The sequence below is a fragment of the Streptomyces sp. NRRL WC-3742 genome (genome assembly GCF_000720635.1).
In the GTDB taxonomy this organism is placed as follows: domain Bacteria; phylum Actinomycetota; class Actinomycetes; order Streptomycetales; family Streptomycetaceae; genus Kitasatospora.
Map to the genome: position 1 here is coordinate 1 of NZ_JOCF01000069.1, position 56,839 is coordinate 56,839.

The 56,839-nt window shown below is 72.3% G+C and carries 48 protein-coding genes and 3 tRNA genes; 44 read left to right on the forward strand and 7 right to left on the reverse strand.

Annotation, left to right across the window (positions count from 1 at the left end; genetic code table 11):
- Nucleotides 1-76: 76 nt before the first annotated feature.
- Nucleotides 77-1,510, reverse strand: coding sequence for a glycosyltransferase family 2 protein (locus IH61_RS0131215; protein ID WP_078911531.1), 1,434 nt, complete (start codon nt 1,508-1,510; stop codon nt 77-79).
- 196 nt (nt 1,511-1,706) lie between these two features.
- Between IH61_RS0131215 and folC the strand changes: the two genes are divergently transcribed.
- From folC to rodA, 8 genes are all read left to right on the forward strand, one after another.
- Nucleotides 1,707-3,098, forward strand: a complete 1,392-nt coding sequence (gene folC, locus IH61_RS0131220; RefSeq protein WP_031076004.1) for a bifunctional tetrahydrofolate synthase/dihydrofolate synthase — start codon at nt 1,707-1,709, stop codon at nt 3,096-3,098.
- 1 nt (nt 3,099) lies between these two features.
- Nucleotides 3,100-3,453: a DUF4233 domain-containing protein gene (locus IH61_RS0131225; RefSeq protein ID WP_031076006.1), complete on the forward strand. Its 354-nt coding sequence runs from the start codon at nt 3,100-3,102 to the stop codon at nt 3,451-3,453.
- Nucleotides 3,454-3,549: 96 nt separating this feature from the next.
- On the forward strand, nt 3,550-3,963 hold the full coding sequence (gene ndk / locus IH61_RS0131230; protein WP_031076007.1) for a nucleoside-diphosphate kinase: 414 nt from the start codon (nt 3,550-3,552) through the stop codon (nt 3,961-3,963).
- Between the two features lie 319 nt (nt 3,964-4,282).
- Nucleotides 4,283-5,308: a rod shape-determining protein gene (locus tag IH61_RS0131235; RefSeq protein ID WP_031076009.1), complete on the forward strand. Its 1,026-nt coding sequence runs from the start codon at nt 4,283-4,285 to the stop codon at nt 5,306-5,308.
- A gap of 115 nt (nt 5,309-5,423) precedes the next feature.
- Nucleotides 5,424-6,356, forward strand: a complete 933-nt coding sequence (mreC, locus tag IH61_RS0131240) for a rod shape-determining protein MreC (RefSeq protein ID WP_031076010.1) — start codon at nt 5,424-5,426, stop codon at nt 6,354-6,356.
- Between the two features lie 3 nt (nt 6,357-6,359).
- Entirely contained in the window at nt 6,360-7,001 is a 642-nt protein-coding gene (gene mreD / locus IH61_RS0131245) for a rod shape-determining protein MreD (RefSeq protein WP_037973610.1), read from the forward strand.
- Between the two features lie 54 nt (nt 7,002-7,055).
- Nucleotides 7,056-9,272, forward strand: a complete 2,217-nt coding sequence (gene mrdA, locus IH61_RS0131250; RefSeq protein WP_031076014.1) for a penicillin-binding protein 2 — start codon at nt 7,056-7,058, stop codon at nt 9,270-9,272.
- A complete protein-coding gene (gene rodA / locus IH61_RS0131255; RefSeq protein ID WP_031076015.1) occupies nt 9,269-10,468 on the forward strand; it encodes a rod shape-determining protein RodA in 1,200 nt (399 codons plus the stop codon). Before mrdA ends, rodA begins: the two co-directional genes overlap by 4 nt.
- 67 nt (nt 10,469-10,535) lie before the next feature.
- On the opposite strand, the gene IH61_RS49770 is transcribed toward rodA, so the two are convergent.
- Nucleotides 10,536-11,828 (reverse strand): M14 family zinc carboxypeptidase, encoded by a 1,293-nt coding sequence (locus tag IH61_RS49770; RefSeq protein ID WP_051838408.1) that lies wholly within the window; start codon nt 11,826-11,828, stop codon nt 10,536-10,538.
- A gap of 352 nt (nt 11,829-12,180) precedes the next feature.
- Here IH61_RS49770 and IH61_RS0131265 point away from each other — a divergent pair, with 352 nt between their 5' ends.
- On the forward strand, nt 12,181-14,124 hold the full coding sequence (locus tag IH61_RS0131265) for a TIGR03960 family B12-binding radical SAM protein (protein ID WP_031076019.1): 1,944 nt from the start codon (nt 12,181-12,183) through the stop codon (nt 14,122-14,124).
- Nucleotides 14,125-14,502: 378 nt separating this feature from the next.
- On the opposite strand, the gene IH61_RS0131275 is transcribed toward IH61_RS0131265, so the two are convergent.
- On the reverse strand, nt 14,503-15,855 hold the full coding sequence (locus IH61_RS0131275) for a hypothetical protein (RefSeq protein ID WP_031076023.1): 1,353 nt from the start codon (nt 15,853-15,855) through the stop codon (nt 14,503-14,505).
- A 149-nt stretch (nt 15,856-16,004) separates the two neighbouring features.
- Here IH61_RS0131275 and IH61_RS0131280 point away from each other — a divergent pair, with 149 nt between their 5' ends.
- The 4 genes from IH61_RS0131280 to IH61_RS41810 all read left to right on the forward strand — a co-directional run bounded on the left by IH61_RS0131280 (nt 16,005) and on the right by IH61_RS41810 (nt 17,722).
- Nucleotides 16,005-16,457 (forward strand): ATP-binding protein, encoded by a 453-nt coding sequence (locus IH61_RS0131280; RefSeq protein WP_234327410.1) that lies wholly within the window; start codon nt 16,005-16,007, stop codon nt 16,455-16,457.
- 154 nt (nt 16,458-16,611) lie between these two features.
- Entirely contained in the window at nt 16,612-16,968 is a 357-nt protein-coding gene (locus IH61_RS0131285; protein ID WP_158845484.1) for a hypothetical protein, read from the forward strand.
- Complete coding sequence (locus IH61_RS0131290; protein ID WP_158845487.1) at nt 16,965-17,267, forward strand: hypothetical protein; 303 nt, start codon at nt 16,965-16,967, stop codon at nt 17,265-17,267. The genes IH61_RS0131285 and IH61_RS0131290 overlap by 4 nt, the downstream gene beginning before the upstream one ends.
- 161 nt (nt 17,268-17,428) lie before the next feature.
- Nucleotides 17,429-17,722 (forward strand): hypothetical protein, encoded by a 294-nt coding sequence (locus IH61_RS41810; RefSeq protein ID WP_051838409.1) that lies wholly within the window; start codon nt 17,429-17,431, stop codon nt 17,720-17,722.
- Nucleotides 17,723-18,172: 450 nt separating this feature from the next.
- On the opposite strand, the gene IH61_RS0131300 is transcribed toward IH61_RS41810, so the two are convergent.
- Nucleotides 18,173-18,961, reverse strand: a complete 789-nt coding sequence (locus IH61_RS0131300) for a GntR family transcriptional regulator (protein ID WP_031076035.1) — start codon at nt 18,959-18,961, stop codon at nt 18,173-18,175.
- A gap of 250 nt (nt 18,962-19,211) precedes the next feature.
- Here IH61_RS0131300 and IH61_RS0131305 point away from each other — a divergent pair, with 250 nt between their 5' ends.
- The 5 genes from IH61_RS0131305 (at nt 19,212) to IH61_RS0131325 (ending at nt 22,902) form a co-directional block, all read left to right on the forward strand.
- Nucleotides 19,212-19,568, forward strand: a complete 357-nt coding sequence (locus IH61_RS0131305; RefSeq protein ID WP_031076038.1) for a hypothetical protein — start codon at nt 19,212-19,214, stop codon at nt 19,566-19,568.
- Nucleotides 19,568-19,774 carry a hypothetical protein gene (locus IH61_RS0131310; RefSeq protein ID WP_031076040.1) on the forward strand — a complete coding sequence of 69 codons (207 nt, stop codon included), beginning with the start codon at nt 19,568-19,570 and terminating at the stop codon, nt 19,772-19,774. The genes IH61_RS0131305 and IH61_RS0131310 overlap by 1 nt, the downstream gene beginning before the upstream one ends.
- A complete protein-coding gene (locus IH61_RS0131315) occupies nt 19,774-21,075 on the forward strand; it encodes an FtsK/SpoIIIE domain-containing protein (protein WP_051838415.1) in 1,302 nt (433 codons plus the stop codon). The genes IH61_RS0131310 and IH61_RS0131315 overlap by 1 nt, the downstream gene beginning before the upstream one ends.
- Complete coding sequence (locus tag IH61_RS0131320) at nt 21,075-21,275, forward strand: hypothetical protein (protein ID WP_031076044.1); 201 nt, start codon at nt 21,075-21,077, stop codon at nt 21,273-21,275. Before IH61_RS0131315 ends, IH61_RS0131320 begins: the two co-directional genes overlap by 1 nt.
- A 166-nt stretch (nt 21,276-21,441) precedes the next feature.
- Nucleotides 21,442-22,902 carry a replication initiator gene (locus IH61_RS0131325; RefSeq protein WP_031076046.1) on the forward strand — a complete coding sequence of 487 codons (1,461 nt, stop codon included), beginning with the start codon at nt 21,442-21,444 and terminating at the stop codon, nt 22,900-22,902.
- Between the two features lie 229 nt (nt 22,903-23,131).
- Here the strand turns inward: IH61_RS0131325 and IH61_RS0131330 are convergent, their stop codons facing one another.
- Nucleotides 23,132-24,745: a recombinase family protein gene (locus IH61_RS0131330; RefSeq protein ID WP_031076048.1), complete on the reverse strand. Its 1,614-nt coding sequence runs from the start codon at nt 24,743-24,745 to the stop codon at nt 23,132-23,134.
- Nucleotides 24,746-25,058: 313 nt separating this feature from the next.
- On the opposite strand from IH61_RS0131330, the gene IH61_RS0131340 reads away from it, so the two are divergent.
- The 10 genes from IH61_RS0131340 to IH61_RS0131385 all read left to right on the forward strand — a co-directional run bounded on the left by IH61_RS0131340 (nt 25,059) and on the right by IH61_RS0131385 (nt 37,593).
- Nucleotides 25,059-25,823, forward strand: coding sequence for a TIGR03936 family radical SAM-associated protein (locus IH61_RS0131340; RefSeq protein ID WP_031076050.1), 765 nt, complete (start codon nt 25,059-25,061; stop codon nt 25,821-25,823).
- 396 nt (nt 25,824-26,219) lie between these two features.
- Nucleotides 26,220-29,813, forward strand: a complete 3,594-nt coding sequence (locus tag IH61_RS0131345) for an Rne/Rng family ribonuclease (protein WP_031076052.1) — start codon at nt 26,220-26,222, stop codon at nt 29,811-29,813.
- 233 nt (nt 29,814-30,046) lie between these two features.
- Nucleotides 30,047-30,364, forward strand: coding sequence for a 50S ribosomal protein L21 (gene rplU, locus IH61_RS0131350; RefSeq protein WP_031076054.1), 318 nt, complete (start codon nt 30,047-30,049; stop codon nt 30,362-30,364).
- 14 nt (nt 30,365-30,378) lie between these two features.
- Complete coding sequence (gene rpmA, locus IH61_RS0131355) at nt 30,379-30,636, forward strand: 50S ribosomal protein L27 (protein ID WP_014135732.1); 258 nt, start codon at nt 30,379-30,381, stop codon at nt 30,634-30,636.
- Between the two features lie 123 nt (nt 30,637-30,759).
- Nucleotides 30,760-32,235 (forward strand): GTPase ObgE, encoded by a 1,476-nt coding sequence (gene obgE / locus IH61_RS0131360; RefSeq protein WP_031076055.1) that lies wholly within the window; start codon nt 30,760-30,762, stop codon nt 32,233-32,235.
- Nucleotides 32,236-32,517: 282 nt separating this feature from the next.
- On the forward strand, nt 32,518-33,654 hold the full coding sequence (gene proB, locus IH61_RS0131365) for a glutamate 5-kinase (RefSeq protein ID WP_051838410.1): 1,137 nt from the start codon (nt 32,518-32,520) through the stop codon (nt 33,652-33,654).
- 171 nt (nt 33,655-33,825) lie between these two features.
- Nucleotides 33,826-34,350, forward strand: a complete 525-nt coding sequence (locus tag IH61_RS0131370) for a hypothetical protein (RefSeq protein ID WP_031076059.1) — start codon at nt 33,826-33,828, stop codon at nt 34,348-34,350.
- A gap of 70 nt (nt 34,351-34,420) precedes the next feature.
- Entirely contained in the window at nt 34,421-35,743 is a 1,323-nt protein-coding gene (locus IH61_RS0131375) for a glutamate-5-semialdehyde dehydrogenase (RefSeq protein ID WP_031076061.1), read from the forward strand.
- Between the two features lie 78 nt (nt 35,744-35,821).
- Nucleotides 35,822-36,403, forward strand: coding sequence for a hypothetical protein (locus IH61_RS46395; protein WP_037973611.1), 582 nt, complete (start codon nt 35,822-35,824; stop codon nt 36,401-36,403).
- A 122-nt stretch (nt 36,404-36,525) separates the two neighbouring features.
- A complete protein-coding gene (locus tag IH61_RS0131385; RefSeq protein WP_031076066.1) occupies nt 36,526-37,593 on the forward strand; it encodes a hypothetical protein in 1,068 nt (355 codons plus the stop codon).
- A 108-nt stretch (nt 37,594-37,701) separates the two neighbouring features.
- Here the strand turns inward: IH61_RS0131385 and IH61_RS0131390 are convergent, their stop codons facing one another.
- Complete coding sequence (locus IH61_RS0131390) at nt 37,702-38,769, reverse strand: M48 family metallopeptidase (RefSeq protein WP_031076070.1); 1,068 nt, start codon at nt 38,767-38,769, stop codon at nt 37,702-37,704.
- 258 nt (nt 38,770-39,027) lie between these two features.
- Between IH61_RS0131390 and IH61_RS47355 the strand changes: the two genes are divergently transcribed.
- From IH61_RS47355 to IH61_RS0131430, 8 genes are all read left to right on the forward strand, one after another.
- Complete coding sequence (locus IH61_RS47355) at nt 39,028-39,174, forward strand: hypothetical protein (protein WP_158845490.1); 147 nt, start codon at nt 39,028-39,030, stop codon at nt 39,172-39,174.
- A 185-nt stretch (nt 39,175-39,359) separates the two neighbouring features.
- A complete protein-coding gene (locus IH61_RS47945) occupies nt 39,360-39,512 on the forward strand; it encodes a hypothetical protein (RefSeq protein ID WP_199823415.1) in 153 nt (50 codons plus the stop codon).
- A gap of 67 nt (nt 39,513-39,579) precedes the next feature.
- Nucleotides 39,580-40,212 (forward strand): nicotinate-nucleotide adenylyltransferase, encoded by a 633-nt coding sequence (nadD, locus tag IH61_RS0131405; protein ID WP_031076071.1) that lies wholly within the window; start codon nt 39,580-39,582, stop codon nt 40,210-40,212.
- A gap of 15 nt (nt 40,213-40,227) precedes the next feature.
- On the forward strand, nt 40,228-42,093 hold the full coding sequence (locus tag IH61_RS0131410) for an LCP family protein (RefSeq protein WP_051838412.1): 1,866 nt from the start codon (nt 40,228-40,230) through the stop codon (nt 42,091-42,093).
- A gap of 177 nt (nt 42,094-42,270) precedes the next feature.
- The gene (gene rsfS / locus IH61_RS0131415) at nt 42,271-42,729 is read left to right on the forward strand and encodes a ribosome silencing factor (RefSeq protein WP_031076074.1); all 459 of its coding nucleotides are present in this window, start codon (nt 42,271-42,273) and stop codon (nt 42,727-42,729) included.
- Nucleotides 42,726-43,373, forward strand: coding sequence for a histidine phosphatase family protein (locus tag IH61_RS0131420; protein ID WP_031076076.1), 648 nt, complete (start codon nt 42,726-42,728; stop codon nt 43,371-43,373). The genes rsfS and IH61_RS0131420 overlap by 4 nt, the downstream gene beginning before the upstream one ends.
- A 158-nt stretch (nt 43,374-43,531) precedes the next feature.
- Nucleotides 43,532-43,604 (forward strand) — tRNA-Ala (locus tag IH61_RS0131425).
- 51 nt (nt 43,605-43,655) lie between these two features.
- A tRNA-Ala gene (locus tag IH61_RS0131430) sits at nt 43,656-43,728 on the forward strand.
- A gap of 61 nt (nt 43,729-43,789) precedes the next feature.
- Here IH61_RS0131430 and IH61_RS0131435 read toward each other — a convergent pair.
- Nucleotides 43,790-44,689 carry a helix-turn-helix transcriptional regulator gene (locus IH61_RS0131435; RefSeq protein ID WP_063763307.1) on the reverse strand — a complete coding sequence of 300 codons (900 nt, stop codon included), beginning with the start codon at nt 44,687-44,689 and terminating at the stop codon, nt 43,790-43,792.
- Between the two features lie 103 nt (nt 44,690-44,792).
- Here IH61_RS0131435 and IH61_RS0131440 point away from each other — a divergent pair, with 103 nt between their 5' ends.
- The 8 genes from IH61_RS0131440 to IH61_RS0131475 form a co-directional block, all read left to right on the forward strand.
- On the forward strand, nt 44,793-46,259 hold the full coding sequence (locus IH61_RS0131440) for an MFS transporter (RefSeq protein WP_078911535.1): 1,467 nt from the start codon (nt 44,793-44,795) through the stop codon (nt 46,257-46,259).
- Between the two features lie 147 nt (nt 46,260-46,406).
- Nucleotides 46,407-46,479: transfer RNA gene (locus IH61_RS0131445), tRNA-Ala, on the forward strand.
- A 97-nt stretch (nt 46,480-46,576) separates the two neighbouring features.
- Complete coding sequence (locus tag IH61_RS0131450; RefSeq protein ID WP_031076082.1) at nt 46,577-47,872, forward strand: hypothetical protein; 1,296 nt, start codon at nt 46,577-46,579, stop codon at nt 47,870-47,872.
- 300 nt (nt 47,873-48,172) lie between these two features.
- Entirely contained in the window at nt 48,173-51,052 is a 2,880-nt protein-coding gene (leuS, locus tag IH61_RS0131455; RefSeq protein ID WP_031076083.1) for a leucine--tRNA ligase, read from the forward strand.
- 297 nt (nt 51,053-51,349) lie between these two features.
- Complete coding sequence (locus IH61_RS41815; protein ID WP_037973612.1) at nt 51,350-52,111, forward strand: hypothetical protein; 762 nt, start codon at nt 51,350-51,352, stop codon at nt 52,109-52,111.
- 89 nt (nt 52,112-52,200) lie between these two features.
- A complete protein-coding gene (locus IH61_RS0131465) occupies nt 52,201-53,046 on the forward strand; it encodes a DegV family protein (protein ID WP_031076087.1) in 846 nt (281 codons plus the stop codon).
- 125 nt (nt 53,047-53,171) lie between these two features.
- A complete protein-coding gene (locus IH61_RS0131470) occupies nt 53,172-53,975 on the forward strand; it encodes a ComEA family DNA-binding protein (RefSeq protein WP_078911536.1) in 804 nt (267 codons plus the stop codon).
- Nucleotides 53,976-54,013: 38 nt separating this feature from the next.
- A partial coding sequence (locus IH61_RS0131475) for a ComEC/Rec2 family competence protein (RefSeq protein ID WP_051838413.1) occupies nt 54,014-56,839 on the forward strand: 2,826 nt, incomplete at its 3' end.

The following is a 56,839-nucleotide window of genomic DNA, read 5'->3' on the forward strand; positions in this document are numbered from 1 at the left end:
GCACAGGCTCATGCGGGGCTCCGGGTGGCGGCGGGGTGGCGGGCGGGGAGGCAGGCGGGGGCGGGGCTCGGGAGGCTCAGGACTCGAGGGCGGTGGGGGCGCCGAGGGTGACCTTCTCGGCGTTGCGCCGGGTCTTGGCCCAGCCGTTGCGGCCGAGCAGCACCCGGGCGGCGCCGCGGGTCGCGACGACGAAGAGGTGGTAGGCGTACAGCCAGACCAGGACGCCCCACAGCAGCGCGGTGAGCCGGCTGCGGTCGGGGTGGACGAGGCGGCGGTAGGCGAAGCCCCAGAACACCATCGGCAGGGTGGCGAGGACGAAGGCGAGCAGCATCCACGGCCCGAAGCGCAGCTGGAACTCGGCGGTCTCCTCGGGGAAGAGCACCAGGCCGGCGCCGGTGATCCCGAGGGAGAGCGGCAGGAGCAGCACCAGCAGCACGCAGACCACGGGCTGGAGGAAGGTGTACATCACCTCGGCCTTGCCGGCCGCGGTGTAGTGCGGGGAGCGCAGCACCCGGCCGGTGTAGCGCAGGCACTGGATGTTGCCCTGGGCCCAGCGGGTGCGCTGGGTGAGGAAGCGCCGCGGCGAGATCAGGCCCTCCTGGGAGACGCTGGTCTCGCTGACGTGGGTGAGCCGCCAGCCGGCCAGGCGCAGGTCGAGGCCGGACTCGTAGTCCTCCAGCAGGGCGCGTTCGGGCCAGGGGCGTCCGGCGCGGCCCTCCTCGGCGGTGAGGGAGTCGAGGGCGGTGAGCCGGACGAACTGGCCGTTGCCGCCGAGGCCCACGCTGCCGGTGCGCCGGCGAAGCAGCTGCATGCCGGCATTGTTGGCCTGGAACTCGACGTCCTGCATCCGCACGAGGGCGCGGGCGAGGGCGTTGGCGGCGCGGCCGCGCCCGGGCAGGGGGAGTTCGTCGTCGGCGTTGCGCATCCGTACGCCGATCTGGACGGCGCCGGTGTCGGGGCGGCCGAGGGCCTTGGCGTTGCAGACCTGGGCGAGGGTGCCCGGGTCGAGCTGTCCGTCCGCGTCGACGACGCCGATGACGACGCGGGAGCGGTCGGTGCCCTCGGGCAGCCAGGCGGAGATCTCGCGGTAGGCGGCGTTGAGGGCGGCGCCCTTGCCGATCCGGGCGTGGGGGCGGCGGCGCTGGACGAGGTGGACGCGCGGGTCGTGCGCGGCGGCGGCGAGGACGAGCTCGCGGGTGGCGTCCTCGCTGTCGTCGTCGATGACCCACAGGTGGGCCTCGGGGGCGCCGGCCCGCAGGCCGTCCAGGGTCTGGACGACCACGGCCTCCTCGTCGCGGCAGGGGATGACCAGGTGCCACCGGAAGGCGGCGGGGTCGCCGGGTTCGGCGGGGGCGTTGTGCCTGAAGGCGTGGCGGGAGCCGGCCCAGTAGACGAGGAAGCGGCCGAAGACGAGGACCATGTAGCCGACGAGGACCAGGGAGATCAGCCCGGCGACCCAGACGATCGCGTCCTGACGGAGCAGGATCCACTCGTGCAGGGCGTCGGGCATGGTGGGGCGCTCCTCAAGATCAAAGGCTCATGGCTCCTAGTGTCTGCGAATCGATGCTCCATTGCCGTTCAAACTCGCTAAATCAATAGTAAAGGGAACGAACTGCGAACCAAAGGTGAAGAGCGGGCAAAGTGGCTGTTCTCACCCCGTTCGCACCCTGTCGGGACGGACCGCCGCCGCTCCGTAGACTGTGGTCGTGAGCGACAAGGCCGACCCGAACCCCTACACCCTCCGTCCCGCGGACGGTTCCCCTGCGGACGCGCTGCGCGACGTCGAGGTGGAACTCTCCAAGCGCTGGCCGGAGAACAAGCTGGAGCCCTCGCTCGACCGGATCGAGGCGCTGATGGACATCCTGGGCCAGCCCCAGCGGTCCTTCCCCTCCATCCACATCACCGGGACCAACGGCAAGACCTCCACCGCCCGGATGATCGAGCAGCTGCTCAACACCTTCGAGCTGCGCACCGGCCGCTACACCAGCCCGCACGTGGAGTCCGTCACCGAGCGGATCAGCCTGGACGGCGCCCCCATCACCCCCGAGCGCTTCGTCGAGGTCTACCGCGACATCGAGCCCTACGTGCAGATGGTCGACGCCGCCCAGCCGGTGGCGATGTCCTTCTTCGAGGTGCTGACCGGCATGGCCTACGCCGCCTTCGCCGACGCCCCGGTGGACGTCGCCGTGGTCGAGGTCGGCATGGGCGGCTCCTGGGACGCCACCAACGTCATCGACGCGTCCGTCGCCGTGATCACCCCCATAGGACTGGACCACACCGACAAGCTCGGCGAGACCACCGGCGAGATCGCCGTCGAGAAGTCCGGGATCGTCAAGTCCGGCGCCGTCGCCGTCGTCGCCCAGCAGCAGCTGGACGCCGCCCAGGTCATCCTGCGCCGCGCCGTCGAGGTGGACGCCACCGTCGCCCGCGAGGGCATGGAGTTCGGCGTCATCCGCCGCGAACTGGCCGTCGGCGGCCAGCTGATCACGCTGCGCGGGCTCGGCGGCGAGGAGTACGAGGACGTCTTCATCCCGCTGCACGGCGAGTACCAGGCGCAGAACGCGGCGCTCGCGCTGGCGGCCGTCGAAGCCTTCTTCGGTGTCGGCGGCGCCCGCGGCGGACAGCTCGACGTGGACAAGATCCGCCAGGGCTTCGCCGGCGTCTCCTCCCCGGGTCGCCTCGAGATCGTGCGCCGCAGCCCCACCATCCTCCTGGACGCCGCGCACAACCCGCACGGCGCCGAGGCCACCGTGGCCGCGCTCACCGAGTCCTTCGGCTTCACCCGGCTGGTCGGCGTGATCGGCACCTCCGGGGACAAGGACGTGGCCGGCGTGCTGGAAGCCTTCGAGCCGATCCTGGCCGAGGTCGTCATCACCCAGAACTCCACCCACCGCGCGATGGACGTGGACACGCTCGCGGCCCTGGCCGTGGAGATCTTCGGCGAGGACCGCGTGCAGGTCGAGCCCCGGCTCGACGACGCCATCGCCGCCGCCGTCTCCCTCGCCGAGGAGGAGGGCGACCTCGGCGGCGCCGGGGTGCTGGTCACCGGTTCGGTCATCACGGTGGGCGAGGCCCGCCTGCTGCTCGGGAGGAAGTGACATGAGGACGCTCTGCTCCTCGACGCTGATCGGCGAGGCGCTCCTGATCCTCTTCGCGGCCTGTGTCGCGATGCGGCTCTCCAGCGTCTCCACGGCGACGGTCTGGATCGTCAGCGGCATCGCCATGGCCCTGTGCCTGGCGCTCTGCGGCATGATCAACCGCCCCGGCGCGGTGCAGATCGGCTGGGCGCTGCAGATCGGCCTGATCGCCACCGGCTTCGTCCTGCCGACCATGTTCGGCCTCGGCGTGGTCTTCGCGGGCCTGTGGTGGTGCTCGGTGCACTACGGCCGCAAGGTCGACGAGTTCAAGGCCGCCCGCGCCGCAGCCGAGGCATCCGCCGCCGCCGCGGCCTAGACCACGCCACCGGGGCGGCAAGCCGACACGCCGTGTACGCAAGGTAATCTTCGCCCCGTACCCTCCCCGCCCATCCCCATCCCGAGGAGACGCACCGTGTCCCAGCGCACTCTCGTCCTGCTCAAGCCCGACGCCGTCCGCCGCGGCCTGGCCGGCGAGATCATCAGCCGCATCGAGCGCAAGGCCGGCTGGCGCTTCGCCGCCGTCGAGCTGCGCACCTTCGACCGGGCGACGCTGGAGCAGCACTACGCCGAGCACGTCGGCCGCCCGTTCTACGAGCCGCTGCTGGAGTTCATGACCTCCGGCCCCTCGCTCGCGCTGATCGTCGAGGGCGAGGAGGTCGTGAAGGGCATCCGCATGCTCGCCGGGGCCACCAACCCGCTGGAGGCCGGCGCCGGCACCATCCGCGGCGACTACGCGACGATCACCCGCGAGAACCTGATCCACGCCTCCGACTCCCCGGAGTCCGCCGAGCGCGAGATCAAGATCTTCTTCCCGGCTCACGCCTGAGATCGAGGACGACGCGCCTGAGGGCCGTTCGTCACGCCCCGGTCGGGACCATTGGCCCGGCCGGGGCATTCTTATCGGGAAATAGGCAACCGCGGTCGCCGACACGGCGTCCCAATCCTCGGAGAAGCCATCACGCTCCGGACAATGGACGGTATGCCCCACGTCGACGTCCCCACCGCGCGGCGTGACTACGATGGACGCGACTCGAGGGCCCGGTAAGGCAGCTCAGCTGGTCTCCGCCCAAGCGCTGGCGCGCGCTTTCGTCCCCCCTCCATGAACTCCGAGCCCGGGAAGGCACCTACACCCCATGGCGAGCAACCTGTCGTTCATCGGACGAGACCTGGCGATCGACCTCGGAACTGCCAACACGCTGGTGTACGTCAGGGGCAAGGGCATCGTTCTCAACGAGCCGTCCGTGGTCGCGGTCAACACCAACACCGGCGGCATCCTCGCGGTCGGCGCCGAGGCCAAGAAGATGATCGGCCGCACGCCGGGCAACATCGTCGCCATCCGCCCGCTCAAGGACGGTGTGATCGCCGACTTCGAGATCACCGAGCGGATGCTGCGCTACTTCATCCTCAAGATCCACCGCCGCCGCTACCTCGCCCGCCCGCGCGTCGTGGTCTGCGTGCCCTCCGGCATCACCGGCGTCGAGCGCCGCGCCGTCATCGAAGCCTCCTCGCAGGCCGGCGCCCGCCAGGTCCACATCATCGAGGAGCCGATGGCCGCCGCCATCGGCGCGGGCCTGCCCGTCCACGAGGCCACCGGCAACATGGTCGTCGACATCGGCGGCGGCACCACCGAGGTCGCCGTCATCTCCCTCGGCGGCATCGTCACCGCCCAGTCCATCCGGGTCGCCGGCGACGAGCTGGACAACGCGATCGTCCAGCACATCAAGAAGGAGTACTCCCTCCTCCTGGGCGAGCGCAGCGCCGAGCAGATCAAGATGAGCATCGGCAGCGCCTTCGGCCTCGAGGGCGAGAAGGACGAGCACGCCGAGATCCGCGGCCGCGACCTCGTCAGCGGCCTGCCCAAGACCGTCGTCATCTCCGCCGCCGAGGTCCGCGAGGCCATCGACGAGCCGGTCAACTCGATCATCGACGCCGTCAAGACCACCCTCGACCAGTGCCCGCCCGAGCTCGCCGGCGACGTCATGGACCGGGGCATCGTGCTCACCGGCGGCGGCGCCCTGCTGCGCGGCCTGGACGAGCGGCTGCGCCGCGAGACCGGCATGCCGATCCACATCGCCGAGAACCCGCTCGACTCCGTCGCGCTCGGCTCCGGCAAGTGCGTCGAGGAGTTCGAGGCCCTCCAGCAGGTACTCGACGCCTCTCCGCGCCGTTAACCGTACGCCGACCCGCCCGGCACCTCCGCAAGATCCGACACTCGACTGAACGGGCGGCCGCCCGGGTTTCACAGCCCCGTGCGGCCGCCAGGTACGAAGGGGCAGTACCAGCACCGTGAGGGACACACGAGAGAGCCGGCTACTGCTCATCCTGCTGGTGGCCGTCGCCTTCGCGCTGATCACCGTGGACATCAAGGGCGGTGAGGATTCCCCGCTCGGCGGCGCCCGCCGCGCCGCCGCGAGCGCGCTCGGCCCGGTCGAGCGCGGCGCGGCCGGCATCGTCGACCCCGTCGCCGACACCGTCCGCGCCTTCCGCGACGCCACCACCGACAGCGGCCGCGCCGACCAGCTCGCCCGCGAGAACACCGAACTGCGGCAGAAGCTCGCCTCCTCCGACATGGCGAGCGGGCGCGGCAAGCAGCTCGACGACCTGTTGCGCACCGCCGGCGCCGGCGGCTACACCGTCAAGGCCGCCCAGGTCATCGCGATCGGCCCGGCCCAGGGCTTCTCCTGGACCATCACCATCGACGCCGGCGGCGACGACGGCCTCACCCGCGACATGACCGTCATCAACGGACAGGGCCTGGTCGGCCGGATCACCACCGTCGCCCCGACCACCGCCACCGTGCTGCTCGCCTCCGACCCCGGCTTCTCGGCCGGCACCCGGCTGGAGGGCAGCGGCGAGATCGGCTTCGCCTCCGGCGGCGGCGACAGCCCGATGAAGGTCTCGCTGCTCAACGGCAAGGCGCAGGTCAAGGCCGGGGACCGGCTGGTCACCTTCGGCTCGCAGAGCGGGCGCCCGTTCGTCCCCGGCGTGCCGGTCGGCAAGGTCACCGAGGTCCAGGCCAACGCCGGGCAGCTGACCAAGACCGTCCTCGTCGAGCCCTTCGTCCAGTTCACCCGGCTGGACCTGATCGGCGTGGTCGTCGTGCCGCCGCGCACCGACCCGCGCGACGCCGTGCTGCCGCCCGCCCCCGCGCCCGGACAGCCCCAGGCCCCGGGCACCGCGCCCGCCGCCCCGCCCGCCAAGCCCAATGGGGGGAACTGAGCCATGCGCCTCGCCCGCATCCCCGTCTCCGCCGCCCTGATCCTGATCGGCCTGATCCTCCAGGTCAGCGTCTTCGGCCGGCTCCAACTCCCGGGCGCGACCCCGGACATACTGCTGCTCGTCGTCATCGGCCTCGCGCTGGTGTACGGGCCCACCGGCGGCTGCCTGGTCGGCTTCTTCGCCGGCCTGGTCGCCGACCTCGCCCCGCCCTCGGACCACGCGATCGGCCGCTACGCCCTGGTGCTCTGCCTGATGGGCTACGCCGCCGGACTGCTGCGCCCCGACCACGGCCGCCAGCGCTCCGTCCTCAGCGCCCTGATGGTCGTCGGCGCCGCCGCGATCGCCTCCACCCTGCTGTACGCGATGGTCGGCGCCCTCGTCGGCGACACCGCCGCCCGGCACGTGGGCCTGGGCGGCCTGGTGATCAGCGCCCTGCTGTACGACCTGCTCCTGGCGCCCTTCGTGGTGCCCGTGGTGATGCTGCTCGGCCGCCGCTTCGGCCGCGACCCGGTGACCGCCGCCGACGGCAACGACGAGGGCGGCCCGGGCCTGGGCACGCTGGCGCGCTACCGCACCACCCGCGAGGTCTCCTCCGGACCGTCGTACAAGAAGCGGCGCATGCCCGGCTTCGCCCGCCGCCCCTAGCCCTTCGGGGCCCCTCGACCCTTCGACCTCCCCGCATCCTGGAGCGCACGAGACGTGAGCAACATCCCCGAGACCGGCCGTACCCGGCGGGTGACGATCCGTCTGGTGGTGCTGCAGATCCTGGTGCTGTCGCTGCTCGCCACCCTGGGCGGGCGGCTGTGGTACCTGCAGATCCGCAACGCCAAGGAGTACACCGCCAAGGCGACCGGCAACCACATCCGCGAGGTGGTCGAGCCGGCCGTGCGCGGCGAGATCCTGGACGCCTCCGGGCGGGTCCTGGCCGGCAACGAGACCCGGCTGGTGGTGTCCGTCAGCCGTACCTCGCTGCTCCAGCAGAAGGACGGCGGCAAGGCCGTGCTCGGCCGGCTGGCGGGCGTGCTGGGGATCCTGGCCAAGGACGTGCAGGAGAAGGTCCGGCTCTGCGACGCCAAGACGCAGCAGCCCTGCTGGAACGGTTCCCCCTACCAGCCGATCCCGGTGACCAAGGAGGCCACCACCCAGCAGGCGATGCAGATAATGGAGCGCCGCGAGGACTTCCCCGGGGTCACCGCTCAGCCCACCGCCGTGCGCCGCTACACCGGCGCCGAGGGCGCCAACCTCGCCCAGGTGCTCGGCTACCTCTCGCCGGTCACCGACGACGAGGTGAGCAGGACCGCCGACAAGAAGGGCCTCGACCGCTACCTCCCGGCCGACCAGATCGGCCGCGCCGGGCTGGAGTCGGTGTACGACCGCGACCTCCGCGGCACCGCCGGCATCACCCAGCTGGAGGTGGACAACCTCGGCCGGGTCATCGGCACCGCCGGGACCGTCGCCCCGCAGACCGGCGACAACCTGGTGACCAGCATCGACGCCCGGGTGCAGAAGGTCGTCGAGGAGAACCTCGTCCAGGCCATGAACGACGCCCGCAACACCTTCGACAAGGTCACCAACCGCAACTACGAGGCCGACTCCGGCGCCGCCGTCGTCATGGACGTGCACACCGGGCGGATCGTCGCCATGGCCAGCGCCCCGACCTACGACCCCAACCTGTGGGTGGGCGGCATCAGCGGCAAGGACTACCAGGCGCTGACCAGCAAGGACTCCAACTTCCCGCTGCTGAACCGCGCCATACAGGGTCAGTCCGCCCCCGGCTCGACCTTCAAGGTCATCTCCACCACCGCCGCCGTGCAGGCCGGCTACTCGCTGGACGGCCACTACGACTGCCCGAAGAGCCTGACCATCGGCGGCCGCGAGTTCAAGAACTTCGAGAGCGAGAACTTCGGCGCGATCTCCCTGGAGAAGGCGCTCGAGGTCTCCTGCGACACCGTCTTCTACGGACTGGCGTACGACCAGTGGATGAAGGACGGCGGCATCAAGCCCAAGAAGGACCCGGGCGACTGGTTCTTCAAGACCGCCCACCAGTTCGGCCTCGGCGCCAAGACCGGCATCGACCTGCCGGCCGAGGTGACCGGCCGGGTGCCGGACCGGCAGTGGAAGCAGTCCTTCTACGACAACAACAAGGACGCCTGGTGCGCGCAGGCGCAGAAGGGCGGCAACAGCTTCTCGGACCAGATCGCCCGGGAGAACTGCGTCGACGGCTACCAGATGCGCGCCGGTGACGCCGTCAACTTCGCGATCGGCCAGGGCGACACCCTCGTCACCCCCGTGCAGATGGCCCGGATCTACTCGGCGCTGGCCAACGGCGGCACGTTCTACCGGCCCACCATCGCCAAGGCCGTCATAAGCCCGGGCGGGGATCTCGTCCGCGAGATCGCCCCGCACGAGGACGCCAAGTTCCCCGGTGACGAGAAGCTGCTCAGCTACATCAACCAGGCCACCGCGGGCGTCATCACCAGCGGCACCGCCGCCTGGAAGTTCGGCGGGGCGGGCTGGCCGCAGAACAAGATCGAGCTGCACGCCAAGACCGGCACCGCCGAGGTCGAGGGCAAGCAGACCACCTCCTGGCTGACCACGTACAGCAAGGACTACGCCGTCGTCATGACGATCAGCCAGGGCGGCACCGGCTCCGGCGGCTCCGGCGACGCCGTGCGCCGGATCTACCAGGCGCTGTACGGCGTGGTGGACGACAAGGGCACCATCGACCCGTCGAAGGCGCTGCTGCCCACGCCGCAGGCGCAGCTGCCCAAGTTCAACCCGGACGGCACCGCGATCATCAAGCCGGCCGCCTACCGGGCCGACGCCGCTCCGGCCGCGCCCGCGCTGCCGTACAGCCCCCTCGCCGCCGACAGCGCGCTGGAACCGACCCGAGGCCCCGGAAGGGGGCGGGCATGACCTCCTACGGCTCCTACCGGCAGCTGCGGCTGACTCCGCAGCGCACCGGGGTCTCCAAGGCCCTGGCCAAGGACTCCCCGCTGTGGCGGCTGGACTGGATACTGCTGCTCGCCGGGCTCGCGCTCTCGCTGGTCGGTTCGATACTGGTCTGGTCGGCCACCAAGGGCCGGGACAACCTCACCCACGGGGACCCGCAGTACTTCCTGTACCGGCACCTGACCAACTTCGTCATCGGCCTGGTCCTGTGCGCCGTGGTGATAGCCATAGGGAGTCGGCGGACGCGCACCCTGGTGCCCTTCGTCTACGTCGGCGTGATCCTGCTGCTGATGGCCACGCTCAGTCCGCTGGGCTCCACCGTCAACGGCGCGCACTCGTGGATCCAGCTGGGCGGCGGGTTCTCGATCCAGCCGGCCGAGTTCGCCAAGGTGGCGATCCTGCTGGCGATGGCGGTCGTGCTCTCCGACCAGGTGGACGCGGGGGAGCGGGAGTTCCCCTCGCACCGGGCGGTGTTCCGGGGCCTGATCTGGGCCTGCCTGCCGATGGGCCTGGTCCTGCTGATGCCGGACGCCGGGTCGACCATGGTGATGTCCGCGATCGTGCTGGGCATCCTGCTCGGCTCGGGCGCGGCCAACCGCTGGGTGCTCGGGCTGCTCGCGGTCGGCGTCTGCGGCAGCATCGCGGTGTGGAAGCTGGGCCTGCTGAGCCAGTACCAGATCGACCGCTTCGCCGCCTTCGCCAACCCGCAGCTGGACCCGAACGGCGTCGGCTACAACACCGCGCAGGCCCGCATCGCGATCGGCTCGGGCGGGCTGACGGGCAAGGGGCTGTTCCACGGCACGCAGACCATAGGGCAGTTCGTGCCGGAGCAGCAGACCGACTTCGTCTTCACCGTCGCCGGTGAGGAGCTGGGCTTCGTCGGCGCCCTGGCGATAATCGCGCTGGTCGGCGTGATCCTGTGGCGGGCCTGCCGGATCGCCCGGCAGGCGACGGACCTGTACGGGACGATCGTGGCGGCGGGGATCATCGCCTGGTTCTCGTTCCAGGCGTTCGAGAACATCGGGATGTGCCTGGGCATCATGCCGGTGGCGGGCATCCCGCTGCCGTTCGTCTCGTACGGCGGGTCGTCGATGTTCTCGGTCTGGGTCGGGATCGGGCTGTTGCAGGCGGTGCGCAGCCAACGGCCCATAGCGGCCTGACCGTTGGTGTTCGGGCCGGTCCGGGAGTCTCCCGGGCCGGCCCGCTGTCGTGTCGGGCGGGGAGCGGTCAGAGCAGCAGGTCCGCGGTGGTGAGGACGGCGCGGGTCTGGTGGGCGAGCTGCTCCTGGACGGGGACCCAGCGGGCGCCGAAGCGGTGGCGCAGCTGGTCGAGGCTGTCGGTGACGATCGCGCGGGCGCGGTCCCTGGCCGCCTCGGCGGCGGCGCCGCGCGCGCCCGCGAGCAGCCGCAGCAGCAGGGAGGCGACGCGTAGGGGCAGGCGGGCCGCGACCAGCCCGGCGGTGGTCACCCGGGCGACGGTCAGCGGCTCGGCGCTCCACCGCTCCCGCCACTCCTCGGCCATGCGCGGCCCGACCGCCAGGTTGAACTCGGCCGTGCGCAGCAGCGGCGCGTGCTCGTCGCGGGCGCGCGCCGGGACGTGGGGGAGCAGGGCCGTGAGCTCCGCCGCCCGGGTCTCGAGGGCGCGGGCGGCGGCGTCCACGGCTTCGGCGGGCCGGGGGTGGGGCCGGGCGTCGGCCACCGCGTCCACGGCCCACATCGGCACCTCCAGGACGGCCGTGACGGCCCCGTACCGGGCCGCGTAGGACCAGGTGGACAGCTCGGGCTCGTCCGGCAGGGCCTGGGGGGCGGCGGTGCTGCCGGGGGAGGGCATCAGATAGGTGCCGGGGGCGGGGCTGGGCCAGCCGATGGCGTCGTAGCAGTCCAGGTCCAGGGGCAGCCCGGCGCGCTCGGCGGAGCGGGCGAGGCGTTCGGGCAGCCCGGGGACGGGGCCGGTGAGCTGCACGAAGGCGCCGCCGAAGTCGACGCCGTGCAGCGAGCACTGGAGGAAGGGGCGCAGTTCGTCGATGAGGTCGGTCAGCGCCCGACTCTCCGGCATCGGCGGACGGCCGGAGCCGGGGGCGGGCAGCAGTTCCGGCTGCTCCTCGAAGGAGGGGCGGAAGAAGTGCTCGTAGTGGCGGCGCATGGTGAGCGGGCCGTCGAGCCAGCCGGAGCCGAGCGCGGCGCCGTCCGGGTCGAGGCAGAGCAGCAGGTGCCAGGACAGGCCGGGGCGGGCGGGGCGGTCGAGCAGGATCTCGGCCAGGCGCAGGGCCCCGGCGGTGCCGATGGGTTCGTTGGGATGGGGGCCGCCGACGACCAGGGCGGCGCGGGGGCCGCGGTCGACGGAGAGCAGGAGCAGCGGGCGTCCGGCCCGGGAGTGGCCCACTTCGCGCAGCCGGCAGCGGTCCGGGTGGCGCAGGGCGAGCCGCCGGGCGGCGGACTCGGCCTGGGCCTGCGTGGGGTAGCGGGCCGGTCGGGTGTCGAGGGTCCGCAGGGGACGGACCCGCCGACCGGTGTCGGTCATGGTTCTCCTTGCGCCGGGCACGGGGCCGCCGGGGAGCGGTTGGCACGGGGGTACCGGGAGCGGGGGACGGGGAAGCGGTGAGGGGCGGTCGGGAGGGAGGGGACGGGCCGGGGCTACCCGGCGCGGGTGCGAGCGTACGACTCAACTCGGGTGTCCGGAAGGGGCGCAGAGTTGTCTGACGGGGCCCTGCCAGGACGGCGCGGGCGCTCCGGGGCGCAGCGCGGGCACGCTCCGGGCGCCCGGGGGCCGTTCGGGGGCCCGGTCGGTCGTCCACGGGATTGGGCTACCCTTGAGGGTCACCCCTCCCGTGCCGGCCAGCGGCACCGAATCACGTCGTAAGGGTTCCTAGTACATGACTGTCGAATCGGTCTTCCCACGCCTGGAGGCCCTCCTCCCGCACGTCCAGAAGCCGATCCAGTACGTCGGCGGCGAGCTCAACTCGACCGTCAAGGACTGGGACGCCTGCGACGTCCGCTGGGCGTTGATGTACCCCGACGCCTACGAGGTCGGCCTGCCCAACCAGGGCGTCATGATCCTCTACGAGGTGCTCAACGAGCGCGAGGGCGTCCTCGCCGAGCGCACCTACAGCGTCTGGCCCGACCTCGAGGCGCTGATGCGCGAGCACGGCGTCCCGCAGTTCACCGTCGACGCGCACCGCCCGGTGAAGGCGTTCGACGTGTTCGGCCTCTCCTTCTCCACCGAGCTCGGCTACACCAACATGCTGACCGCGCTCGACCTCGCGGGCATCCCGCTGGAGGCGAAGGACCGCACCGACGAGGACCCGATCGTCCTGGCCGGCGGCCACGCCGCCTTCAACCCGGAGCCGATCGCCGACTTCATCGACTGCGCCGTGATCGGCGACGGCGAGCAGGCCGTCCTCGACATCACGGAGATCGTCCGCGCCTGGAAGGCCGAGGGCCGCCCGGGCGGCCGGGACGAGGTGCTGCTGCGCCTGGCCCGTACCGGCGGCGTGTACGTGCCGCGGTTCTACGACGTGGAGTACCTGCCGGACGGCCGCATCGGCCGCGTCGTGCCGAACGCCCCCGGCGTGCCGTGGCGGGTGTCCAAGCACACCGTCATGGACCTCGACGAGTGGCCCTACCCCAAGCAGCCGCTCGTCCCGCTCGCCGAGACCGTCCACGAGCGGATGTCCGTCGAGATCTTCCGCGGCTGCACCCGCGGCTGCCGCTTCTGCCAGGCCGGCATGATCACGCGCCCCGTGCGGGAGCGAAGCATCACCGGCATCGGCGAGATGGTCGAGCGCGGGCTCAAGGCGACCGGCTTCGAGGAGGTCGGCCTGCTGTCGCTCTCCAGCGCCGACCACACCGAGATCGGCGAGGTCGCCAAGGGCCTGGCCGACCGCTACGCCGAGGACAAGATCGGCCTGTCGCTGCCCTCCACCCGCGTCGACGCCTTCAACATCGACCTCGCCAACGAGCTGTCCCGCAACGGGCGCCGCTCGGGCCTCACCTTCGCCCCCGAGGGCGGCAGCGAGCGCATGCGCAAGGTGATCAACAAGATGGTGTCGGAGGAGGACCTCATCCGCACCGTCGCCACCGCCTACGGCAACGGCTGGCGCCAGGTGAAGCTGTACTTCATGTGCGGCCTGCCCACCGAGACCGACGAGGACGTCCTCCAGATCGGCGAGATGGCGAAGAACGTCATCCAGAAGGGCCGCGAGGTCACCGGCCAGAACGACATCCGCTGCACCGTCTCCATCGGCGGGTTCGTGCCCAAGCCGCACACCCCGTTCCAGTGGGCCCCGCAGCTGTCCGCCGAGGCCACCGACGCCCGCCTCGCCAAGCTGCGCGACTCCATCCGCGGCGACCGCAAGTACGGCAAGAACATCGGCTACCGCTACCACGACGGCAAGCCCGGCATCATCGAGGGCCTCCTCTCCCGCGGCGACCGCCGCGTCGGCGCGATCATCCGCGCCGTCTACGACGACGGCGGCCGCTTCGACGGCTGGCGCGAGCACTTCTCCTACGATCGCTGGATGGCCTGCGCCGAGAAGGGCCTCACCGGCACCGGCGTCGACGTCGACTGGTACACCACCCGCGAGCGCACCTACGAGGAGGTCCTCCCCTGGGACCACCTGGACAGCGGCCTCGACAAGGACTGGCTCTGGGAGGACTGGCAGGACGCCCTCGAGGAGGTCGAGGTCGACGACTGCCGCTGGACCCCCTGCTTCGACTGCGGCGTGTGTCCCCAGATGGGGACATGGGTACAAACAGGTCCGACCGGCAAGAAGCTGCTTCCGCTGACGGTCGTCAACGGCGCTGACCAGCAGAAATAGCTGACCCATGGGTGACACGGTGAGTGAGTTGTGTGACTTAATTCACAGCCTCCCTGAGGGTGAACGGGAGTTCGTTCTGGGCGCGCTCGGCATGAGCCACGCCCCGGGCGGGCCCGCCCCCGCCCCCAGGGAGGCCCGGCAAGGCGGCCAGAGGACCCCTCTGCCCGCCGCCCGGAGCACCTCGGGCATCGAGTCCTCGATCGAGTGGGTCTGACCCCTTGAACGCCACAGGAGCCCTCCCCGAATCTCTCGGGGAGGGCTCCTGTGCTTGCTGGGGTTGTTCACCTTCGGGCGATGGCCGGTGGCTGTCGGTTGCTACCTGTCGATCGGGCCCTCCCCCCGGCGCGGGAGAGGGCCCGATGAAGCATCCGGTGTTGATCAGGCTGCGAGCACTCCGCGCGCCCGCTCATTGAAGTCGGCCACGAGGGCGTGGCGGCCGAAGGGCACCATCTGCTGCTTGAGGTGCTGGACGGCCTCGACGGCGCGGGACGACTTGACCTGGCCGGTGAGCGAGAGGGTCCGGAGGCCGGCCGCGTGGGCGGCTTCGAGGTCTCGGCGCTGGAGGTGGGACACGGCGAGCGCGGCCTGAGACATGGCCCCGCGTCGGGCCCGCTTCTGGGCCCTGGCGTGGTCGATCGACAGGCGGGCGTACCGCTCGGACTCGGCGGGGTCGCTCAGGTCCTGGAACGTCTGCGCGTGCTCGCCGTTCAGATAGGCGGGATCGATGAAACGGGCCCACTCGGCTTCGTTGTCGAGCTGGACATTCTCGTACGCCTTCTCCGACGCTGCGACCGCCTGAGCGGCTGCGCGCGTCTCCCGCAGCTTGGCCAGCGCGCGGCCTTCGAGTGCCCAAAGGTCCGCTAGGCAGGCGTGGGACTCCGGGCTCCTGGACAGACCCGCACGCCCGGCCTGGGCGAGCCTGCGGCCCTCGTCCGGGTGTCCGAGCAGCGTGGCCTGATCGGCCATACCGGCGAGCACGTGAGCGCCGAGCGCTGGGTTCCCGGACTCCTCGGCGAGGCGGAGGGACTGGATCAGGTACCGCTGGGCCGGTCCGTGCTCGCCGTTGTCGTACGCCATCCATCCGAGCAGGTAGGTCTGTTCTGCGGCGGCCTCGGACAGGGCTCGGCGGATCTCTTCGGTGTGGGTCTCCCGCAGCAGCGGGAACACGTGCTCGTTCATGTAGGCGGCGAGTGCCAGGCGGCCTGAGCCGCCGCCTTGGAAGATGTCCATCTGCTGGAACGCGCCGAACATGTTCTTCACAGCGGTCACGTCTTCGAGCTGGACCCGCCGGCCGGGCTTCGGTGCCTGGTCGAGTGTCTGGAGCAGCCAGTCACGGGACGGCCCGACTGCTGCCGCAACAGCGAATGTCGATCCGGTCAGGAACATCCGTCGATCCACGTCGGCCCTCCCTAGGTCTGCAACTGCCTCCACCGTAGCGGGATAGGACTGGTTGTAGACAAGGGCCCGGTCGGCGACGGACGACTTCTCAAGTCCGAGGTCGTACGCGGTGACGCGGTAGCCGAAGTGGGATGAGAACACGTCCGACAGGATGTCCGGCACGGGCCAGCGGGGAGTCTGGCCGTCGAGCCAGCGCTTGACGCTGGACGGGTCGGACGAGATGTGGCCGTGGCCGCCCTCGGCAGCCTTCGAGCGAACACGGCGGGCGAGTTCTCCGAGCGACCAGCCGGTTCGTCCCAACCAGTCGGCGAGTTGAGCGTTCGGTGTCTTCAAGATCGTTCCCCTGTCGGCGGTCTGACGACCATTCACAACGGTTCAACACCCTTTACGAGATTACTCCCGTACGGCCTGGCGGTGTTGTCTGAAACGGAGGGTTCGTGCTGCTTCACGGGCCGACGAGTCAGGCGAGGGTTGGGGCAGATGTGGTGAACAAGGCGGGTACATCGGCGGGGGAGTCGGCGTCCGCGCCCGGCCCGTGGGTGGCCTTCTGGCTGCCCCGCCACCGGCGGTCGGTCGGTGAGGCGCGGTGGCAGCTGCAGAACTTCCTGCACGACGTTCCGGGCGGCTTCGACCTCGTCGACAGCTGCGAAGTCGTGGTCTCCGAGCTGGTGACCAATGCGGTCCTGCACGCCCGAGTGCCCAAGGGACGGCGGATCGCGGTGCGCTTCGAGAGCACATCCGGGCACCTGCGGATCGAGGTGCACGACGCGAGCAGCGAGAAGCCCGCCATCCGGCGGGCCGTCTGCCCGGACGACAGCTCAGGACGCGGATTGCGCCTGGTCGAGGCGCTGTCCGTGGAATGGGGCTGCACGGCCCGGCCGGAAGGCATTGGAAAGATCGTTTGGGCCCTGGTGGGCCCGGAAGGCGGTGAGTGATGGGAGACAAGCGGGCGTCCGGGGCGGCGGTGGCGCGGTGCTTCTACTGCGGTGCAGGGCTGCGGAAAGCGGCGGCCCGGTACATCGTCGTCAACGGTCAGACCGTTGGTGTCCACAAGCGGCACCCGCGCCGTACCGGGGAGGTGTCGGCGTGATGACGCCCGCGCGGGACAGGGGCCCTGCGGCCATGGGCGCGGCCTCGGCCGGCGGTGCGGGGGCTGACGGCGTCTCGCCGTACCCGTTCCCGGTGCTGGTGGAGATCCGGGGAGTGACGGGGCCCGCGCGGTTCTCCCGTCTGTCGGACGCGTTGGCGGCGCTCCTGGGGTCGCTGCGCGCCCTGCCCCTCGACGAGGAACAGTGGAAGTACTTCGAGGAACTACTCGGGCCGTCGGCCGTGCAGTCCGTCGGGCATCGGCTCGCGACGTACGGGGAGGTGCGGGCGCTGGCCTTCCTCGACCTGACCCCGACCGTGGTCCTGCTGTACCCGGCCGAGCGTTCGGTGTCGCCGTGAACCGCCGTCGGTTGCTGGCCTGGTGGGATCGGGTCACGGTCTGGTGGCTGCTCCATGGCCAGTTCTCCCGGCCGATGCGGGCCATCTCGCCGGGGCGGCGGGCCGCGCACCGTATCACGGCTGAGTGGTGCGCCGAAACCGGGTACGCGGACGAGATTCGCTTGCGGCTGCTGTACCGAATCCGGCGGGATCGGCTGGGAGTTGAGGACGACCCGATAGCCGAACTGTGCGAGGAGTTGCTGTTCCAGCGGATCTTCGGACGGGGCGAGGAAGAGACCGCGCGGGACCTCCGCACCTGACTTGATCAGGGACAACTGAAGACGTGCCGGACCACCCCGTGACCTTGGCGGGGAAGGGGTGGTCCGGTGGGTCGGAACCCGGTGCCGATGGTATCGGGCTCCTCGGCATGTGTGCGTACCGATGGCCGGTTCGGTTGTAGATCAAGGGAGTTGAAGCGCAGTTGGACGGGGACGACGACTTCGGTGCGGAGTTGGCGGCGAGCCTCGACCCGGACTCGTGGGTGTGGCTGCCGGGGGTGGACTACGCGGCCGGGTGGCGGGTCGCGCGCGAGGCGGCGGACCAGCTGAACGCGCTGCTGGCGGCCGGTGGTGTGGAGCGGTCACAGTTGCGGGCGATCGCCGACACCGACGCCCAGGGCAGGCCGGTGGTGCGCCTGGAAGGTGTGACGGCGGGCTGGCTTCACTTGGAGGCACTGATGCGTCTGGCCGCGAACGTGCGCCGTGAGCCGACCTGACCGGGCCCGGTGGGCGGGGAGCCGGTGCGCGTGGCCGGTTGGGGGAGGCTTTGGGCGGTGTCCTTGCGGGGTTGGGGTCGGGCATGGTCGGGGGGCCGTAAGCTGCTGCGGACTCGGTCAGGGCTTTTGGGCCTGACCGCAATTTGGCCGAGTGGCCCCCCGTCCTTGCCCGGCGCGGGCCCCGGCCCGGCAAGGTGCGTAAAGCCTCCCTTGGCCGGCCACCCCAGCCACCCGTGCGGCGAACGGGCCTGCGCGCCCTCACCCTTGAGTGGGCTGTACCTCGCAGGCGGCCAGCCGCCCGGCCCGGAACGGCCGCAAGGCCGCACGCCCGGCCGGGGCGGCTGGGGCCGCCGGCGGCGCGGACGCGCCGCCGCTTGAGTAAGTGAAGGCAAGTTGCGACAGCCCCCGCCCCCTGGTCCAGAAGTGGGGGCCGATCGGTGAACAGGCCAGTCAGTGCGCAGCCTTGGCCGTTCGGCTGGTGCGCTTGGACTTGGCGGCCTCGATGTCGTAGGTCACGGCGGTGGTCTCGGCGCCGAGCCTGGTCTCTTCGAGGATCAGGGGCAGGCCGGAGAGCCGGTCGTAGGTGACGCGGTGGATGACCAGCAGGACAGCGGCCTCGGACAGACGGAGGGCTTCGCGTTCGTCGGGCTGAGGGATGCGGGCGCTGACCCGATCGCGCCACGCCACGTCGTGCCCGGCGGCGGCCAGCGTCGCGTATGCCTGTGCCGGTGTGACCCCGGGCTCCTGCGCCAGAGGGGTGCCCGTGATGCGTTCCATCGGGAGCAGCAGGCGGTGAAGGGCGCGGCCGTCGCCGGACGGGTCGGTGATCAGGCGGTCACAGGCGAACGACGCCTCGCCCTCTTCCAGGTCCAGCAGGAGAGAGGCGGTGAGGTCCGTACGGGTGCGGTAGACGGTCGGTTCCTCGCCGTGCCCGAACCACGTGTCGGTGGGCGTCTCGTAGGCACCTGCCCGGAGGGTGACGGTGCGCTCCACAGCGCCGGACGGCCCGTGGACGGTGGGGCGAACGAAGGTGCCGCGTCCCTGTTTCACGTCCAACTGGCCTTCGCTGCGCAGGGCGGCGACGGCGAGGCGGACGGTGGGACGGGAGACGCCGTAGGTCTGGGCGAGATCGGTTTCCGTGGGCAGCTGCGTGCCGGGGGGCCACTCGCCGGTGGCGATCGCCTGTCGCATCGCTGCGGCCACCTGCTTGTGCAGTGCCTCGTTCCGGATGATCGCCATGGTGTTGGCCCCTTGGTGCGGGCGCCGGGGGAGGCCCGCCGTCGTGTGTGTCGTGGTGTTTTCGAGGTTCGCGTGTGGTCGTTTGCCCTGGTCGGGCGGCATCTGTAGGTCTGTCGTCAGTTGCTAGGCGTTAAACGTAAGCATGAATCGCTTGCGCCGGGGCGTCAAGGTGGGCATCATCAAAAGCGCAAAGGTAAGTACGTTTGACGACGGACGTTAAACGGCCTTTGCGCTCTAGGAGCGTGCGCTCATGCAGTCCATTCCCGTGGACGGAACCAGGCTCGGCACGATGACCTGCATCGTTGCCCCGGAAGTGCGGATCGCCAACCGCGAGACCGGAGAGGTTCGCAAGGACCGCGAGGGGCAGACCGTGTACACGGTCGGAGTCGCGGTGAGGCAGGACGGCCGGCGGGCCTCGATCATCGAGATCAGCGTGTCCGGGGAGCCGGTCGGCGTCGTCGAGGGCGTGCGGGTGCACGTCACCGGCCTGACGGCGTTCTCCTGGGCGATGGGCGACCGCCACGGCCTCTCGTTCCGGGCCGACGCCATCACCCCCATCCCCGCCGCCGCCCCGGCGACGGGTTCGCGCAAGGGCGGCGACGCCTGATGAGCGGTGCGACCCGCGTACGTCTGCGCGGCCTGCTGCGCGAACTCGGGGACCTGGCCGAAGAGGTCGACCCGTTCGGCCGGGACGAGGACGGCGCCCAGCTCTTCGACCACATCGCCGGGCTCGCGAACAAGGCCGCCGACCAGGCCCGAGACCTGGAGACCGTGGCCCACAACACGGCGATCGAGAACGGGGGGCGGCCGTGATCCTCGCTCAGCTGATCTGGCTGACCCTGCTCGCCGCCGTGCTCATCCTGCTGCCCATCGCCCCGGGGCTGCGGCGCAGCTACCCCTACGCGTGGTGGTGCCTGATCGGCTACCCGGTGACCGTGATCAGGGTCCGTCTCACGTGGCGGCGGCTGACGACGAACCTCGGCCTGGCGGTCGCCAAGCGTCCGGGGCGGGCGTTGCTCGGGGACCTGGTGGTCAGGGGTGATCCCCTCAAGCCGATCCCGCCCCGCCTCGGTGTGCCCAAGCTGCGGCGTGGTGGTCTCGACGTGAAGGTGCGGCTGCACCCCGGGCAGGTGCCGGAGCACTTCCTGTCCGCAGCCGAAGCGCTCACGCACGCCTGGCGGGTGCACGCGGTCCGGCTGTTCACCGACGAGCGCGGGTTCGTCACCCTGTCCGCGCTGGCCTGGGACCCGCTGCGCGCGCCGGTGGTGCCGTACCAGCTGAAACAGCGCGTGCTGCGGGCGGTCGTCGGGCTGCTGGAGGACGGCCGCGCGTGGGTGATCGACTTCCGGCGCGCTCCGCACTGGCTGATCGTCGGCGCCACCCGCTCCGGCAAATCCACCCTCATCGCCTCCCTGGTGAAGGAACTCGCCCCGCAACGCGTCGCCCTGTTCGGCATCGACCTCAAGGGCGGCATGGAACTCTCGCTCTTCGAGGACCGGCTATCCGCGCTGGCCTCCACCCGGACGGAAGCCGCGCGGCTCCTCGCCGAACTGGTCGCCGAGACGGAAGCACGCATGCAGCTGTGCCGCTCGGTCGGCGCTCGGTCGATCTGGGACCTGCCCGCCAAGCTCCGCAAGCTGCCCGTCGTGGTGATCGTCGACGAGGTGGCGGAGCTGTACCTGATGGCCACGCGGGAGGACAAGGCGGAAGTCGGGGAGATCTCCACAAACCTCCTGCGGCTCGCGCAGCTCGGCGCCGCCCTCGGCATCCACCTGGTGATCGCCGGTCAGCGCGTCGGCTCCGACCTCGGGCCCGGCGTCACAGCCCTGCGCGCGCAGTTGGCCGGCCGGATCTGCCACCGGGTCAGCGATGCGGGCACGGCCGAGATGGCTCTCGGCGACCTCAGCAAGGACGCCCTCGAAGCCGCTCAGCGCATCACCCTCGCCGAACAGGGCGTCGCCATCACCGCCGACACCGACGGCCAGTGGCTCCGCGCCCGCTCGATCCACGTCACCCCCGACCAGGCCCGACGCGCCGCGCGCAAGTACGCCTGCCTCGCCCCCGCCTGGCCCGGCCTGCACGTCGACGAGCCGACCGAAGGGGTCTACCTCTGATGAGCAACGGCACCGCCCTCATCCTGATCGCCTTCCTCGCCCTCGCCACCTTCCTCCTGGTCCGCTCCGGCGAACTGCGCTTCTGGCAGGTGCTGCTGGTCGGCGTGCTCGCCATCTACCTCGACCGCATCGGCTGGACCGACCCGATCGTCTACGCCGTCACCTGGATCGTCCAGGGCCTCACCCACACCACCACCTGAAAGGCGTGACCACCGTGCCAACCCACCCAACCACCCCCGGCGGACCGACCCGCACCCCGATCCGCCGGGCCCCCTCCACCCGCCCCAACGCCACCCCCGGCCGCGCCAGGCATAGCAGTCTGGCCCGGCCGGGGCCCGGCAACCCCTGGCCCTGGAGACACCCACCATGACCGCCACCGGCCCCAACCCCTACACCGACCCCACCGCACGCCGCGCCTTCCTCAACCGGGAGGCGCGGCTGCGCCAACTGCCGCCGATAGAACGTGACTTCGTCCGCCTGGGCGAGATGCCGGACCTGAACCGCTGGCTGGAACAGATCCGCGCCACCGGCGGCTGCGCCGAACCGGTCTACCTCACCGGGCACACCACCACCCTCGACGGCCAGACCGGTGAAGTCCTGCGGCACTACTCGACCGCCACCGAACCCGGCGGCCGCCTCGCCGTCCGCTGCCGAAACCGCCGCGCCACCCGCTGCCCGTCCTGCTCACGCGAACACAGCGGCGACACCTTCCACCTCGTCCGCGCCGGACTCACCGGCGGCAAAGGCGTCCCGGAGACGGTCCGCACCCACCCCCGACTGTTCGTCACCCTGACCGCACCCTCCTTCGGCCCGGTCCACCGCACGGGCGACTGCCACCCCATCCGGCGTCGCTCATGCGAACACGGCGGTCGCCACGGCTGCGGCCTGGCACACCCGGACACTGACCCGCTCATCGGACAGCCGCTCTGCGCCGGCTGCTACGACTACCCCGGTCATGTCCTGTGGAACGCGTCGGCCCCGGCGCTGTGGAAGGCGTTCCGCGACAACCTCTACCACCATGTTGCCGCCCGGACCGGCGTCGGCCGCACAGCGATCCGCAAGCTCATCAGGGTCTCGACCGCCAAGGTCACCGAGTACCAGAAGCGCGGCGCCGTCCACTTCCACGCCGTCATCCGCTTCGACGGCCCCGACGGTCCGACCACCCCACCCCCGCCCTGGGCAACAGCGGATCTCCTGCTGGACACGGTTCACTCCGCAGCTGCCGCCGTAGCCCTGCCGCGCCCCGAATCGGCCGCGTACGGCGACGGACGGCTCAGCTTCGGCACCCAACTCGACGCCCACCCCCTCACAGGCGGGGACGGCGGACGCCTCACCGACGACGCGGTTGCCGCCTACGTCGCCAAGTACACCAGCAAGAGCGCCGAAACCGCCGGCGCCGTCGACCGACGCATCACCACCCTCGCCGAGATCCGAGCCCTCCACGTCACCCCGCATATCCGGGCACTCATCACCACCGCCTGGCGCCTCGGCGAACTCCCCGAACTCGAACACCTGCGGCTACGCACCTGGGCCCACATGCTCGGCTACCGGGGCCACTGCCTCACTAAGACCCACGCCTACTCCACCACCTACACCCGGCTCCGAAGCGACCGCGCCGAACACGCCCGCACCCTCGCCGGTGCCCCGGTCCTGTACTCCGACTGGGACAACGACACCACCACCGAATCCGCCTGGCGCTTTGCCGGAACTGGTCACACCCCCGCCGAAGCACTCATCGCGGTCGGCATCGCCGAGGACCTCGCCACCAACCGGGAGATGGTCCGCGAATGTGCGAGGCGTTCCGGCGTGAGTAGGGACGCGTCATGACCGCCGGTCCTGGCCTGTCAGATGCGGCGGCCAGCGCTCTTGCTTCTACTGGGGAGGCAGGAGCGACGGGGCAGGCTCGGGGACAGGCCATTTGGAGCGAGATCGTCATCGTGGACAACGACGGCAACGAAGAGCCGTACGACCCAGCCAAGCACTGACAGCGACAGGCCCCGATCCACTGCCGGGGCCTGTCGCATGCTGTTCCGCCGTTCGGGCTGGCTGCCCCGCGTCAGAGCTCGCTCGCGAAGTGGTCCTCCTTGACGATCAGGCGCTCTCGGTAGTCCTTGGGGATCATGAGCCTCAGCTTCACTGCGGGTGCACGCTGGCCCTTCACCTTGGTGCGGGTGACCTCACATCGAACGCCGACCCGTAGGAGATCGGCAGACATGGCCTCGGTGCCGCCCTCTTCCCAGCGTTGCCGGAACGTCTTGCCGTTTGCCACGTTCACCCACCGGTCTTCGGTGGTCTCGGGGTCGATCTCCCCGAGTTCGGTGATCAGCTTGTCGAGCGTCTGCTCCGCTTGCTCGCGTGTGAATCGAGTCTTTGTGTACCGGCCACCAGGTTCCAGTTCCTTCATGTAGTAGGCGACGGACTCTTCAAGCTGCGCCACCTGGGCGCGGGCTTCGGCACCCCGTGCGTACTCTCGGACCTGAACTGGCTCGTCGCCGAGGACGGAGAGAACATCCATGACCACCTTGGTGTAGACCACCTCAGGGTTCGGGATGCCGGGTCCGCCGCTTTTGCACTTCTGGCAGCGCATGTAGGAGTAGGGGCCGTACGCGTTTTCGTACCTCTTGACAGTCATGTTCGTCGTGCAGTCGACGCAGGTGAGGACGCCGAGGAACTTTGTGGCGCCGCCGGACTGGCGCGCAGGCTGTTTCTTGCTGCGCTTGTCGAGGTCGGCTTGCAACTCGTCGAACTCGTCGTCCGTGAAGATGGCCGGTGCCACCCTGATGGGCTTGCCCTTCTGGTCCAGGACGAGCTTTGACCGGCGGGCGCGCCCCTTCATCTCGACCTCGACGCGGTACCCCTTCAGGCCAGGGTTGCGCAGTCGGCTGAGCAACGTGGAGGTCGTGAGCTTGTCGCCCATCAGCTTCGAGCGCTTCAGGACCTTGACCATCCGTGTGGCAGAGACCCCTCTTCTGGCCATGCGCCGACACCAGTGCAGGGCCTTGTGGGCGTCGTCATCTACGTAGAGGACGACCCTTCCGTTTTCGTCCTCGCCGGTGACGTATCCGTAGGTGGGCTTGCCCACCAGCCAGTCACCTTGCGTCTTCGCGTAGTCCCAGAGGCTCGTCACGCGAGTGCTGGTGTTGGTGGCCTCGATCTCGGCGATGCCACCGATCAGCGTGACCATGATCTTCCCGACGACCGTGGTCAGATCGATCTGGTCGTTCTTGGAGACCAGGTTCTTCCCGTACTTCAACGCCCAGTCGATCATCGTGTTGAGGTCGGACAACCGGCGGATGAAGCGGTCGAGCTTCCAGAACAGGAGGACGTCGAACTCCGGCGCCCGGTCGTTCAGCCACTCGCCCAGTTGCTTCCGCTTCCACGGCGGGACCTTCGTGGCGGAGACGTTGAGGTCGCTGGCGACGCCGACCACGCGGCAGCCCCGGTTCAGTGCCTCCCTGCGAAGGTCGAGCTCCTGGCGCACGGGGGAGGTCGTGTCTTCTGTCAGTACGGACAGCCGGACTGACAGCAGGGCCCGGGGAGCGTCCTCCGGAATGGCGGCCTCGGCTCTCTTCAACTCCTCAAGCTGGGCCAGGTCGGCGGCGGTCCATTCGGCTTCTACGGTGTACGCCCTCTGAGCGGCTGCTGAGGCCGTGCGGCTGCGTTTCCCCATGTCAGAGAGGCTAGAGCTGGTTTTACCCTTGTGTCTATATGGCCCCAGATGCAGACGGCCATTCAAATCGGCCCGACCGGTAAGAAGCTGCTCCCGCTGAGCGTCGTCGGGGGCGCCGACCAGCAGAAGTAGAGCGCGCCGTGATGTGGCGGCCCCCGGTCCTCGGGACCGGGGGCTGTCACGTGGGGGTGGCGGGAGCGCGTACCCTTGCTGCTGACAGGCGTCCGGTGCAGTGGCCCGGACGGGGATCGAAACGAAGGACTGAGCGACACTGGCACGCCGTACGCCCGACGGTCCGCCGCCCGCGCCGACGGTGCAGCGGATTCGCCTCCGCTACACCAAGCGCGGCAGGCTCCGCTTCACCAGCCACCGTGACTTCCAGCGCGCGTTCGAGCGCGCGCTGCGCCGGTCCGCCGTTCCGATGGCCTATTCGGCCGGGTTCACGCCGCACCCGAAGGTCTCGTACGCCAATGCCGCTCCCACCGGGGTGGCGAGCGAGGCGGAGTACCTGGAGATCGGGCTGGCCGCGCACCGGGACCCGGAGGCGCTGCGGGCGCAGCTGGACGGGTCGCTGCCGCCCGGGCTGGACGTGATCGACGCGGTCGAGGTGCGGACGCCCAACTTCGTGGAGCGCCTGGAAGCCTCCGAGTGGCTCGTCCGGCTGGACGGTGTCGAGGAGGGCGAGGCGGCCCGTGCGGTGGAGGTGTTCCTCGCCGAAGAACGGGTAGAGGTCGAACGCCTCACCAAGAACGGCGTGCGGGTCTTCGACGCGCGCGGTCCGGTGGCGGCACTGGAGCTCGCCCCGCCGCAGGTCGGCGACGGTGCGGACACGGCGGTCGGTTCGAGGCACGATGTTCGGACGGGCCGTCCCTGTGCGATACTGCGCCTGGTAGTACGACACGCCACACCCGCCGTACGACCCGACGACGTATTGTCCGGTCTCCGTGCGACGGCCGACCTGGCGCCGCCGGTCCCCGCAGAGGTGACCAGGCTGGCGCAGGGGCCGCTCGACGAGGAGACCGGCACGGTGACCGACCCGCTGGCGCTCGACCGCGCCGCGGCCCCGGCCGGCTCGTAAGAGGCCGCCGGGTCGCGCGTGACCTGCGTCCGCCTAGCGGGCGGAGGCCGGGTCCAGTGCCTCACTGGACCCGACGGGTCCTCCAGGGTTCCCGCGGCTCCCCAGGGGAGCGAGCGTCGTCGCAGCACAGGCCGGCCACCCCCGTCCGGGAGCCACCCGGGCCCGGGGGACGGCGCAGCTTGCGAAAACCACAGAAGACTGGTCAGACCAGAAGACTTTCGACACCCCGCAGAACGCGGGGCGCCGAGCGAGACTACGAGCCCCTGTGCGGCGTCGCGTCCGCGCGGCGGCACCGTGAAAGGGTCCGGCCCGAGCATCCTCGCGATGCCGGCCGCCCACCGGTGCCGTGACGTGCCCGGATGCGGAGCCCGGGGGCCTGACGGGAGATCCACCCGCATGCTCGATAACACCGATCCGCAGCAGTCTGCGGCCACGGAACAGAACGAAACCGCCGCGACCGGTGGCGAGGGCGCGTCCGCCGCGCCGCCGCGCCGGCGTCGCCGGGCGGTGTCCCGCCCGGCTGGTGCGCCGCAGGGCGCGGCCACGGAGACGGCCGAGACGGTGATCGCCGAGACGGCGGCCCCGGTCGAGGCGAAGGCTCCCGCGGCCGAGAAGGCCGAGAAGGCCGAGAAGGCCGAGAAGGCCGAGCCGGTCGAGGAGAAGGCGGAAAAGCCCGTTCGGGCGCGCCGGACCCGCAAGCGGGCCGAGGCTCCGGCCGGGGCTCCGGAGGCCGCGTCGATCGTGGTGACCGAGCCGGCCGAGGAGAAGGCCCCCGCAGCTGAGAAGGCCGAGAAGGCTGAGAAGGCCGAGCCGGTCGAGGAGAAGGCGGAGAAGCCCGTCCGGGCCCGCCGCGCCCGCAAGCGCGCCGAGACGCAGCCCGTCGAGGAGCCGGTGGCCGTCGAGGCGCCCGCGCCCGTCGCTGCCGCCGTCGCCGAGCCGGTGGCGGAGGAGGCTCCGGCCGCCCGTCGCCCGCGCCGCCGTCGGGTGGTCGAGGCCGCGCCGGTCGTCGTGCCGGTCGAGGAGCCGGTGGCCGAGGAGCCCGTGGCGGAGGAGCCGGTCGCCGAGGAGGAGGCCGTCGAGGCGCCCGTCGTCGAGGCCCCGCCGGTCGTCGAGGCCGAGCCGCACCACCGCACGCGCCGCCGCGCCGTCCGCCCGGCCACCGCCGTCTTCCAGGCGCCGGTCTTCCAGGAGCCCGCGCCCTTCGTCGCGCCGGCCCAGGCCCCGGCCCCCGCCCCCGCCCAGCAGAGCGCCGCTCCCGAGCCCGCCCCGGTCGTGGCGCAGGCCGAGCCGGCCGCCGAGCCGGAGGAGGAGTACGAGTACAGCGGTGTCGGCCGCCGCCGCCGGGTCCGTACCCGGGTGGAGCCGAACCGTCGCCGGTCCGCTGCGGCGAAGCCCGCCGCGGTGAAGCGCGCCGAGGCTCCGGCTCCGGTCGTGGCCCCCGTCGAGGCTCCGGCCCCCGTGGCCGTCGAGCAGCCCGCCGTGGAGGCCCCCGCCGCCGGTCCCGAGACCGAGGACGAGTGGGAGGACGGCCGTCCGTCGCGCCGCCGCCGCCGGGGTGGCCGTCGTCGCCGCCGCGGTGAGGCCGAGGAGTTCGAGGCCGAGGCCGCCGAGACGCCCGCACCGGTCGTCGCCGCGTCCGTCGAGGAGCCGGACGTCGAGGAGGAGGACGAGGACGACGACCTGGCCGCGGGCCTGTCCTCCTCGCGCCGTCGTCGCCGTCGCCGTCGCCGCAGCGGTGAGACCGGCGCCGTGGAGGCCGCCGAGACCACCGAGGACGGCGTCCGTACGGTGGTGAAGGTGCGCGAGCCGCGCCGCCGCTCCACCGAGCCGTCCTTCGACCCGGACGAGGTGCAGTCCATCAAGGGCTCGACCCGTCTGGAGGCCAAGAAGCAGCGCCGCCGCGAGGGCCGCGAGCTGGGCCGCCGCCGGGTGCCGATCATCACCGAGGCCGAGTTCCTGGCCCGCCGCGAGTCGGTCGAGCGCGTCATGGTGGTGCGCCAGAACGGCACCCGCACCCAGATCGGCGTCCTCGAGGACGGCGTGCTCGTCGAGCACTACGTCAACAAGGAGCAGGCCACCTCGTACGTCGGCAACGTCTACCTGGGCAAGGTCCAGAACGTGCTGCCGTCGATGGAGGCCGCCTTCGTCGACATCGGCAAGGGCCGCAACGCGGTGCTGTACGCCGGTGAGGTCAACTTCGGCTCGCTGGGCGGCCACGGCGGCCCGCGCCGGATCGAGTCGGTGCTCAAGTCCGGCCAGTCCGTGCTGGTGCAGGTCTCCAAGGACCCGATCGGCCACAAGGGCGCCCGCCTGACCAGCCAGATCTCGCTGCCCGGCCGCTACCTGGTGTACGTGCCCGAGGGCTCGATGACCGGCATCTCCCGCAAGCTGCCGGAGAACGAGCGCGCCCGCCTCAAGCAGATCCTCAAGAAGATCGTCCCGGACGACGCGGGCGTGATCGTGCGCACCGCCGCCGAGGGTGCCTCCGAGGACGAGCTGACCCGCGACGTCCAGCGGCTGCAGCAGCAGTGGGAGGACATCCAGAAGAAGGCGTCGACCGGCAACGCCCCGGCGCTGCTGTACGGCGAGCCGGACATGACCGTCCGCGTCGTGCGCGACATCTTCAACGAGGACTTCACCAAGGTCATCGTCTCCGGCGACGAGGCGTGGAAGACCATCCACGAGTACGTCTCCAACGTGGCCCCGGACCTCGCCGAGCGCCTGCAGCGGTGGACCTCCGAGGTGGACGTGTTCGCCACCTACCGGATCGACGAGCAGCTGATGAAGGCGCTGGACCGCAAGGTCTGGCTGCCCAGCGGCGGTTCGCTGGTGATCGACCGCACCGAGGCGATGATCGTCATCGACGTCAACACGGGCAAGTTCGTCGGCCAGGGCGGCAACCTGGAGGAGACGGTCACCCGCAACAACATCGAGGCGGCCGAGGAGATCGTGCGCCAGCTGCGGCTGCGCGACCTCGGCGGCATCATCGTGATCGACTTCATCGACATGGTGCTGGAGTCCAACCGGGACCTGGTGCTGCGCCGCCTGCTGGAGTGCCTGGGCCGGGACCGGACCAAGCACCAGGTGGCGGAGGTCACCTCGCTGGGCCTGGTCCAGATGACCCGCAAGCGGGTCGGCCAGGGCCTGCTGGAGTCCTTCTCCGAGCCGTGCGTGCACTGCAACGGCCGCGGCGTGATCGTGCACATGGAGCAGCCGGGCACCCACGTCCACGCTCCGGCGGCCCCGGCCGCCGAGGCGGGCTCGGGCAGCGGCAAGCGCCGTCGCCGGGGCAAGGGCGGGGCGGGCCAGGAGGAGCCGCAGGCCGTCGAGTCGGTGGAGTCCGCCGAGGAGATCGAGGAGATCGAGGAGATCGAGCTCGTCGAGGTCGGGGGCCCCGAGGAGGCCGAGCCGGTGCGCGAGGAGATCGAGGGCCAGCTGGCCCTGGAGGTCCCGGGCGTCGAGGCGGAGCCGGTCGTGGAGGCCGCCGAGGCCGTGGTCGTCGAGGCTCCGGTGGTCGAGGCCCCGGCCGCTCCGGCGGGCCGTCCGCGCCGCCGTGCGGTGCGCAAGGCGACGGCTCCGGCGGGCTCGCCGCAGGGTGCCGAGATCGTGGTGCTCCAGGCGAAGGCCAACGCGGCGCTGGAGGCGGCCCTGCAGGCTGCCGAGACCGCCGTCGAGACGGTCCCCGAGGCGGCCCCCGAGGTCGCGGCCCCCGCTGAGACCGTGGTCGAGGCAGAGGCCGAGGCCGTGGTGGAGAGCGCCGAGCCGGTCGTCGAGGCGCCGGCCGAGGAGGCTCCCGCGGAGGAGACCCCCGCCGAGGAGGCGCCGGCTCCGAAGAAGCGGGCCGCGCGCAAGACCGCCGCGAAGAAGACCGCCGCCAAGAAGACCACCACGGCGGCCAAGAAGACCACCGCCCGCAAGACCGCGACCAAGCGGACCAGCGCGGCGGCCAAGAAGGCCGCGGCCGCCGAAGGTGATACGGCGGCCGAGTAGTGCCCACCGCCCGGGGCGGGAGCGCCGCTCCCGCCCCGGGCCGTACGGGCCGGTTTGCCCCCGCGCGGGCCGGTCCGTATTCTTGACCTTCGGCGTGTTTCTACGCCGTGCTCCCGAGCAGATCACCTTCCCGGAGAGCCGCGCCCGCGCGGTGGGACGGGGAGAGGCCCCTGTGTCCGTACCCAGGTGGCTGGCGTCGGGGGTTCCGACCGAGTAGGGAAAGTAGGTACCGCATGTACGCGATCGTTCGCGCAGGCGGCCGCCAGCACAAGGTCGCCGTCGGCGACGTGCTGGAGATCGACCGTGTTGACGCCAAGCCGGGTGACTCGGTCGAGCTCTCGACCATCCTGGTGGTCGACGGTGACGCTGTCACCTCCGACCCGTGGGTGCTGGCCGGCGTGAAGGCTCACGCCGAGGTCGTCGACCAGACCAAGGGCGACAAGATCGTCATCCTGCGCTACAAGAACAAGACCGGCTACCGCCGTCGCCAGGGTCACCGTCAGCAGCACACCGCGGTGCGCATCACGAGCATCGACTCGGTCAGCAAGTAAGGGGATAGCGAAAAATGGCACACAAGAAGGGCGCAAGCTCTACTCGTAACGGCCGTGACTCGAACGCCCAGCGCCTCGGCGTGAAGCGCTTCGGTGGCCAGGTCGTCTCCGCCGGCGAGATCATCGTCCGCCAGCGTGGCACCCACTTCCACCCGGGTGCCAACGTCGGCCGTGGCGGCGACGACACCCTGTTCGCCCTGACCGCCGGTGCCGTGCAGTTCGGCAACCGTCGCGGCCGCAAGGTCGTCAACATCGTGGCCGTCGAGGCCTGAGTCCTCGCGGACTCCCGAGTCGTGTGACGACTCACAGTGAAGGGTGGGCCGGAATGTTCCGGTCCACCCTTCACGCTTTACGCAGTAAGCAAGCAGACCCACTTCCGCACTGGAGGCACACCCATGACCACCTTCGTGGACCGCGTCGAACTTCACGTCGCCGCGGGTAACGGGGGCCACGGCTGCGCCTCCGTGCACCGGGAGAAGTTCAAGCCGCTCGGCGGCCCCGACGGAGGCAACGGCGGTGAGGGCGGCAGCGTCATCCTCACCGTGGACTCGCAGATCACCACCCTGATCGAGTACCACCACTCGCCCAAGCGCAAGGCCACCAACGGCAAGCCCGGCGCCGGCGGCAACCGCACCGGCGCGGACGGCGAGGACCTCGTCCTGTTCGTCCCGGACGGCACCGTCGTGATGGACCGCAAGGGCGAGGTGCTCGCCGACCTCGTCGGCCACGGCACCAGCTTCGTCGCCGCCCAGGGCGGCCGCGGGGGCCTCGGCAACGCCGCGCTCGCCTCCTCGCGCCGCAAGGCCCCCGGCTTCGCGCTGCTCGGCGAGCCCGGCGACGCCCGCGACATCGTGATGGAGCTCAAGTCCGTTGCCGACGTCGCCCTGGTCGGCTACCCGAGCGCGGGCAAGTCCTCGCTGATCTCGGTGCTCTCCGCCGCCAAGCCGAAGATCGCGGACTACCCGTTCACCACCCTGATCCCCAACCTCGGCGTGGTCACCGCCGGCGACACCGTCTACACCATCGCCGACGTGCCCGGCCTGATCCCCGGCGCCAGCCAGGGCCGGGGCCTGGGCCTGGAGTTCCTGCGCCACGTCGAGCGCTGTTCCGTGCTGGTGCACGTGCTGGACTGCGCCACCCTGGAGCCCGGCCGCGACCCGCTGACCGACCTGGAGACCATCGAGGCCGAACTCGCCGAGTACGGCGGCCTCGACGACCGCCCGCGGCTCGTCGCCCTCAACAAGGTGGACGTGCCGGACGGCCAGGACATCGCCGACCTCACCCGCGAGTCGCTGGAGGAGCGCGGCTACCGGGTGTTCGAGGTGTCCGCCGCCTCCCGCAAGGGGCTTCGCGAGCTGAGCTTCGCCCTGGCGCAGATCGTCGGCGAGGCGCGTGCCGCCAAGCCCGTCGAGGAGTCGACCCGGATCGTGCTGCGGCCCAAGGCCGTCGACGACGAGGGCTTCACCATCACCGAGGAGGACGGCGCCTACCGCATCCGCGGCAGCAAGCCGGAGCGCTGGGTCCGCCAGACCGACTTCAGCAACGACGAGGCCGTGGGCTACCTGGCCGACCGCCTGGCCCGCCTCGGCGTCGAGGAGAAGCTCTGGAAGGTCGGGGCGCACGAGGGCGACACCGTCATCATCGGCCCGGACGACAACGCCGTGGTCTTCGACTGGGAGCCGACCATGGCCGCCGGTGCCGAGATGCTCGGCCGCCGTGGCGAGGACCACCGGATGGAGACCCAGCGTCCGGCCGTCGACCGCCGCCGCGAGAAGCAGAAGGGGAAGGACGCGGCCGAGGCCGAGTTCCTCGCCTTCGAGGCGCTCTCCAGCGGCCGCCAGGCCGCCATCGAGGACGGCGACGAGGACTGACGCACTCCCGTGCGCACGGGCGGCCCCCGGAGACCGAACGGTTTCCGGGGGCCGTTCGCGTTCCCGTTCGCGTTACCGTCCCGTTCCCGTTCCCGTTCCCGTCCCCCGTTCGCGTTCCCGGGCCGGCGGCCGATGCGCAGTCAACGTCCGTGCGGGGCGGGCGGCTTGGCGCCCCGGCCGTCCATCCGGTGAAACTCCCCGCCGGTGACCTGCGCCGATCGCGTAGATTGCGGTGACGGCGGCCCGGGCCGCACCCCGCACTCCGGAAGGGCGATCAGCGAGATGAGCGAGGACGCACTGCGCGAGGAGGTGCTGACCGCGCGGCGGATCGTCGTCAAGGTCGGCTCCTCCTCCCTCACCACCGCCGCCGGCGGCCTGGACGCCGACCGGGTCGACGCCCTGGTCGACGCGATCGCCAAGGTGCGCACCCGCCCGGACGCCCCCGAGGTCGTCCTCGTCTCCTCCGGCGCCATCGCCGCCGGACTCGCCCCGCTCGGCCTGGACCGGCGTCCCAAGGACCTGGCCCGCCAGCAGGCCGCCGCCAGCGTCGGCCAGGGCCTGCTCGTCGCCCGCTACACCGCCTCCTTCGCCCGCTACGGGCTGCGCGTGGGCCAGGTGCTGCTCACCGCCGAGGACGCCAGCCGGCGCGCCCACTACCGCAACGCCTACCGCACCCTCGACCAGCTGCTGGCGATGGGTGCCATGCCGGTCGTCAACGAGAACGACACCGTCGCCACCGCCGAAATCAAGTTCGGTGACAACGACCGGCTCGCCGCGCTCGTCGCCCACCTCGTCCGCGCCGACCTGCTGGTGCTGCTCTCCGACGTGGACGGCCTCTACGACGGCGACCCGTCCCGCCCCGGCGCCAGCCGCATCTCCGAGGTGAGTGGCCCCCAGGACCTCGACGGCATCGAGATCGGCAGCGCCGGCAAGGCGGGCGTGGGCACCGGCGGCATGGTCACCAAGGTCGAGGCCGCCCGGATCGCCACCGGCGCCGGCATCCCCGTCGTGCTCACCGCCGCCAGCCAGGCCGCCGACGCGCTCGCCGGACGGCCCACCGGCACGCTGTTCCTGCGCACCGGCAGCCGCGGCTCCGACCGGATGCTCTGGCTGGCCCACGCGAGCAGCCCGCGCGGGGCCCTGCACCTGGACGCGGGCGCCGTCGCTGCGGTCGTCTCCGGCGGCGCGTCTCTGCTGCCCGCCGGCGTCGTCAAGGTGGACGGGGACTTCACCGCGGGTGATCCCGTGGACCTTCTTGCGGAAAACGGCCACATCGTCGCCCGCGGACTGGTCAACTTTGATGCGAGGGAGTTGCCCCGCCTGCTCGGCCGGTCCACCCACGACCTGGCCCAGGAGTTCGGCGCCGCGTACGAGCGCGAGGTCGTCCACCGCGACGACCTGGTCGTTCTGCGCGGCTGACCAGCCGGCCGACACCCGGCCGATCGGCGGGAGTACGGCCGGAGGTCCGCTCCGTGCGGGAGCGGCCCGGTCGCGGGCGAGGAGGGGCGCAGCCGTACGGGTCGGCCGGGGCAGGCCGACGGGTGCGGGGACCACACGAGATCGCCGAGATCGCCGAACAGGAGGCCGCCGGTGGAACGCAGGCGCGAGGCAGCGCTGACCGGAGGGCGGGCCGGCCGGCGGCTGACCAGCATCGACGGCGGGCGGGGGAACGAGCCCGCCGAGCCGGCCGGTCCGCCGACGCACGGCCCGGCGGGGCTGCGCGAGGTGCGGCCGCAGCGCGAGGACGCCACCCGGCCGCCGACCGTGCCCGAGCAGGCGCGGCTGTGGCACGTGGTGCTGAGCGTGGCCGGGCAGGTCACCCCGCTGACCTCGCTGCGCAGTTCGCTGGAGCAACTGGCGCACGACCACTCGTTCTTCCTGACGGCGCGGTACGCGGCCGACCACGCCGAGATCCGCTACTGGGAGCAGGCCAGGGACCTCCACGACGCGGCGGCGATCGCGCTGCGGCTGTGGGGCGAGCACAAGCTGACCGCGGGCCTGCCGCCGTGGGAGATCGTCGGGCTGGAGGTCGTCGACCGGGCGACGTACCACAAGCGGGTGGCGGAGGGCTTCGGCGATCCGCCGCCGCACCTGGGCGGCGTGCACCCGTACTGATCGGCGCGGGCCCGTCTCGTGGGCCGAAATGCGGCGCCGGTGGGGTGGGGCGGTCGCTAACCTTGGCGGCATGACCAGCGAATCCACCTCCGCCGACAGCCCCGTCCTCGCCGCCGCGCGCCGCGCCAGGGAGGCGTCCGCCGCGCTCGCCCCGCTGCCGCGCCGGGCCAAGGACGCCGCGCTGCTGGCGGTCGCGGACGCCCTGGAGGCCCGCGCGGGCGAGGTCGTCGCGGCCAACGCCGAGGACGTGGAGCGGGCCCGCGCGGCCGGCACCGCCGAGTCGGTGATCGACCGGCTCACCCTCACCGGGGAGCGGATCGCGGCGATCGCCTCCGACGTGCGCGACGTGGCGGGTCTGCCCGACCCGGTCGGCGAGGTGGTGCGCGGCTACACCCTGCCCAACGGCCTGGACGTGCGCCAGGTGCGGGTGCCGCTCGGCGTGGTCGGCATCATCTACGAGGCCCGGCCGAACGTCACGGTGGACGCCGCCGCGCTCTGCCTCAAGTCCGGCAACGCGGTGCTGCTGCGCGGCTCCGCCTCCGCCTACCGCTCCAACACGGCGCTGGTCGCGGTGCTGCGGGACGCGGTGGCCGCCGCCGGGCTGCCCGCCGACGCCGTCCAGCTGGTGCCGGGGGAGAGCCGGGAGTCCGTCCAGGAGCTGATGCGCGCCCGCGGCCTGGTCGACGTGCTGATCCCGCGCGGCGGCGCCTCGCTGATCCGTACGGTCGTCGAGGGCTCGACCGTGCCGGTGATCGAGACCGGCACCGGCAACTGCCACGTCTACGTGGACGCCGAGACGGACCTCGCGATGGCGGTCGGCATCCTGCTGAACTCCAAGGCGCAGCGCGTCAGCGTCTGCAACGCGGCCGAGACGCTGCTGGTGCACCAGGACGTCGCGGACGCCTTCCTGCCGCTCGCCCTCGCCGCCCTGGCCGAGGCCGGGGTGACGGTGCACGGCGACGAGGCGGTGCTGAAGGCTTCCGAGGGCTCCGCCGCCACGGTGGTGCCGGCCACGGACGAGGACTGGGGCGCCGAGTACCTCTCGTACGACATCGCCGCCGCCGTGGTGCCCTCGTTGGACGCGGCCGTGGCGCACATCCGCCGCTGGTCCTCCGGCCACACCGAGGCGATCGTGACCACCTCGCAGGGCGCCGCCCGGCGCTTCACCCAGTTGGTCGATGCCGCCACGGTGGCCGTCAACGCCTCGACCCGCTTCACCGACGGCGGTGAGTTCGGTTTCGGCGCCGAGATCGGCATCTCCACCCAGAAGCTGCACTCCCGGGGCCCGATGGGCCTGCCGGAGCTGACCAGCACCAAGTACATCGTCACTGGTGACGGGCATGTGCGCGGCGAGGCGACGCAGACCGTGGGCGGGGCCGGGCCCTCGCGGTGAAGGGCCTCCGTCACCCTGGTGACGGACCAACTGCGATGAGCCACAGACAAATCGCCCGGCCGGTAATACGCTGAATCCGTGGCTGAGGATCTGGGGGGCTTGCCGTACCCCGACGGCGCCGATCACGGTGGTGCGGACGACGAGTTCGCCACCGTGGTCTTCGATGAGACCTTCGTCCGGTCCGCCGCCGTGCACGAGCCGACGGCCAAGGAGCGGCAGCTCGCCGCCGCCGAGGCCAGGTTCGAGCCGGACACCGCGGGCCCGGGCTGGAGCTATGACGCCCCGGTGGGTGACGGGCTGCCGCTGGAGCTGCGCCCGCACCCGAGCGGGCTCGACGACGACCACTTCTACTCCGACCCCTGGTCTGCCTCCGGCCGTGCCGGTGGGCGGGCCCGGCGCTGGGGCCGGCGCGGGTACGACCCGGACCGCGCCCGGCGCCGGTACGTCGCCCAGCAGCGGTGGCACCGGCCGGTGGCCTGGGTGCTGGCCGTGATCATGGGCGTGAGCCTGGTGGCGGTGGCCGTCGCCGCCGTGTACCAGGGCGTGGGCGGACCCTCCGGTGGGCCCAGGCGCCCGGAGTCGGGCAGCAGCAGCGCCGGGGTGGACCCGACGCCGGTGCCGGCCGAGCCGCCGCTGGTGGCCACGGCGCCGACACCCTAGGCCCTGTCCACGCCTGAGCGCCATGGCAGGGGCGCACGCCCGGGGCGGGTGGTCACACAGGGCCACCGGCAATCCGTGCGGAGGGCCTCGTGGAGGCGCCGGTGGGCGCCTACCCTGGTGGTATGGGTGACCCGCCGCTAGAGCCTCCCGAGGGTGCGCCCGAGGGCGGTTCCGGGAACGAGGACGAGTACCGGTCCGTCGTCTTCGACGAATCGTTCGTGAGGGCTGCCCGGATCCAGGAGCTGTCGGCCCGGGAGCGGCTGTCCGGCGCCTTCGGCCGGGCGACCAGGCCCCGGGTGCGGCTCGGCCCGCTGGGCAGCGTGCCCCGGCAGGCGCTGGCCCTGCTGCTGCTCATCCTGCTGGCCTTCGGGGCCGCGGTGTACTTCGGCGTCAGCTCGCCCAGGGGCGTACCGGCGCGGCCGGAGGGCAACCAACTGACCGTCAGCCTGGTGGCGCTGAGCCCGGCCTCGGCCGTCCACCCGGTGGCCGACCCGGCGAACCCGTTCGCCGCGCTGCCGCCCGGGTACGGGGACGGGACGATCGGGCTGAACACCCCGGGCGCGACGGCCACCGTGCACTTCAGCCGGGTGGAGGTGGCCAAGGCGCTGGACACCGTCCAGCACTACCTGGCGGCCTCCTCGCTGGCGCCCGTCGTGCTGGTGCAGGGCTCCACGGCGCAGGTGCGGACCTTCGTGACGCCCGGTGAGCAGGCGCAGTTCGACGCGAGCACGGCGCAGCCGGTGGACGACCGCCACCACGCGCTCACCGGCTGGATGGTGCGCTTCGACCCGGCGAAGGTGGCGCTGGCCACCGACACGGTGAGGGTGGCCGGGGCGATGCGGGTCGACGAGTCGGACGCCGGGACGCTGCAGATCACCACCGACCACACCTTCGTCTACGCGCTGAAGCCCGCGGGCGGGGCGGCCGGGGCGCCCGTCACCCTGGAGACGGTGCGCCGGGAGCTGACCTTCCAGTTCGACCGGGTCGACCTCGCGGCCGGGCAGCTGCGGCTGGTGGACTCGGTGCTCCAGGCCGGGCCGCAGTCCTGCGCCGCCTCCTCGGCGGGCTACCTGCAGCCGGTGCTGGCCGCCGGGCCGCAGGGCGCGGCGGCCGAGCCGCCGGCGGCGGCGGACCCGGGCGACCACGGGCGTCCGGCGTGGCAGGTCTGCGGGGTGCTGGCGGGGAGCTGAGGCCGCGTACGGCGAACGGCCGGTGCCCGCCCCGAGTGGGGGCACCGGCCGTTCGGCGCGTGGAACGTCAGGCGTGGAACTCACGCGTGGAACGTCACGCGTGGAACGTCAGCTGTCGCGGTTCTCGCGGCCGCCACCGTCGGAGGAGCCGTTGCGGGGCCCGCCGGTGAAGGTGTCGCGCAGCTTGCCGCCGACGGTCGCGGCGCCGCCGGCGACGTCCCGCAGCAGGCCCATCAGCGGGTCCTTGCTCTCCTTCACCGAGGTCGTGTAGTGGTCGGCGGCGGCCTTCCACTGCTCGGTGACCGAGGCGTCCGCGTCGTCCGTGCGGCGCGGGTAGGCGCCGGCCAGGATCGAGCGGTACTCGTCGCTCTCCGCCCACTTCTTCAGCTGGGCGACCCGCACGACCGCGAACGGGTGCGTCTGGGGCAGCAGTTGGAGCAGCTTGAGGACGCCGTCGCGCAGGTCCCCGGCCTTCTCGTACTCCTCGGCCTGCTCCAGGAACGCGTCGACGTTCATCTCGGCCAGGTTGTGGCCGCCCGCGAGCTTCATCAGGGCCCGCATGGACGCCTGGAGGTCCTGCCCGGCGAGCAGGCCCGCCCGGTCGCTGGACAGCTCGGCCTTGCGGAACCACTCCTTGAGGGCGGTGACGATCGCCATGATGGCCAGGTTGCCGAGCGGCACCCAGGCGATCCGGGTGGCGATGTTGGTGAGGATCAGCAGCATCGTCCGGTAGACGGCGTGGCCGGACATCGCGTGGCCGACCTCGTGGCCGATGACCGAGCGCAGCTCCTCCTCGTCGAGCAGCTCGACCAGGCCGCTGGTGACGACGATGATCGGGGTGTCGATGCCGATGGTGAAGGCGTTGACGGTCGGGTCCTGGGAGACGTACAGGTCGGGGACCTTCTCCAGGTCGAGCACGTACGCGGCGTCGCGGACCATGTCGTGCAGCTCGGGGAACTGCCGCTCGGAGACCTTGACCGCGGTGGCCAGGAACATCAGCCGTATCGCACGCTCGGAGACCAGGCCGGCCAGCTTCTTGAGGATGTCGTCGAAGCCGGTCAGCTTGCGCAGGGCGACCAGGCCCGAGCGGTCGGCGGGGTGCTCCCAGGCCCGGGTGGAGATCTCGGGGAAGCGCTGACGCCGGCGGCTCGGGGTCTTCTCGGTCGTGTCGGTCATGGTCTGAGTACCTCCTGGTCGACGGCGGCCCCGGCTCCACGGCCGGCCCCCGCTGGTCTTCGCCTGTTACGACTGCTTGTGCAACGCGCGTGGTTGCGTACTCGTCCCCGGGAGTCAGCGTACGCGCGGTGCGGGGCGGCGCGTCGGGCGGTGCGGGGGCCGGTGGGCGGCGGCGGTGTGAGGGCGGTTTACCCTGATTGCCCTGGAGAACCGAGACCGGACCCGGCCGCGGTACCGAGCAGTTCGAGGAGCCCGCAGATGTCCACCGCCGACCTTGTCAGCCTGGCCGCACCCATCTCCGACGAGCCCGGCCCGGGCATCTTCCTGCGGGTCATCGTGATCGCCTCCTTCGTGGGCATCGGCCTGCTGGTGTGGATCATGGCCCGCGCCTTCCGCGGGAACTAGGGCCTGACGCGGCACTAGGGCCGTACACGCCCCAGGCGCCTCAGCAGGGCGGCAGGCTCACGCCCGGTCAGCGGCGGTGGGCCGCCGAGCGCTTGGCGCGTGACCCCCCGTACGATGACGGGTGGGCCCTCACCGGCCCGGAACCACCCCAGGTCCGTTCACCGAGCCGAGAAGGTCAGACGACCATGAACACTGCCGCACTCCCCGTCCTGAACCTGCTTGCCGAGGGTGAGGGGGGCAACCACGACAGCCTGAACCCGGCCCTGACGGGTGGTGCCGCGCTGTTCATCCTGATGCTCCTGCTCTTCATCGTCACCCGCTTCAACCGCGACCGCTGAGCCGGACCGGGGCACCGCCCGGGGACCGTTCCCGGGCGGTGACACGCGTCGCGTAAGGTGTGGCGCCATGGGAGAGCAGGCCGGGAATCCCGGCGGACCGGAACCGGTGAAGAAGCGCCTCGGCGTGATGGGTGGCACCTTCGACCCCATCCACCACGGCCACCTGGTCGCCGCCAGTGAGGTCGCCAGCGCGTTCCACCTGGACGAGGTGGTGTTCGTGCCCACCGGACAGCCGTGGCAGAAGACCGACCGGCACGTGACCCCGGCCGAGGACCGCTACCTGATGACGGTCATCGCCACCGCGGAGAACCCCCAGTTCTCGGTCAGCCGGATCGACATCGACCGCGAGGGCCCGACGTACACCGTCGACACCCTGCGCGACCTGCACGCCATGCACCCGGACGCCGACCTCTTCTTCATCACCGGCGCCGACGCGCTCGCCCAGATCCTCACCTGGCACGACTCCGACGAACTCTTCTCGCTGGCCCACTTCATCGGATGCACCCGGCCGGGGCACACTCTCTCGGACGCCGGGCTTCCGGTGGGCGGGGTCTCCCTGGTGGAGGTCCCGGCGCTGGCCATCTCCTCCACGGACTGCCGCAACCGGGTCGCCAAGGGCGAGCCGGTCTGGTACCTCGTCCCGGACGGCGTGGTCCGCTACATCGACAAGCGGGCGCTGTACGCGCCGCACGGGACCTGAGCCAGGAGCGGTTGCATGAGTGAGCGCGGCGGACAGCGGCCGGAGGACTGGTCGACCGGGCAGTACCCGCAGGCGTACCAGGGCCAGGGGTACGAGCAGGGGCAGAACCCGCAGCACCCGCAGAACCCGCAGGACGCGCAGCAGCCGTACGGGCAGCAGCCCTACGAGCAGTACGAGCAGCAGGGGCAGTACGACCAGTACGGGCAGCCGGTGTACGGGCAGGGCTCGTACGGCGGCGGGTACGGGCAGCAGCAGGGCCAGCAGACCGGGCAGTTCCCGCAGCAGTACGAGCAGCAGCAGTACCCGCAGCAGTACGACCAGTACGGCCAGCCGGTGTACGGGCAGCAGCAGTACGACCAGTACGGGCAGCCCGTGCAGGCGTACCAGCAGGGCGGCTACGGCTACCAGGACCAGGGCGGCGCGGGGTACGGCTACGACGGGTACCAGCAGGCGTACCAGGGTGAGCCGACGGCACCGGCGGCCCCGGCCGCCGCCGAGGAGCCCGCCGCCGTCGCGGAGCCCGAGCCGGTCGCGGCGCCGCCCGTCGTGGTGCCGCGGGCGCGCACGCCCAAGCCCGCCGAGGAGGCGCCGCCCTCCGAGCAGGTCGCCGGGGCGCGCGGCGGCAAGGGTGCCAAGGCGCCCAAGGACGCCTACGCCACGGGCGAGTTCTCCTTCGCCGAGGAGGAGACGGAGGAGTCCGAGGACGTCATCGACTGGATGAAGTTCACCGAGTCCCGGGGCGAGGTGCGCGCCGAGCGGCGCCGCAAGCTGCGCAACCGGCTGATCGGCCTGGCCGTGGTCGTGGCGCTCGCCGCGGGCGGCACCGGCGGCTACCTGTGGCTCTCCTCCGACCAGCCCACGGCGGCCTCCGCGGCCGGCGGGCGCTCGGTCAACCTGGTGCACCTGCGCGACCTGCAGGGCAAGGTCTCCAGCGCGCTGCTGGTCAACGACGCCGGGGGCAAGAAGGGCACCGTCCTGCTGCTGCCCGACACCCTGCGCCTGCCCGGCCCCGGCGACCCGCCGGTGACCACCGTCGGCCAGGCCATGGACAGCATCGGCGCCTCCGGGGCCCGGGACGGCCTGGCCACCGTGCTGGGCGCGCCCGTCGCCGGCACCTGGCGTCTGGACACCCCGTACCTGGAACTGCTGGTCGCCCAGCTCGGCGGCGTGCGCGTGGACACCAACGCCGAGACCAAGGACGCCGCCGGAAAGCAGCTCTCCCCGGCGGGCAAGAACACCCTGCTCGGCGGCAAGGCGGCCGTCGCGTACGCCACCCTCCAGGCGCCCGGCGAGAACCGCGACGCCCAGCTGGCCCGGTTCGGGCAGGTGCTGGACGCGGTGGTGCGCACCATGCCGACCGCGTTCGCCGACGCCAAGGACGACGTGCACCGGATGAACGCGGTGCTCGACCCCTCGCTGCCCGAGGACGCCCTGGCCGGGGTGCTCGCCCAGCTCGCCCAGCAGGCCAAGGACGGGCACCTGTCCACCGCCACGCTGACCGTCAGGCCGGACGGCGGGCTGGACGAGGCCACCGCCGGCAAGCAGGTCAAGGACGTGCTCGGCGGCACCGTGAAGTCGGCCGCCTCGGGCGACACCCCGGCCCGGGTCTCCATCCAGGACGCCACCGGCAACGACCAGGCGGCCGCCGCCGCGCAGGTGCAGGTCACCAACGCGGGCCTGACCTTCGTCCCCGGCGGCGCCAAGACCGCGCCGCAGGCCGCCAGTGAGATCCGCTACACCGACGACGCCCGCCAGGCGGCGGCGAAGTCGCTGGCGACCAGCCTCGGGCTGCCGGAGACGGCGGCGAAGAAGACCGGCGACGCCCAGACCGCGGACCTGGTGGTCGTGCTCGGCAAGGACTACCAGGTGCCGAAGGGCTAGGCCGTGTCTTTCGGATCACGCCGGGCGGTCGCCGCCGGGGCACGCACCTCGACGGCTTCTCGTCGGTCACCAATGCTCCGCAGTGGCTCCCTCCTCGGCGGGCGGCGTGAGATCCTGGAAGGCGACCCCCGGCCGCGTGCCGGGGGCCGCCCCACGCAGCCGAGCCGGAAGAACAACGTGACCGTCACCGACCACAGCCAGCAGCTCATCAACGTCGCCGCGCAGGCGGCGGCCGACAAGCTCGCGCACAACATCATCGCGTTCGACGTCAGCGAGGTGCTGTCGATCACCGACGCCTTCCTGATCGCCTCCGCGAACAACGACCGCCAGGTCCGCGCCATCGCCGAGGAGATCGAGGACCAGCTGCGCGAGCAGCTCGACATCAAGCCGGTGCGTCGCGAGGGCGAGCGCGACGGCCGCTGGATCCTGCTCGACTACCTGGACATCGTCGTGCACGTCCAGCACTCCGAGGAGCGCTCCTTCTACTCCCTCGACCGGCTCTGGAAGGACTGCCCCGAGCTGCCGCTCCCGGCCGACGCCCTCGAGTCGCGCAACCGCCCCGACGCCCACACCGACGAGGCCGGCAACGCCGTCGCCCCGGCCGACGACTTCGGCAAGCCCGAGGAGCTGCACTGAGCAGGACCGCGCGGGGCCCGCGCATCGTCTTCTGGCGGCACGGCCAGACGTCCTGGAACCTCGAGTCCCGGTTCCAGGGGACGACCGACATCGACCTGACCGAGCAGGGCCTCGAGCAGGCCCGGCGCTCCGCCCGGCTGCTCTCCGGGCTGCGTCCCGACCTGCTGATCTCCTCCGACCTGATCCGGGCCCGGCGCACCGCCGAGGAGCTGGCCGAGGTCACCGGGCTGGACGTGCAGCACCACGAGGGCCTGCGGGAGACGTACGCGGGCTCGTGGCAGGGCCTGACCAACGCCGAGATCCGCGAGCGCCACCCCGAGGAGTACGCGGCCTGGGCGGCCGGCGAGCCGGTGCGGCGCGGCGGCGGCGAGCTGGCCGAGGAGGTCGCGGACCGGTCGGTGCCCGTGGTGCTGGAGGCCGTCGAGAAGCTGCCCGAGAACGGCACGCTGGTCGTGGTCAGCCACGGTGGGACGATCCGCACCATGCTCGGGCGGATGCTGGGCCTGGAGCCGGCCCTGTGGGAGTGCTTCGGCGGGCTGTCGAACTGCTGCTGGTCGGTGCTCGGCCGGGGCGCGCGCGGCTGGCGGCTCCTGGAGCACAACGCCGGCACGCTTCCGCAGCCGGTCATCGGCGACGACACCTGAGGGCCCCGGCGGCCCCGGCGGTACGGCCGGGGTCGGGGGCCCTTCCAGGAGCCGACGAGGATCGGATTTCGCAGTTCCGGGCCTGACCGGCTAGAGTCTTCCTCGTTCGCACGGAAGGAACGCGGCCCGGGAGGGAAGCGGAAGATCCGGTGACGTGCGGGGCTATAGCTCAGTTGGTAGAGCGCTTGCATGGCATGCAAGAGGTCTGGGGTTCAATTCCCCATAGCTCCACTCCGCATCGGCGGTCGTGGAAACCGGTAGGTCCAGGGTCGTCCGTGTCGCGGGGCTATAGCTCAGTTGGTAGAGCGCTTGCATGGCATGCAAGAGGTCTGGGGTTCAATTCCCCATAGCTCCACAGTGGTTCGAGAGGCCGTCACCCGGTGGGTGGCGGCCTCCCGGCGTTCCGGCCGCGTTCCTCACAGGTCGCAGGTGTGCGTCCAGCCGCCCGGCGTCAGGGAGTTGAGCCGCTCGACCAGCTCCCGGTCGTACGCGCTCTCCGGGACGTACACCACGATGTAGCACTCCGGGACACCCGGCACCGTCAGATAGGTCGCGTTCAACCGCATCACCCCGAGCGCCGGGTGGCGGAAGACCCGCCGCAGGGTGTGCGGCGGCGCCACCTCCTGGCGGGCCCACAGCTCCCGGAACACCTCGCTGCGCGCCGACAGCAGCCGTACGTGCTCCTCCCAGGCCGGCTCGCCGACGTGCCTGCCGTAGGCCGAGCGCAGCACCGCCACCATTCGCGGCAGCGTCTCCTCCGGGTTCTCGCACGGGTTGCAGCACAGGGGCGCGGTCAGCATGCACCAGAGGCTGTTGAAGAACACCCCGCCGTCCGGGCGCATCCGCTCGGTGCCGAACAGCGAGCGGTACGGCCGGTTGAAGCTCAGCACGTCGAACCGGGTGTTGGAGACCGCCGCCGGCAGCGGGGCGAGCGAGTCCAGGATCACCTGGATCGAGGGGCTCAGCTCCGGAGCGTCCGGCTGCGCGGTCGGGGAGGGCTCCATCCCGGCCAGCCGGAACAGGTACCGGCGCTCGGTGCCGTCCAGCCGCAGCGCCCGGGCCACGGCCACCAGCACCTGCTCGCTCGCGTTGATCGGGCGGCCCTGCTCCAGCCACGTGTACCAGGTCACCCCGACCCCGGCGAGCTGCGCGACCTCCTCGCGGCGCAGCCCTGGGGTGCGGCGGCGCAGGCCCGGCGGCAGGCCGACGTCCTCGGGGGCGACCCGCGCCCGGCAAGCCTTCAGGAAGCGGGCCAGCTCGGTACGGCGGTGTCCGCGGCCGGCCGACGCGGCGGGCAGTTCCTCCAGCACGGTCATGACGTCCATCGTGCCGCAGGGAGCGCGGGCGATACAGGTGCTGCCGGTACCAGGATCGGCAGGCTCTAACCACTGGTACCGGCGCGCCCGCAGGCTGATCGTCATGACCGACCTCCAGACCCCGCCCGGAGCCGCCGTGGGCGCCGCAGGCACGGCCGCGCCGACCGTACGGCCCGGGCTGCTCCTCGCGCTCGTCCTGTGCGGGCAGTTCATGGCCGTGCTCGACGGCTCCATCGTCAACGTCGCGGTGCCGACCATCCGCACCGACCTGGGCGCCTCCGGCGCCGCCCTGCAACTCGTGATCGCCGGGTACTCCATCGCCTACGCGGTGCTGCTCATCACCGGCGCCCGGCTCGGCGCCCGCTTCGGGTACGGCCGGCTGTTCCAGGCGGGCCTGGCGGGCTTCACCGTCACCTCGCTGGCCTGCGGCCTCGCCCCGGGCACCGGCTGGCTGATCGCCTTCCGGCTGATGCAGGGCGCGGGGGCGGCGGTGATGGTGCCGCAGGTGATGAGCCTGCTGCAGCGCACCTTCACGGGGGCCGCGCGGGCCCGGGCGATCGGGCTGTTCTCGGGGGTGACGGCCGCCGGGGTCGCGTTCGGGCAGATCGCCGGCGGGCTGCTGGTCAGCGCCGACCTGTTCGGCTCCGGCTGGCGGCCGGTGTTCCTGGTCAACGTGCCGATCGGGCTGCTGCTGATGGCGGCCGGGGTCCGGCTGCTGCCGCGCCTGCCCGGGGACGCCTCGCGCGGCTTCGACCTCCCCGGGCTGGTGACGCTGGCCGCGGCCCTGGGCCTGCTGGTGGTGCCGCTGGTGCTCGGCCACGAGCTGGGCTGGCCGGCCTGGGGCTGGGCGATGCTCGCGGGCAGCGTGCTGCTGTTCGGCCTGTTCGTGGTGATCGAGCGCCGGGTCGCCCGGAGCGGCGGGCAGCCGCTGATCTCCGGGCGGGTGCTGAAGGCGCCCGGGCTGCGGCCGTCGGTGGCGGGGCTGTTCACGATCATGGCGGCCTACTCGGGCTTCATGTTCACCTTCGCCCTGCACCAGCAGGCGTCGCTGGGCCACGGCGCGCTGAAGGCCGGGCTCTGCTCGGCCCCCGTCGCGATCGGCTTCGGGGCGACCAGCCTGTACTGGCAGAAGCTGCCGGGACGTCTGCACGGGGTGCTGCCGACGCTCGCCGGGGTGCTGCTCGGGGGCGGGTACCTGCTGCTGGGGGTGCTGCTCGGGGGCGGCGCCGGGATCGGGGCGGTGGTGCTGCTGGAGACGGGCCTGCTCGGGCTGGTCGCGGGCTGCGCGTACGCGCCGCTGTTCGCCCGGGCGCTGGCGAGGGTGGCGCCGGAGGACGCGGCGGACGCGAGCGGGGTGACGGTGACGATCCTCCAGCTCGGGCAGGTGGTCGGGGTCGCGGCGCTGGGGTCGGTGTTCCTCGGGCAGGTGGACCTGCCGGCGCCGGCGGCCGACTCGGGGCACGCGCTGATGGTCACGCTGGGGGTGAACCTGGTGATGGTGCTCGCCGGGGTGGTGTTCGCGGCGCGCAGCCGGCGGGCGGGCGCGCTCTCGGGTGCGGCGGCGGGGTGAGGCGGGGTGAGGCGGGGGCCGGGGCCGCAGGGGCCCCGGCCTCGGGGAATGGATTTCTGGAGCACGCCCCGGACCGTGTAAAGTAGTCGATGTCGCCGAGGGAAACGGACGGGAACGGCCGAGGAACCCGGTGACGTCGCAGGTCGAGGGGCTATAGCTCAGTTGGTAGAGCGCTTGCATGGCATGCAAGAGGTCTGGGGTTCAATTCCCCATAGCTCCACAGTGGTTGAAGAGCCGCCTCCCAAACGGGGGGCGGCTCTTCGCCGTTGTGTCCATGCCATCGGCGGTGGGGCCCCGAATCCCGCTACCGTCGTGCCATGGCCGATCTGCAGCGAAGGCGGAACGAGGAACTGGCCCGGATACTGCACCAGCTCGGCTGGAGTCCGGAACGCCTGGCCCGCGAGGTGAGCCTCGCCCTGCCGCCGGGCCTGGCGATCAGCTCCACCGCCCCGTACAAGTGGCGCGACCGGGGCATGGTGCCGCGCAGCCCGCACGACCAGACCGTCTGCGAGGTGCTCAGTCGCACCCTGGGCATCGCCGTCACCTACGAACAGCTGTGGGGCCGGATGGGCGGCCACCGCGGCGCCAAGATCCTCTCGCCCGGGCTGCTCACCGACGCGTGGACGGCCGACACCGCGCAGACCGCGCTGCGCGAGGCCGCCACCGACGCCGGGCCCGTACGGCTCACCGACCTCTTCCGCAGCGGCGACCTCGACGTGGCCGCCGACCGCCTGGCCACCCCGCCCCCGCCCGTCGGCGGCGGCGAGGGGGCGCTGCGCGTCGACCCCACCCTGGTCGGCGACCTGGGCCTGTCCTACCGCAGCAAGCAGCGGCTCGAGCGCTCCTGCGGCGGGGGCCTCGTCCTCGGCCCCGCCCGGGCCGAACTCGCCATGCTGGCCAAGCTGTTGGAGCTCGGCGCGTACGAGGAACGGCTCGGCCGCGACCTGTACGGCACCGCCAGCAGGCTCGCCCGGCTGGCCGGCTGGGCCGCGTACGACCTCGGCCACGACGCGGCCGCCCAGCGGGCCTTCGTCGCCGCGCTGCGCGCCGCGCACGTCAGCGGGGACGTCCGGCTCGGGGTCGCCGTGCTCGGCGCGCTCGTGGTGCTCGCCACCCAGGGCGCCGGCGGGCGCGGCCTGGACGCCGTCGCCGCGCTGAGCCGCGCCCTCGACGTGCACGGCCAGGCGCTCACCCCCGTCGGGCGGGCCCGCCAGCTCGGCCGCATCTCCCGCGCCCACGGGCGCCGGGGCGACGCCGAGCAGGCCGAGGCTTCCGCCGTCCGGGCCTTCGCCGAACTGGACGGCGTGCCCGGCACCGAGGAGGCCCGGGCGTTGGTCGCGGGCATGGTGGGGGAGGGGCGCCTGGCGCTCGGACGCCACCGGATGGCCAAGGCGCTGCTCGCCGAGGCCGTCGCCGGGCTCGGGTCGGGGCGGGCGCGCAGCAAGGCGCTGCTGATGGTGCGCCTCGCCGAGACCCACCGGCGGCTCGGGGACCGGCGGGAGGCGGCCCGGACGGCGGAGCTGGCGCGGGCCCTGGCGGCGGGGATGCAGTCGGAGCGGCTGGCGCGGGCGCTGCGGGACTTCGACGCGGCGGGGCGGGCGGCGGCGGAGTGAGACCGCTCGGGGAATGTCCGGAGCGGTGGTGCGGGACCGCTCGGGGAATGTCCGGGAGGGGGTTGACGGGCTTGCGGTACCCTGAGCCCATGCGAACCGTGAGCCTGCTCCTTAGCCGGCCGCGCTGACCAGGACCGGCTGAGCCCAAGGGCGGTGCCGGAGTCGGCGTGGCGTCCCCTCCTGCGAGGGGATTTTTTGTTTTCCGCCCCTGTTTTCCGCCCCCGCCCCTCTTCACGGGCTGAGCCTTGGACGGCCGCGCCGCGCGGTTCGCCAACTGACACCGATGGAGCTTGAAGGACCATGAGCGAGACGACCCCTGCGTCCGGCGCGGCCGAGGCCGCCACCGAGCCGTTCCGGTACAGCGCCGCGCTGGCGGCGGAGATCGAGTCCCGCTGGCAGGACATCTGGGAGAAGGAGGGCACCTTCCACGCCCCCAACCCCGTCGGCGAGCTGGCCGACCCGTCCGCCGGTGACGTCGCCTCGAAGCCGCACAGCTTCATCATGGACATGTTCCCGTACCCCTCCGGCGCGGGCCTGCACGTCGGCCACCCGCTGGGCTACATCGCCACCGACGTGTACGCGCGCTACCAGCGCATGACCGGCCACAACGTGCTGCACACCCTGGGCTACGACGCCTTCGGCCTGCCCGCCGAGCAGTACGCGGTGCAGACCGGCACCCACCCGCGGGTCTCCACCGAGGCCAACATCGCCAACATGCGCCGCCAGCTGCGCCGCCTGGGCCTGGGCCACGACCCGCGCCGCTCGATCTCCACGATCGACCCGGAGTACTACCGCTGGACGCAGTGGATCTTCCTGCAGATCTTCAACTCCTGGTACGACGAGGCGGCCGCCAAGGCCCGTCCGATCGCCGAACTGGTCGCCGAGTTCGAGTCCGGCGCGCGCGAGGTGCCGGGCGGGCGCGCGTGGGCCTCGCTGTCGGCCGGCGAGCGCGACGAGGTGCTGGGCGAGTACCGGCTGGCCTACGCCAAGGAGGTGCCCGTCAACTGGTGCCCCGGCCTGGGCACCGTGCTGGCCAACGAGGAGGTCACCGCGGACGGCCGCTCCGAGCGCGGCAACTTCCCGGTGTTCAAGTCCAACCTGCGCCAGTGGATGATGCGCATCACCGCGTACTCGGACCGGCTGATCGCCGACCTGGACCTGCTGGACTGGCCCGAGGCCATCAAGCTGCAGCAGCGCAACTGGATCGGGCGCTCCGAGGGTGCCCGGGTGGACTTCGCCGTTGACGGCGGCCGGATCACCGTCTTCACGACGCGTCCGGACACCCTGTTCGGCGCCACCTACATGGTGCTGGCGCCCGAGCACGGCCTGGTCGACTCCATCGTCCCCGCCGCCTGGCCCGAGGGCGTGCCCGCCGAGTGGACCGGCGGCGCTGCCACCCCCGCCGAGGCCGTCGCCGCCTACCGGGCCGCGGCCGCCGCCAAGTCGGACGTCGAGCGGCAGGTCGAGGCCAAGGTCAAGACCGGCGTCTTCACCGGCGCGTACGCGGTGAACCCGGTCAGCGGCGAGTCCGTCCCGGTGTTCATCGCCGACTACGTGCTGATGGGCTACGGCACCGGCGCCATCATGGCCGTCCCCGCCCACGACCACCGCGACTTCGCGTTCGCCCGCGCCTTCGCGCTGCCGATGCGCTGCGTCGTGGCGCCCACCGACGGCCGGGGCACGGACCCGGCGGAGTGGGACGACGCGTTCGACACGTACGACTCCGTCATCGTGGGGTCGTCGCGTGACGGCCTGTCGCTGGACGGGCTGAGCGTGGTGGACGCCAAGGCCGCCGCGACCGCGTGGCTGGCCGAGCGCGGCATCGGCGAAGGCACCGTCAACTACCGCCTGCGCGACTGGCTGTTCAGCCGTCAGCGGTACTGGGGCGAGCCCTTCCCGATCGTCTACGACGAGGACGGCGTGATGCACGCGCTGCCCGAGTCGATGCTGCCCGTCGAGGTGCCCGAGGTCGACGACTACTCGCCGCGCACCTACGACGCGTACGACTCCGCCTCCTCGCCGGAGACGCCGCTGTCGCGCAACGCGGAGTGGGTGCACGTCGAGCTGGACCTGGGCGACGGCGTGAAGAAGTACCGCCGCGAGACCAACACCATGCCCAACTGGGCCGGTTCCTGCTGGTACGACCTGCGCTACGTCGACCCGACGAACTCCGCCGAGGTCGTCGACCCGGCCAACGAGGGCTACTGGCTGGGCCCCACGGCCGCCAAGCCGGCCGGCGGTGTCGACCTGTACGTCGGCGGCGCCGAGCACGCCGTGCTGCACCTGCTGTACGCGCGCTTCTGGCACAAGGTGCTGCACGACCTGGGCCACGTCTCGTCCGTCGAGCCGTTCCACAAGCTGTTCAACCAGGGCATGATCACCGCCGACGTCTACCGCGACGAGCGGGGCTTCCCGGTGCCCGCCGCCGAGGTCGAGGAGCGCGACGGCCAGTACTTCTGGGAGGGCGAGCCGGTCAAGCGCGAGGCCGGGAAGATGGGCAAGTCCCTGAAGAACGCCGTCGCCCCGGACGACATCTCCGACGAGTACGGCGCCGACACGCTGCGCCTGTACGAGATGTCCATGGGCCCGCTGGACGTCTCCCGCCCCTGGGACACCCGGGCCGTCATCGGCTCGTACCGCTTCCTGCAGCGGCTGTGGCGCAACATCGTCTCGGAGACGACGGGTGAGCTGGTCGTCACCGAGGACGCGCCGGACGACGCGACGCTGCGGGCGCTGCACAAGGCGATCGACGGCATCCGCGGGGACATGGCCGGGCTGCGGTTCAACACGGCCGTCGCCAAGGCGATCGAGCTGAACAACTACCTGGTCAAGCGGGGCTCCACGCCTCGGGTCGTGGCCGAGCAGCTGGTGCTGATGGTCGCGCCGCTGGCGCCGCACATCGCGGAGGAGCTGTGGCGTCGGCTGGGGCACGACGGGTCGCTGGCGCACACCGACTTCCCGGTGGCGGACCCGGCGTACGTCGTCGACGAGTCGGTGACCTGCGTGGTGCAGATCAAGGGGAAGGTGAAGGCGCGGCTGGAGGTCGCCCCGGGGATCAGCGACGCCGAGCTGGAGGCGCTGGCGATGGGGGACGCGGCGGTGGTCGCGGCGATCGGTGACGCGGCGGTGCGGAAGGTGATCGTGCGGGCGCCGAAGCTGGTGAACATCGTCACGGGCTGACGGTTGCGGGTTCTGTGGTGCAGGCCGGGCGGGTGTCCTTCGGGGCGCCCGCCCGGTTCTGTGTGGTCCGGGGTGCTGCTGGGGGTGCCGCTGGGGGGTGCTCGGGGGCGCTGATGGGGGGTGCTGCCGGGGGCTCTCGGGGGGATCCCCGATCTGTCCCTGATCTCGGGGCCGTGAGCCGGTTTGGGGCTCCTGCGGGCCAGGGGCTGCGGCTACGGTGGAACTCACGGTGATGCGGCCCGCGTTGGGCCCGCGTAGGGCTCGGTCGGGTTGATCCGGCGGCGGAAGGTGGCGGCGATGGACGTGTTCGGTGTGGTGATCGGGCTGGTCCTGCTCTTCGGGATCACGGTGCTCGCCCTGGCCGTGGTCGGAACGGTCAAGGCCGCCAAGGCCGTCGCCAGGAAGCTCGAGCGGCACGAGGCCAGCGCGCGCCGGACCGTCGAGAACGCCACGCTCAAGGCGAAGACCTTCACCAAGGTCGGCCCGCCCGCGCAGATCGCCTCCGTCCGGCTCAAGCTGCGCACGTCGCTGGACGGCACCCGGCAGGTGCTGGAGGGCGGCGTCGAACAGGACGGGCAGCTCGGCGAGGCGCTCGCGCTGCTCGCGCGGCTCGACGCCCACGCGGCGGAGCTCGACGGCGAGTTGCGGGTGCTCGAGCGCGAACCCGACACCGGGCGGATCGCGGCCAAGCTGCCGGAGCTGCGGGAACGGGCGGAGCGGATCACGCACGCGGCGGAGACCATGCGGTGGGCGGCGCAGGACCGGATGCACCGGTTCGCGGACGACGAGCTGAGCCGGCTGAGCCAGGAGTGCGAGAGCGAGGCGGGGGCGCTGCGGCACTGGGACGTGGATTCGTCGGCTTCGGGTTCTTCGGCTTCGGCTTCTTCTGTGCCCGGGTCTTCGGCCGGGGCTTCGTCCGGGTCCTCGGCCGGGGGTGCGGCGCGGGCCGGGCTGACGGATGGGAAGGGGAGGCCGAGCGCGGAGGACCTGCTCGGGCTGGCCGACCCGCTCGCGAAGCTGGCGGAGCGGCTGCGCAAGCCGTCCACGGGGCGTCCGTAGCTGCCCCGTAGGTGCGCCCGCAGCTGCGTCCGTAGCGGCTCTCGTAGCAGCGCTGTCCTCCCGGACCGACGGGGAGTAACCTCCGGCTCATGCCCTCCGACCTCGCACTTGTCACCGATTCCACGGCCTATCTGCCGCAGGAGGCCCTCGACCGGTACGGGATCTCGGTGGTTCCGCTGAGCGTCTCGGTCGGTGACACGGTCCTCAGCGAGGGCGTCGAGATCTCCCCGAAGGACGTCGCCGAGGCGCTGCGCGCCAGGCAGCGGGTGACCACCTCCATGCCCAACCCGGAAGCCTTCGCCGCCGCCTACCGGGCGGCCGCCGAGGCCGGGGCGACGGGGATCGTCTCGGTGCACATCTCCGGCGAGCTGTCCGGCACCGTCGAGGCCGCCCGGCTGGCCGCCGCCGAGGCTCCCGTACCCGTGCGGGTCGTGGACAGCCGGATGGTCGGCATGGCGCTCGGGTACGGCGTGCTGGCGGCGGCGGAGGCGATCGGGGCGGGGCAGGGGTTGGAGGCGGCGGCCGAGGCGGCGGGTCGGCGGGCGGCCGTGACCAGCGGATTCTTCTACGTGGACACCCTGGAGCACCTTCGGCGGGGCGGGCGGATCGGGGCGGCGCAGGCGCTGCTCGGGTCGGCGCTGGCGGTCAAGCCGCTGCTGCACCTGGACGGCGGGCGGATCGAGCCGCTGGAGAAGGTGCGGACGGCCTCGCGGGCCATCGCGCGGCTGGAGGAGATCGCGGTCGAGCGGTCGGGGGAGGGGGCGGTGGACATCACCGTGCACCACCTGGCGGCCGAGGACCGCGCCGAGCCGCTCGCGCAGCGGCTGCGGGCGCGGGTGCCGGGGCTGCGGGAGCTGTACGTGGGGGAGGTGGGGGCGGTGATCGGTGCGCACGTCGGGCCGGGGCTGCTCGCGGTGGTGGTCGCGCCCTGCTGAGGTTTGTCCAGAGCTGGGGGCTTTTTTCACGCCTTCGAGTGACCCATTTGCCCTGAGGATCGGAGTTATCCACAGGTTTTCGGTAATTCGCGTCTGTTCGGCGGGAAATCCCTACCGTCCTCGCCATGACGACCTTGAGCCTGGGCGCGGCGAAGAAGCGCCATGAGATCGACGAGACGTTGCGGCTGCGAATGGCCGCGCTGTTGCCGCCGCCTCCGCGGGAGGAGGCTCCGCCCCCGGAAGCGCCGACGGTGGTGGAACCCGTGCCTGTGGTGGCGCGGCTGAGGTTCGCCTCCGCGCTGGCGCTCGACCGGCGGGCGGTGGCCGGGCTGACCATCCTGCTGCTGTTCGCGGTCGGGTACGCCGTGCAGCACTTCTGGCTGGGCAGGCCGGAGGCGGTCGCCGTTCCGGCGATGGTGGCCGCCTCGGTGGAGCCCTCGACGGTGGCACCCGCCGAGGAGTCCGCCGCTCCCGTGGCCCTGGTGGTGGACGTCGGCGGTCGGGTGCGCACGCCGGGCCTGCACACCCTGCCCGGCGGCTCGCGGGTGGCCGACGCCCTGCGGGCGGCGGGCGGTGCGCTGCCGGAGGCGGACACGGGGAACCTCAACCTGGCGCGGATGCTGACGGACGGTGAACAGATCCTCGTCGGCGAGCCGGGCACCGGTGCCGCCCCGGCCGTCGGCGCCGTCTCCGGCGCGGGGCCGCCGGGAGCCGCACCGGGTGCGGCGGCGTCGCGGACGCCCGTCAGCCTCAACCGCGCCACGCTCGAACAGCTCGACGCCCTGCCCGGCGTCGGCCCGACGCTCGCCCAGCGCATCCTCGCCTACCGGGCCTCGCACGGCTCGTTCCGCTCCCTCGACCAGCTCCGGCAGGTCAGCGGGATCGGGGCGCGTACGTACGCGGAGCTCCGTCCGCTGCTGATCCTCTGACACTCCGTCCGTCTCGGGCCCCGAAGGGAGGCTTCACCATGACCGCCACCGCCTCCTCCTCCACCTCTCCCGTCAACGACTTCCGACTGCTGCTGCCCGCCGTCTCGGCGTGGGTGGTCGCCGCGGTGCTCCTGCCGCTGGGGCCCGGGCACGAGGTCCTCCTCCTCACGGCGGCCGGAGCCGCCGCCCTCACGGCCGTCCTCCTGCTCAGCCGGCCGCGACACCGGCACGGGGCCGTGGCGACGCTCGCCGCCGTCCTGCTCACCTCGGCGGCGGCCGCGATCGCGACACCGCTGCACACCGCCGACCTCCACCGGGGACCGCTGCCCGGGCTCGCCCGTGCGGCCTCTCCGCCTCTGGTGGAGGTGGAACTGACCGTCACGGGTGACCCGAAGGTCCACACCTCCCGGGGCGGCACCGGCGGCGGGCAGCCGCTCGTCACCGTGGAGGCGGTGGCGGACCGGGTCGCCGTCCTGCCCGAAGGGCGGGCCACCATGACGGCCACGCCCGTGACCGTCATGGCCAGGGGCCAGGAGAGCGGCTCCTGGCAGCGGCTGCTCCCGTCCGAGCGGCTCGCCGCCGAGGCCGAGGTGCGGCCACCGGGGGAGGGGCGCGACACGGAGGCTTCGGCGCTGCTCCTCGTGCACGGCCCGCCGCGACGGATCGAGCCGCCGGACGTGGCCCAGCGCATCGCCGGGCGGCTGCGCGAGGGGCTGCGCACGGCCGGCGACGCACTGCCGCCCGACGCGCGCGGGCTGCTGCCCGGCCTGGTCGTCGGCGACATCTCGCGACTGCCCGAGGACCTCGACGAAGCCTTCCGGGCCACCGACCTGGTGCACCTGGTGGCCGTCAGCGGAGCCAACCTGGCGATCGTCCTCGGCCTGCTGCTCGGCGCTCCCGGGCAGGCCGGAACGGCCGAACGGCGCGGGCTGGCGCCGGTGTTGGGGCTGTCGCTGCGCACCAGTGCGCTGCTCGGCACCGGGCTGATCCTGGCCTTCGTCACCGTCTGCCGACCCGAGCCGAGTGTCCTGCGGGCGGCAGGGACGGGGCTGATCGGGATGCTGGCCCTGGCCACCGGCCGCCCACGGCAGGCGGTGCCCGCGCTCGCCGGGGCTGTTCTGCTCCTCGTCCTGCTCGACCCGTTCCTGGCGCGCTCCTTCGGCTTCCTGCTCTCGGTGCTGGCCACCGCCGGGCTGCTCGTCCTCGGGCCGCACTGGGCCGAGTCCCTGCGCGCCCGGGGCTGGCCGCACCACCTGGCGGGGGCCTTCGCGGCGACGGCGGCGGCCCAGGCGCTGTGCGCGCCGGTGACGGTTGTCCTGTCGGGGCACATCAGCCTGGTCGGCATTCCGTGCAACCTGCTCGCCGAACTGGCGGTCGCCCCGGCCACGTTGCTCGGCTTCGGTGTTCTGGTGCTGCAGCCCGCCTTCCCGGACGCGGCCCGGCTGCTCGCGGAGCCCGCCGGGGTGCCGGCCACCTGGCTCGCCCAGGTCGCCCGCTGGGGCGCGGAGGTGCCGGGCGGCCAACTGGCGTGGCCCGGTGGGTGGTTCGGGACGGTCACGGTCGCGCTGGCGGTCCTGGCTGCTTGCTGGGCGGCGCCGCTGCTGCTGCCCCGCCGCCGGTGGGTGCGGGGCGTGGTGACCGGATCGCTCCTGGTGGTTCTCCTCAGCGTCCTCCTCCGCCCGCCGCAGCTCACGCAGATCGCTACGGGCTGGCCGCCGCCGGGGTGGCGACTGGTGATGTGCGACGTCGGACAGGGGGACATGGTGGTCCTCGCGACGGACACCCCGGACCGCGCGATCGTCATCGACACAGGGCCGGAGCCGGGCGCGGCCGACCGCTGCCTGCGCGACCTCGGAGTGACGGAGGTGCCGTTGTTGGTCCTGACCCACTTCCATGCGGACCATGTCGAAGGCGTACCAGGGGTGCTGCACGACCGCCGGGTCGGCACCGTCGAAGGCACGACGCTGGACGACCCACCGGGCGAGGCCGCTCGAGTGGCGGCCTGGGCAGCGGGCGCGGGAGTCCCGTTGTTGCGGGCGGGCAGGGGCGAACGCCGCACGGTTGGCGAGGCCCTGTCCTGGGACGTGCTCTGGCCCAACCCAGGAGTACTCCTCGACGCACCAGGCGCCAACAACGCAAGCATCGCCCTGGCGGTCACCCTCGCAGGCGGCCTGCGGATTGCCTTGCTAGGCGACCTCGAACCCGCCGCCCAATCAGCCCTGATCGGCCGTGTGGGTCGGGTGGACGTTCTCAAGGTCGCCCACCACGGCTCCGCCCACCAGGACTGGGACCTGACCCGAACCCTCCATCCCCGCGTCGCCCTGATCTCCTGCGGCGAGGACAACACCTACGGCCACCCGTCCACCCGAACCCTCGACCACCTGCACACCCTCGGCGCAACAGTGCTGCGCACCGACCGGGCCGGCGACATCGCCCTCACCGGCGACTCCCCACCCACCCTCGCCGCGTCCACCCACCCTCACACGCCCACCCACAAACCCCGCCCTCACCCCAGCCCGACGCGAGCCCACCAGGCCGCACCCATCACCCTCGCGGCACTGGCACCTCCGTTCACACCCGCCACCCCGACCGCCCGGGCGACCCCGGCTACGTCTGCCACCCTGGCCATGCCAGCCTCCTTGACCGCCTCGGCCATTTCCGCCCCCGGGACCATCCCGGGCGAGCCTGCCTCCTTGATCGCCCCGGCCACGTCGGGCGCCCCGGGCACCCTCGCGGTACCCGGAACCCCAGGCGCCCTCGCTGTGCCCCGAAGCCCGGGCACCCTGCCTGCACCCGGCACGTCGGTGGCCCCGGCCACCGGCACCACCCCGCCCCAGGGCCCGCGCCTCGCACGGGCCCCGCCG

What these genes read in the sequence shown, in the direction of transcription:
- IH61_RS0131310 (WP_031076040.1), top strand. Translation starts at nt 19,568, where the DNA reads ATGAGCGGTGCGACCCGCGTACGTCTGCGCGGCCTGCTGCGCGAACTC.
- IH61_RS0131325 (WP_031076046.1), top strand. Translation starts at nt 21,442, where the DNA reads ATGACCGCCACCGGCCCCAACCCCTACACCGACCCCACCGCACGCCGC.
- IH61_RS0131285 (WP_158845484.1), top strand. Translation starts at nt 16,612, where the DNA reads ATGACGCCCGCGCGGGACAGGGGCCCTGCGGCCATGGGCGCGGCCTCG.
- IH61_RS0131305 (WP_031076038.1), top strand. Translation starts at nt 19,212, where the DNA reads ATGCAGTCCATTCCCGTGGACGGAACCAGGCTCGGCACGATGACCTGC.
- IH61_RS0131435 (WP_063763307.1), bottom strand. Translation starts at nt 44,689, where the DNA reads ATGACCGTGCTGGAGGAACTGCCCGCCGCGTCGGCCGGCCGCGGACAC.
- proB (WP_051838410.1), top strand. Translation starts at nt 32,518, where the DNA reads ATGAGCGAGGACGCACTGCGCGAGGAGGTGCTGACCGCGCGGCGGATC.
- IH61_RS41815 (WP_037973612.1), top strand. Translation starts at nt 51,350, where the DNA reads ATGGACGTGTTCGGTGTGGTGATCGGGCTGGTCCTGCTCTTCGGGATC.
- mreD (WP_037973610.1), top strand. Translation starts at nt 6,360, where the DNA reads ATGCGCCTCGCCCGCATCCCCGTCTCCGCCGCCCTGATCCTGATCGGC.
- rodA (WP_031076015.1), top strand. Translation starts at nt 9,269, where the DNA reads ATGACCTCCTACGGCTCCTACCGGCAGCTGCGGCTGACTCCGCAGCGC.
- rplU (WP_031076054.1), top strand. Translation starts at nt 30,047, where the DNA reads ATGTACGCGATCGTTCGCGCAGGCGGCCGCCAGCACAAGGTCGCCGTC.
- IH61_RS0131345 (WP_031076052.1), top strand. Translation starts at nt 26,220, where the DNA reads ATGCTCGATAACACCGATCCGCAGCAGTCTGCGGCCACGGAACAGAAC.
- IH61_RS47355 (WP_158845490.1), top strand. Translation starts at nt 39,028, where the DNA reads ATGTCCACCGCCGACCTTGTCAGCCTGGCCGCACCCATCTCCGACGAG.
- IH61_RS0131330 (WP_031076048.1), bottom strand. Translation starts at nt 24,745, where the DNA reads ATGGGGAAACGCAGCCGCACGGCCTCAGCAGCCGCTCAGAGGGCGTAC.
- IH61_RS0131465 (WP_031076087.1), top strand. Translation starts at nt 52,201, where the DNA reads ATGCCCTCCGACCTCGCACTTGTCACCGATTCCACGGCCTATCTGCCG.
- IH61_RS0131265 (WP_031076019.1), top strand. Translation starts at nt 12,181, where the DNA reads ATGACTGTCGAATCGGTCTTCCCACGCCTGGAGGCCCTCCTCCCGCAC.
- IH61_RS0131440 (WP_078911535.1), top strand. Translation starts at nt 44,793, where the DNA reads ATGACCGACCTCCAGACCCCGCCCGGAGCCGCCGTGGGCGCCGCAGGC.
- rpmA (WP_014135732.1), top strand. Translation starts at nt 30,379, where the DNA reads ATGGCACACAAGAAGGGCGCAAGCTCTACTCGTAACGGCCGTGACTCG.
- IH61_RS0131470 (WP_078911536.1), top strand. Translation starts at nt 53,172, where the DNA reads ATGACGACCTTGAGCCTGGGCGCGGCGAAGAAGCGCCATGAGATCGAC.
- IH61_RS0131450 (WP_031076082.1), top strand. Translation starts at nt 46,577, where the DNA reads ATGGCCGATCTGCAGCGAAGGCGGAACGAGGAACTGGCCCGGATACTG.
- IH61_RS0131385 (WP_031076066.1), top strand. Translation starts at nt 36,526, where the DNA reads ATGGGTGACCCGCCGCTAGAGCCTCCCGAGGGTGCGCCCGAGGGCGGT.
- IH61_RS0131215 (WP_078911531.1), bottom strand. Translation starts at nt 1,510, where the DNA reads ATGCCCGACGCCCTGCACGAGTGGATCCTGCTCCGTCAGGACGCGATC.
- IH61_RS0131375 (WP_031076061.1), top strand. Translation starts at nt 34,421, where the DNA reads ATGACCAGCGAATCCACCTCCGCCGACAGCCCCGTCCTCGCCGCCGCG.
- IH61_RS49770 (WP_051838408.1), bottom strand. Translation starts at nt 11,828, where the DNA reads ATGACCGACACCGGTCGGCGGGTCCGTCCCCTGCGGACCCTCGACACC.
- nadD (WP_031076071.1), top strand. Translation starts at nt 39,580, where the DNA reads ATGGGAGAGCAGGCCGGGAATCCCGGCGGACCGGAACCGGTGAAGAAG.
- leuS (WP_031076083.1), top strand. Translation starts at nt 48,173, where the DNA reads ATGAGCGAGACGACCCCTGCGTCCGGCGCGGCCGAGGCCGCCACCGAG.
- IH61_RS0131390 (WP_031076070.1), bottom strand. Translation starts at nt 38,769, where the DNA reads ATGACCGACACGACCGAGAAGACCCCGAGCCGCCGGCGTCAGCGCTTC.
- IH61_RS0131225 (WP_031076006.1), top strand. Translation starts at nt 3,100, where the DNA reads ATGAGGACGCTCTGCTCCTCGACGCTGATCGGCGAGGCGCTCCTGATC.
- obgE (WP_031076055.1), top strand. Translation starts at nt 30,760, where the DNA reads ATGACCACCTTCGTGGACCGCGTCGAACTTCACGTCGCCGCGGGTAAC.
- IH61_RS0131300 (WP_031076035.1), bottom strand. Translation starts at nt 18,961, where the DNA reads ATGGCGATCATCCGGAACGAGGCACTGCACAAGCAGGTGGCCGCAGCG.
- IH61_RS0131320 (WP_031076044.1), top strand. Translation starts at nt 21,075, where the DNA reads ATGAGCAACGGCACCGCCCTCATCCTGATCGCCTTCCTCGCCCTCGCC.
- IH61_RS47945 (WP_199823415.1), top strand. Translation starts at nt 39,360, where the DNA reads ATGAACACTGCCGCACTCCCCGTCCTGAACCTGCTTGCCGAGGGTGAG.
- IH61_RS0131410 (WP_051838412.1), top strand. Translation starts at nt 40,228, where the DNA reads ATGAGTGAGCGCGGCGGACAGCGGCCGGAGGACTGGTCGACCGGGCAG.